Source organism: Protaetiibacter sp. SSC-01 (assembly GCF_014483895.1).
Taxonomy (GTDB): Bacteria; Actinomycetota; Actinomycetes; order Actinomycetales; family Microbacteriaceae; genus Homoserinibacter.
Genome location: NZ_CP059987.1, coordinates 795,223 through 850,716 on the forward strand (window position 1 = coordinate 795,223; position 55,494 = coordinate 850,716).

The window sequence follows — 55,494 nt, forward strand, 5'->3', positions numbered from 1 at the left end:
TCGCGCTCTTCCTGCCCTTCCTCGCGCCGCTCGCCGCAGCCCTCACGCTCGTGTCGATCGGCCTCGCCGCCGCGGTGCTGCTGTGCTCGCTCGTGCTGTTCGCGCTCGGGCGGGAATCGCTCGGTCGCGTGCTCTCCGACACCATCGGCCTCGCGACGAGCGTCATCACGGCCAAGCTCGGCGGGATCGGCGACAAGCTCAAGGGCATCGGCAACTTCAAGCCCGGCAACTGGGGCTCGCTCGCCCAGACCGCCAAGGCGGACTTCGCCATGGCCCGCTTCGAGTTCGCACTCACGCGCTCGATCGTCGGCACGGGAGAGACGGTCGGCATCTACGGCATGGAGATCGCCAACAAGCTGCTCCCGTCGTCGAAGACCGACTTCATCAAGCTCGGCGTCAGCACGGCATCCGGCTTCCTCGGCAAGGGCCTCGACGTCAACTTCGACCTCTTCCCCGAGAGCGGCCCCGGCGGCACCTTCGGGCCGTTCGAGGGCGGATGGGATCTGAGCAGCGACGATGTGCTTAATGCGAGCTTCAAGCCCGTCGTCAACGTGCTCTCGGGCGGCGCCGCGAATCCGTCGATCTCGATCGGCACGAACATCGAGAAGCTGTCGGCGGGCGTCTCGTGACCGCCGTCGAGACCTTCACGCTGTCGCTCGCGCCGCAGTGGTGGCCGCTCGGCGACGGCAGCGACCCGATCGACGCCGTCATCGACGTGCTCATCGAGCGCCTCGCACCGGAGCTCGCGCCCGCCGAGGAGCGCGGGCTGCGGGCGAGCCTCGCGGTGCACGCCGAGTGGGCCCGCACCCTCGCCCCCGGTCAGCGTCGCAGCTACGCGCTCGTGCGCGACCCGGAGACGGCGCGAGCGGATGCGCTGCTCAGCTGGCGCTACGGCGAGGCCCCCGAGGGCGCCTATGAGCACATGCTCGCGTCGGCTCGGGCCCAGACGTCGACCGACACGGTCGAGCTCGTCGACCCGAGCGTCGTCGAGACCCGGGTGCCGCTCGGGCGTGCGATCGTCGTGCACGACGTCGCGTACGCGCGCACGCCGGGCGTGCAGCGCCCCGCGCGCGAGCGCTGCATCGTCGCGGTGTTCTTCGACGACAGCGACGCCCTGCTCGAGCTGACGGTGTCGACGATCGACCTCGCGCTGTTCGACGACCTGCCCGAGTACGTCCTGCGGCTCGCCGCGGGGGAGGAGCTCACCGCACCGGGCTACCCTGAGCCGGTCGAAGGGACATCATGACCCGCATCCGCTTCGCGCTCCCGGGCAGCTGGGCGCGCATCCCGCTCGAGTCCGAGGCGACGGCCCTCCGCGCCGTGCGCAAGCTCACCGAGCAGGTGACGGGCCGCAAGGAGGAGCTCGCGACCCTGCGTGCCGAGCTGCGCGCTCGGTTCACGGGCGTGGTCGAGGCCGCGCGCGAGGGCGGAGCCGAGGAGCTCTACATCGGCCTCGAGCTCGTGCCCGGCATCCCGCTGCCGGCCTGGGCGGCCGTGTTCCCCGCGGATCCCGCTCAGCTCGACCTCGCATCCGTCGGCTTCGCCGACCTCACGCGCGGCGTCGACTTCGCCGTGGGCGATGCACCCGAGGGCGGCAGCAGCGAGACGATCGACGACCCGCGCTCGCGCGTGCGCGCCGTGCGCCACGCGTGGCGGCGCACGACCGACGTCTCGCACGACGGCGTGGAGCGCAGCTTCGAGCTCGTCGAGGCCGACTACTGGGTGGCCGCGGCCGACCCGAACCGCGTCGCGCTCATCACCTTCTCGACGGCACTCGCCGAGTACGAGGAGGAGATGCTCGAGCTCTTCGACGCCGTGATCGGCACGCTGCGGTGGCCCGTGCCGGAGGATGCGACGGCGAACGCGTGACCTGGCTGGGCATCGGCTCCGCCGTCATCCTGCTCCTCGCGGTCGCGGCGGCCGGCGTCGCACGGATGCGGCTGTGGGGCGCCCGCCTGCGCCCCGGCGCGCCGTCGCCGACCCCGCCCGACGGCCCGCTCGTCTTCGCCGCGACGACGATGCGCGCACCCTTCTACGAGGTCGTGCCGCTCCTCGCCGACTGGATGCTGCGCGGCGTCGTCGTCGTCGAGCGCATCGGGGCGTACCACCCGCCCTCGTCGCAGGGCAGGTCGGCGGCCGGACCCATCTGGCGGTTCACCGCGGGACCCGCGATCGCCGCCGTGCACCCCGTGGAGGCGCGCATCCTCGTCGCGATGTTCGGAGGCGTGCCGCATCCGGGCCTCACGGTCGTCGTCGAGCGCGAGGATGGCGAGTGGCGCGATCGCGTGCACGCGGCGGCGCTCGAGGCGCGCGACCTGCAGCGCTCCGGCTTCGGCGAGGAGCGCGCCCGCCTCGCCTGGCTGCGCGTGCTGCTCGTCGTGGTCGTGGGGCTCGCCGCACTCGGCGTGATCGTCGGGGCCTTCCGGGCCGGCGGCGACGTCGGCGCCCTCGCATGGCTCACGATCGGCGTGGCGATCGTCGCGGCGGTCGGCATGATCGTGCCCCTGCTGCCGCCCAAGCCCGAGGCGGAGCGGCGCTACCTGCAGGCGGTGCGCGACCTCGAGGCGTGGGCGCGCACGACCGACTCCCCACGGCCGGAGCTCGGCGGGTGGGCGATGCTGTGGGGCCTTCCTGGGCGGTGGCCGCAGACGCTCCCGGAGGAGGTCGCGAGCCTCGACGGCATGGATCGCTGCTTCATCCGCGGCGACCTCGCCCGGAACGTGCCGGAGCCCAACACCTACAACTGAATCGCCCGCCTCGCTGGGCTACTCTCGTGACGGGCGGAGGCCCACGACCGGGAGGTGACCGTGGCGGACGAGGACGACGGCTTCATCGGGATGCCGCCCGGCATCTTCGACTCGGGCACGTTCAAGCTGCCGCCCAAGGCCGAGCGCCCGCGCACGCCCGAGCGCGAGGAGATCGTCTTCGTGCCGACGGTGCCGGGCATGCCCGTGCCGGCCCCCGCGGAGCCCGAGGTCTCGCACGAGACGCAGCGCGCGATCCCCGACCCGACCGACTCCCCCTACGCCGCCCCCGTCGTGCCGCCGCCGTCCGCGGCATCCGCCCCTCCCGCGCCTCCTGCTCCCGCGCCTCCTGCGCCCGCACCCGCCGGCTGGCGCCTCGTGCTCGCCGACGGCAGCGAGATGCCCGTGAACCGCAGCGTCATCATCGGCCGCAACCCCGCCGACTTCGAGGCCTGGCCGGGGGCCGTGCTGCTGCCGGTCGACGACACGACGCAGTCCGTGTCGAAGACCCATGCCGTCTTCGAGGTCGACGACTCGGGCCTCTGGGTGCACGACCTCAACTCGACGAACGGCGTGTGGGTCGTGCACGGCGAGGACGTCACCGAGGTGGCGCCCGGACGCCGGGTCAACGTGCCCACGGGCTCGAGCGTCGAGCTCGGCGACTACGTGCTGAGCGTCCGCCGGGGCTGACGAGGGCGGCGCGACGTCAGCGCGCGGGTTGCGGTGATATCCTCGACCCCATGCTCGCTCGGCACCTCCTCCTTCCTCGCCGCGACGAGGTCTAGCCCCCGGCCTCCCTCGTCGCGGAGTCCGCCCGCCCCCGAGGGCACAGCGGCCGACAACGAACCGATGAAGGAACCCGCACCCATGAGCACCGTCTCCGACACCGAGACCACTTCTGCCATCAGCATCCCCGACCGTCCGCGCACGCTGGCCGAGAAGGTGTGGGACGCGCACGTCGTCGCCAAGGGCGAGAACGGCGAGCCCGACCTCATCTACATCGACCTGCACCTCGTGCACGAGGTCACGAGCCCGCAGGCGTTCGACGGCCTGCGCCAGGCCGGCCGCCCCGTGCGGCGCCCCGACCTGACGATCGCGACCGAAGACCACAACACCCCGACGATCGGCATCGACAAGCCCATCGCCGACCTCACGAGCCGCACCCAGATCGAGACGCTGCGCCGCAACGCCGAGGAGTTCGGCATCCGCCTGCACTCGCTCGGCGACGTCGAGCAGGGCATCGTGCACGTCGTCGGCCCGCAGCTCGGCCTCACGATGCCGGGCATCACCGTCGTCTGCGGCGACTCGCACACCTCGACCCACGGCGCGTTCGGCGCGATGGCCTTCGGCATCGGCACGTCCGAGGTCGAGCACGTGCTCGCGACCCAGACGCTGCCGCTCAAGCCGTTCAAGACGATGGCCATCACGGTCGAGGGCGAGCTGCGCCCCGGCGTCACGGCGAAGGACATCATCCTCGCGGTCATCGCCAAGATCGGCACGGGCGGCGGCCAGGGCTACGTGCTCGAATACCGCGGCAGCGCCATCCGCTCCCTCTCGATGGAGGGGCGCATGACGATCTGCAACATGTCGATCGAGGCGGGCGCCCGCGCCGGCATGGTCGCGCCCGACGAGACCACCTTCGAGTACGTCAAGGGCCGCCCGCACGCGCCGCAGGGCGAGGACTGGGATGCCGCGGTCGCGTACTGGAAGACGCTCGCGACCGACGAGGGCGCCGCGTTCGACGCCGAGGTGTTCCTCGACGCGAACGAGCTCGAGCCCTTCGTGACGTGGGGCACGAACCCCGGCCAGGGCGTCTCGCTGTCGGAGACGGTGCCCGACCCGGCGACGATCGCCGACCACAACGAGCGCGCCGCCGCCGAGCGCGCCCTCGAGTACATGGACCTCGAGGCGGGCACCCCCATGAAGCACATCAAGGTCGACGCCGTCTTCATGGGTTCGTGCACGAACTCGCGCATCGAGGACCTGCGGGCGTTCGCATCCGTCATCAAGGGCCGCAAGAAGGCCGACGGCGTGCGCGTCATGGTCGTGCCGGGCTCGGCGCGCGTGCGCATCGAGGCCGAGGCCGAGGGCATCGACAAGATCGTCGAGGAGTTCGGCGCCGAGTGGCGCTTCGCCGGATGCTCGATGTGCCTCGGCATGAACCCCGACCAGCTCGCGCCGGGGGAGCGCTGCGCATCCACCTCGAACCGCAACTTCGAGGGCCGCCAGGGCAAGGGCGGACGCACGCACCTCGTGTCGCCGCTCGTCGCCGCCGCGACGGCGATCCGGGGCACCTTGTCAAGCCCGTGGGACCTCGAGAACGCGAGCGATACCGTGCGTGTCGAGGAGGTGTCGGCGTAATGGACAAGATCACCGTGATCGAGGGCGTCGCCGTGCCGTTCCGCCGCTCGAACGTCGACACCGACCAGATCATCCCGGCCCAGTTCCTCAAGCGCGTCACCAAGACGGGCTTCGACGACGCGCTGTTCTACTCGTGGCGCCAGGACCCCGACTTCATCCTCAACCAGCCCGCCTACGAGGGCGCCAAGATCCTCATCACGGGCCCCGACTTCGGCACGGGCTCGAGCCGTGAGCACGCCGTGTGGGCCCTTCGCGACTTCGGCTTCGCCGCCGTCATCTCGCCGCGCTTCGCCGACATCTTCCGCGGCAACTCCGGCAAGCAGGGGCTCCTCACGGGCACCGTGCCCGAGGAGACCGTCGAGGAGCTCTGGGAGATCCTCGAGGCGCAGCCGGGAATGAACGCCACGGTCGACCTCGTTGAGAAGACGGTGACGGTCGGCGACCTCACAGTTCCGTTCGACATCGACGACTACACTCGGTGGCGACTGCTGGAGGGGCTCGACGACATCGGCCTCACACTGCGCGACGAAGCGCGGATCACCGAGTTCGAGACCACCCGCGAGAGCTGGCGGCCCCGGACTCTCCCCATCCGCTAAGGCCCCAGGGCCCCATATGACCAGGAAGTGAACTTGGACTCAGTCGCGATGAACCTCGCGCGCGACGCCCAGAAGGCGGGTCAGCGCGTCGGGCTGACCGCCGACAGCATCGTCATCGAGGGCGGCAAGCCGCTCGTCGGACGGATCGAGGTGCGCGGGGCCAAGAACCTCGCCACCAAGGCGATGGTCGCGGCTCTGCTGGGCGACAGCCCCAGCCTGCTGCAGAGCGTGCCCGAGATCAGCGACGTCGACGTCGTCACGCGCATGCTCGGCGCCTACGGTGTGGGCGTCTCGCAGCCGGCCGAGGGCGAGCTGCTGCTCGACCCCGCGAACGTCGAGAAGGCGCACTTCGCGCAGATCGACGCGCTCGCGGGCTCCTCGCGCATCCCGATCCTGTTCTGCGGGCCGCTCCTGCACCGCCTCGGCGAGGCGCTCATCCCCGACCTCGGCGGGTGCCGCATCGGCGACCGCCCGATCGACTTCCACATGGATGCGCTGCGCGCGTTCGGCGCGATCGTCGACAAGAGCTACGAGGGCATCCGCATCACGGCCCCCAACGGGCTCACGGGCGCGAAGATCGAGCTGCCGTACCCGAGCGTCGGCGCGACCGAGCAGGTGCTGCTCACGGGCGTGCGCGCGAAGGGCGTCACCGAACTCAAGAACGCCGCGATCGAGCCCGAGATCATGGATCTCATCGCGATCCTGCAGAAGATGGGCGCGATCATCTCGGTCGAGCCCAACCGCACGATCTTCATCGAGGGCGTCGACCGTCTCGACGGCTACACGCACCGCGCGATCTTCGACCGCAACGAGGTCGCGAGCTGGGCCTCTGCGGCCCTCGCGACGAACGGCGACGTGTTCGTCGGCGGTGCGCAGCAGCAGGAGATGATGACGTTCCTCAACGTCTTCCGCAAGGCGGGCGGCGGGTTCGACATCCAGAAGGACGGCATCCGCTTCTTCCGTGCGGGCGAGCTCAAGCCCGTCGTCGTCGAGACGGATGTGCACCCCGGCTTCATGACGGACTGGCAGCAGCCGCTCATCGTCGCGCTCACGCAGGCCAACGGCACCTCGATGGTGCGCGAGACCGTGTACGAGAACCGGCTCGGCTTCACGAAGGCGCTCATCGAGATGGGCGCCGACATCACCGTGCACGAGAACGGCCTCGAGTCGCCCGACTGGCGCGTGCCGCGTCGTCCGCTCGAGCAGGTCGCCGTCATCAACGGCCCGACTCCGCTGCGCGGCGCCGACGTCATGGTGCCCGACCTGCGCGGCGGCTTCAGCTACCTCATCGCCGCGCTCACGGCCGAGGGGCGCTCGACGGTGTCGAACGTCGGCATCATCGCGCGCGGGTACGAGCGTTTCGTGCTCAAGCTCGAGCAGCTCGGCGCGGACTTCACGCTCGGCTGATGGCGCAGACGGCTCAGCCCCCGCGCCGCAAGCGGGAGAAGACCTTCGGGTGGCGTGTGCTCGCGGCGGTCGTGATCCCGTGGCTCCTGCTCATCTCGCGCTACCGCATCCGCGACGGCCACAAGATGCCGCGCACGGGCGCCGTCGTGCTCGCGCCGAACCACTACTCGAACCTCGACCCGGTGACGACGGGCTACATCGTGTGGAAGCTCGGCCGCGTGCCGCGCTTCCTCGCGAAGGCGAGCGTCTTCAAGGTGCCGGTCGTCGGGTCGATCCTGCGCGCGACCGGCCAGATCCCCGTCGAGCGCCAGGCCGGCGGGCGCAACACGCAGTCGCTCCAGGAGGCCGCTCGCCTCGTCGACGACGGCCTCGCGCTCATCATCTACCCCGAGGGCACCCTCACGCGCGAGCCCGACCTGTGGCCCATGCGCGGCAAGTCGGGTGCCGTGCGGATGGCGCTCGAGCACGGCGTGCCGATCGTGCCGATGGCGCACTGGGGTGTGCAGCACATCCTGCCGCGCTACTCGAAGAAGGTCAGCCTCTTCCCGCGCAAGACGATCGACGCGATCGTCGGCGACCCCGTCGACATGTCGCCGTGGATCGGCAAGCCCATCACGCACGAGCTGCTCGCCGAGGCGACCGAGGCCGTCATGGTCGAGATCACGAAGCTCCTCGAGCAGCTGCGCGGCGAGACGGCGCCGGAGGGCCGCTGGGACCCGACGGCGCACGGTCAGTCGGAGATCGGCCGCTTCGACACCCCGCCCTCGGCCTGAGGCCCGCCCGGCGCATCCGACGGCCCGACGGGCTCGCCCAGCATCCGTCGCGCGAGGTGCGTGCCGCCCGCGACCGCGGCGGGCATCGACAGCACCGCGCCGAGCGGCACGAGGTAGCACAGCTGCACCGCGAGACCGAAGCCGAGCCGCCGCCAGCGCCAGCGGCGGTGCACCGCGCGACGTGCCCCGGCATCCATCCCGCGCACCTGCATCGCCTGCAGCGTGAACTCGCGCGAGATGATCGTCGCCGTGAAGATCACGCCGATGACGGCGGATGCGATCGAGCCGACCACGGGGACGAGGCCGATGAGGAAGATGGCCGCGGCACCCAGCACCGAACGGGCGACGATGCCCGACATGTCGCCGAGCGAGCGCCAGAACCCCGGGCCCTCGGCGCGCGCCACCTCGCCGTAGCTCTCGTCGACGATCGTGCCGATGCGCTCGTAGATCGGACCGCCGATCGTGAGCGCGAGCGCCGTGAACACGCGCGCCGAGAGCACGCCCGCGCCGATCACGAGCGCCGTACCCACGACGACCCGCAGCGCGACGCGCCATCCGGCATCCCACGTCTCAGCGAACGGCGTGATCGCCGCCGCGACCGGGTCGATGAACACGAGCAGCGCGGCGAGGCCGCCGAACAGCACGATGCCCGCGATCGCCGCCGGCAGCAGGCCGAACATCATCGTGCCGACGTGATGGCGCCAGAAACCGAATCCCGTCCACAGCGACCCGAAGCCCGCCGCGAGCTCGCGCGCGGCGCCGCCGACGGCGCGGGGCGGGGATGGCGTGGTCACGCGCCCAGGCTAGGGGAGAATGGTCGGGTGACTTCCGACGAGGGCGCCGAGCCGCGGCGCGTAGCAGTGCTCGGTGCCGGCTCGTGGGGCACCACGTTCGCCAAGATCCTCGCCGACGGCGGGTCGCGCGTCTCCCTGTGGGCCCGGCGCCCCGAGGTGGCACGCGAGATCAGCCAGTCGCACCGCAACTCCGACTACCTGCCGGGCATCAACCTGCCGCTTGGCCTCTCCGCCTCGAGCCTTCTGCCCGAGGTGCTCGAGGGCGCCGACCAGGTCTACCTCTCGGTGCCGAGCCAGTCGCTGCGCGAGAACCTGCGCATCGTGCGCGAGCTCATCCCCGCCGAGGTGCCCGTCGTGTCGCTCATGAAGGGCGTCGAGCGAGGCACGCGCTATCGCATGAGCGAGGTCATCCGGCAGGAGCTCGGCATCGAGGCCGAGCGCATCGCCGTCGTCTCGGGCCCCAACCTCGCGCTCGAGATCGCGAAGGAGCAGCCCACGGCGGCGGTCGTGTCGTCGTCGAGCCTCGCCACGGCATCCGAGGTGGCGCTCGCGGCGCGCAACCCGTACTTCCGCTCGTTCGTCAACACGGATGTCGTGGGCACCGAGTTCGGCGGCGTGCTCAAGAACCTCATCGCCGTCGCGATCGGCATCGTCGACGGCGTCGGCTACGGCGAGAACACCAAGGCGTCGATCATCACGCGCGGCCTCGTCGAGATGACGGACTTCGCGGTCGCGTTCGGCGCGCTGCCCGAGACCATGAGCGGGCTCGCGGGGCTCGGCGATCTCATCGCGACGTGCGAGTCGCCGCTCTCGCGCAACAACACCGCGGGGCGCCTGCTCGGGCAGGGCTACGACTACCACGAGGTCATCGCGCAGATGAACCAGACCGCCGAGGGCATCAGCTCGGTCGCGCCCGTGCTCGAGCTCGCCGCCGAGATGGGCGTCGAGATGCCGATCGTGAGCCAGGTCGCCGAGGTGCTGGCGGGTACGCTGGACCCGCGGGACATCGCTCCGCACCTCACGACCGACACCGACGTGCCGCAGGGCGAATGACCCGGGCCGTCCTGAACCCGGAGGCCGCATGATCCGCGTCGCCCTGCTGTTCGGAGGGCGCTCGAGCGAGCACGGCATCTCGTGCGCCACCGCCGCGGGCGTGCTGTCGGCCATCGACCGCAGCCGCTTCGAGGTCGTGCCCGTCGGCATCACGCGCACGGGCGCCTGGACGCTGCAGCCCGACGACTCCGAGCTGTTCGCGCTGCGCGCCGAGCTGCCCGAGGTCGTCGACAACGGCACCCGCGTGCGCCTCCCGGATGCGGCGGACTCGCGCGAGCTCACACTCGTCGCCGCCGACGGCACCGAGTCGTCGCTCGGCGACATCGACATCGTGTTCCCGATCCTGCACGGCAAGTTCGGCGAAGACGGCACCGTGCAGGGGCAGCTCGAGCTGCTCGACCTTCCCTACGTCGGCAACGGCGTGCTCGCGTCGTCGGTCGCCATGGACAAGCACATGACCAAGTCGGTGCTCGTCGCCGCCGGAATCGACGTCGCCCCGTGGGTCTCGCTCACGCCCGCCCGCTGGGACGGGCAGCGCGAGCTCTTCGAGCGCCGCATCCGCGCCCTCGGCCTGCCGGTGTTCGTGAAGCCGTCGCGTGCCGGGTCGTCGGTGGGGGTGACCAAGGTCGCCGAGTGGTCTGACCTCGACGCGGCCGTCGAGGTCGCGTTCGCCGAGGACACGACGGTGCTCGTGGAGGCCGCGGTCGTCGGCCGCGAGGTCGAGTGCGCCGTGCTCGAGGGCCGCGACGGCGGCGAGCCGCGCGTCTCGCTCGCGGGCGAGATCGTCGTCACCGGGCGCGACTTCTACGACTTCGAGGCGAAGTACCTCGACCCCGACGCCGCCCAGCTCATCTGCCCCGCCGAGCTGCACGACGGCGAACTGCGCGAGATGCGTCGCATCGCCGCGCGCGCCTTCGAGGCCATCGGCGGTGCGGGGCTCGCCCGCGTCGACTTCTTCCTCACGGGGGAGGGCTTCGTCGTCAACGAGATCAACACGATGCCCGGCTTCACACCCATCTCGATGTTCCCCTCGTGCTGGCAGGCGTCGGGTGTCAGCTACCCGGAGCTCATCACGGAGCTCATCGAGCTGGGGCTCGCGGCGCGGCGGTAGTCCGCGGTGGCGGGGTGCGTCGCACCTGTGGTGCGTCGCACGCGGTGCTTTCTCGCAGGTCGGCTGGCGCCGCCCTGCTGGCTGGCGCCTGCGGCCCGCGGCGCTTTCGCTGCTGGCACGACGCGGCGCTCAACCGCTGGTTGAGTGCCGCGCGCCGTGCGCGGAGCGCGCGACGCACGGCGTATCGAAACCGGACGGGCGGGTGACGTGCGGAGGGTTCGCATCCCGTGGCCCGCTGTTGATACGCGGGTGCGGGGGTTTCGATACGCGTCGTGCGCTTCGCGCGCGGCGCTACTCAACCAACGGAGAGGGGCACGTCACCAGGCGACGGGTCGCGCTCCGCGCGACCGCGCGCACTCAACCAGCGGTAGAGCGGCCGCGCGTGTTCACCGCTGGTTGAGTGCCGTGCGCCGCGCCGCAGGCGCGACGCACGGCGTATCGAAACCGGACGGGCGGATGACGTGCGGAGGTTTCGCATCCCGGGGCCCGCTGTTGATACGCGGTGCGAGGGTTTCGATACGCGTCGTGCCGCGCGGACTCGCGGCGCGGCGCTACTCAACCAGCGGTGGTGGCGCGGCGCTACTCAACCAGCGGTGGTGGCGCGGCTCAACCAGCAGTGGTGGGGTGCGGCGCTGTTCACCCAGCGCAGGGCGGGGCGTCAGCCGCCCGCGATGTCGGCGTCCTCGAGGTCGGTGCACTCGTGCCCGTTGGGTCGCGTGAAGGAGACCGCGCGGGAGAGGTCCATGAGCGCGGGCGTCGGTCCCGCGACCGCCCCGTCGACGACGACGTCGATGGCGGGCTCGCGACCGTAGCTGCGCAGCACGTAGGTGGGCTCCTGGCTGCCGTCGACGAGCCAGAAGATGCCGTCGACCTGGATGCAGCGCTGCGTCGACGCGCTCGGCACCTCGACCCCGCAGTACAGGAGCACGGATGCGGGCGAGCCCCACGCGCCCGTCGCCTGCGCGTTGGTCTCGCGGCGCTCCTGGCCGGCGACCGTGTCGGGCAGCCGCACGATGACGTCGGCGCAACCGGGGTCGTTCGCGCCCTCGGCGGGCTCCATCGGCACGACGGACGCGCATCCGCTGAGCGTCACCGCGAGCACGACGGCAGCGGCGGCGGCGATGCTGGCTCGGGTCTTGCGCACGCTCCAGGCTAACCTGGCCGGGTGACGGATCCGGACGGGACGCTGGCCTCGCTCGGGGAGTCGGCGGTGCTGGGGCGCATCTTCCCGCGGCTGCCGGACGCCGCATCCGCTCTGCTCGGACCGGGCGACGACGCCGCCGTCGTGGCGGCCCCCGACGGGCGCTTCGTCGTGACGACGGACACGCTCGTGCACGGCCCGGATTTCCGGCACGCGTGGTCGAGCGCGTTCCAGCTCGGCTGGAAGGCGGCTGCGTCGAACCTCGCCGACGTCGCGGCGATGGGTGCCCGGCCGACGGCTCTCGTGGTGGCCCTCGTGGCGCCCGCCGACACGGAGGTGCGCTGGATCGAGGAGTTCGCGGACGGCCTGCGCGAGGGGTGCGCGGCGCTCGCTCCGGAGTGCGGGGTCGTGGGGGGCGATCTGTCGGTGTCCGACCAGTTGACTGTCGCGGTGACGGCGTTCGGCGACCTCGAGGGGCGGCCGCCGGTGCTGCGCTCGGGGGCGCGTGCGGGCGATGTCGTCGCCGTGTGCGGCGAGCTGGGGCTCGCGGGGCGCGGGCTCGAGCTGCTGTTCGCGCGCGGTGTCGACGCGGAGGGGGTGCCGGACTCAGTGGCCGCCGCGTCGCTGCGGCCCGAGTTCGACCGCGAGCTCGACGCTCAGCTCGCGCCGAGCCCGCCGATCACCGCGGGCGTGGTGGCGGCTCGTGCGGGCGCGACGGCGATGATGGATGTGAGCGACGGCCTCGCGCTCGACGCGCGGCGCATGGGGGAGGCGTCGGGGGTGGCGATCGACCTCGACGCGGCCGCCGTCGGGTCGACGGTGGCGCTGACGGGCGGGGAGGACCACGCGCTGCTCGCGACGTTCCCGGGCGACGCGGTTCTGCCATCCGGTTTCCGCCCGATCGGCCGCGTGCGCGCGGGCGAGCCGGGCGTGCGTGTCGATGGCCGCCCGTTCGACCCCCGTGGCGGCTGGGACCCCTACGCCGACTGGGACGGCGCCGCCGGCTGACCTGACGCTGTTGTGCAGGACTCTGCTGTTGTGCAGGACTCTGCTGTTGTGCAGGAGTTGCCGACCCCGCCCGAGTGAGCGCCCCCGAAAACCCGGTGCTCGCGCCGAGGCTTCCTGCGCAACGGCAGCGATCTCCTGCACAACAGCAGACTCCTGCACAACAGCACGACACGGACGGCGAGGCGGACGCGGCGCGGCGGCGCGGTCAGGCGGATGCGGGGGCGCAGTCGGGCGCGGGGGAGAGCCAGAAGACGGCGGTCTCGCCGTAGGCGGTGCGGCGGTCGAGCGTGAGGCCGGCGGGCCACGCGGGTTCGGGGTCGCGCGCCGAGCGCTCGACGACGATCACGGCATCCGGAGCGACGCGCGGCGCCAGCAGCAGCAGGTCGTCGACGAGCTCGGCGCCGGTCAGCTCGTAGGGCGGGTCGAGGAACACGAGGTCCCAGCCGCCCGCGGCACCCGCGAGGAAGGTCTGCACGGGCTGCACGACCGTGCGGATGACGGGCGGCGCCTCCGCCGGAGCCGCGCGGCCCACGCGCTCCGCGTTCCGGCGCGACACGACCGCCGCATCCCGCGACCGGTCGACGAGGGTCACCTCGGCTGCCCCGCGGGACGCCGCCTCGAGTCCGAGTGCACCCGATCCGGCGTAGAGGTCGAGCACGCGCGCGCCGTGCACGAGGTCGCGCGCGTCGAGCGCCGAGAAGATCGCCTCCCGCACGCGGTCGCTCGTCGGACGCGTGCCGGTCTTCGGCACCGCCAGAGCGAGCGAGCCGGCGAAGCCGGCGATGATGCGGGTCACGCGCTCAGGTTAGCGAAGCGCGGGCCGCGGGGTTGGCGCCGGTGCGGGCACACGCGGTCAGCGGTCGATCTGCTCGCGACGGGCGATCACGAGTGCAGGCCGGATGCCGCGAGGTGGCCCGAGCGCGCGGCCCCCCGCATCCGCGATCATCCCGGCATGCACATCGTCGAGGACTCCGACACCTTCACCGCCGACTCGCTCGCCGACTACCGCGAGAGGCTGCGCACGCCCGGCCTCAGCCTCGGCACGTACTCGATCCCGGCCGGGGCCGTCGACCCGCAGCAGCCGCACACCGAGGACGAGGTCTACATCTGCCTGCGCGGCCGCGCGACGCTGCGGGGCGCGGATGCCGACCTCCCGATCCTCCCGGGGACGGTCGCGTTCGTCGCGGCGGGCGAGGAGCATCGCTTCGTCGACGTCGAGGAGGATCTCGTCGTGGTCGTCGCGTTCGGTCCTGCCGAGTACACGAACGCCGGACTCGCCGAGGGAGCGCGGTCGTGACGGTCGGCTTCGCGGGCCTCGGCATCATGGGCGTGCCGATGGCGACGCGCCTGCTCGACGCCGGCACCGAGCTCGCGGTGTGGAGCCGCCGGCCGGAGGCGTGCGCGCCGCTCGTCGCGCGCGGCGCGACGCACGCCGCCGACCCCGACGCCCTCTTCGCCGCCTGCGCGACGGTCGTGCTCATGCTGCGCGACGAGGGCGCGACGGATGCGGTGCTCGGCCGCGGCACGGACGCCTTCGCCCACCGCGTGGCCGGCCGCCGCATCGTGGTGACGGGCACCAACTCGCCCGCGTACTCGGCGGCGCTCGCGGCCGACGTCCGCCAGGCGGGCGGCGCGTACGTCGAGGCTCCCGTGTCGGGTTCGCGCGTGCCCGCGGAGCGCGGCGAGCTCGTCGTCATGCTCGCGGGCGACGACGCGGCCGCACTCGACGCCGCCGAGGCGCTCCTGAGCCCGCTCGCGAAGGCCGTCGTGCGGTGCGGCGAGGCTCCCGCGGCCCTCCGCACGAAGATCGCCGTCAATCACTACATGATGGCGATGGTCGCATCCCTCGCCGAGGCGCTCACGGCCGCGCGCGCCGCGGGGGTCGATGTGGCATCCGTCGTGCGCGTGCTCGAGGCGAGCCCCATGGACAGCCCGATCGGCCGCGTGAAGGCGGCGAAGCTCGTGGCGGGCGACGAGTCGCCGCAGGCGGCGATCTCCGACGTCGTGAAGAACTGCCGGCTCGTGCTCGATGCCGCACGCGAGGCGGGCGCGACGACGCCCATCATCGATCTCGTGTCGTCGCTCTACGAGGCGACCGCGGCATCCGGGCACGCCGACCTCGACATGGTCGCCGTCGTGCGAGCCTTCGCCTGACACCGCGGCTCGGTACCCTCGGAACGTGGACTCGCCGCTCGACCAGAAGCTCTCGTCGGCGCTCGGCGGCCGCACGGCGCAGGTGCTCGAGAAGTCGTTCGGCATGCGCACGGTCGGCGATCTGCTGGCCCACTACCCGCGGCGCTACGCCCGGCGCGGCGAGCTCACCGCGCTGAGCGAGCTGCGCATCGACGAGCCCGTGACGATCGTCGCCGAGGTGCGTAGCGTCTCGGAGCGGCGCATGCAGAACCGCCGCGGCTCGATCCTCGAGGCGACCATCAGCGACGGACTCGGCTCTCTGACGCTCACGTTCTTCAACCAGTCGTTCCGCAAGAACGAGCTGCGGCCGGGCGTGCGCGGCATCTTCTCGGGCAAGATCGGCGCCTACCGCGGCACCCGCCAGCTCACCCACCCCGACTACGAGCTCTTCGACGCCGACGAGGCCGCCACCATGGACGCCGAGCAGGCGCGCCGCTGGGCCGAGACCCCCGTGCCGCTCTACCCGGCCACCGCGAGCTTCCCGAGCTGGAAGCTGCAGAAGTGCATCGAGACGGTGCTCGACGTGCTGCCGCCGCTGCGCGACCCGGTTCCGGATGAGGTGCGCGCCTCCCGTGGGCTCATGGGCTTCCGCGACGCGATCGTCAAGGTGCACCGCCCCGAGACGGATGCCGACTGGCGGCACGCGCGCGACGCCCTGCGGTTCCAGGAGGCGCTCGTGCTGCAGCTCGCGCTGCTCGGGCAGCGCGCCGAGCGCCGGGCGGTCTCCGGCCCGCCGCGCATCCCGGGGGCGCTCTCGGAGGCGTTCGAGGCGTCGCTGCCGTGGCCGCTCACCGATGACCAGCGCGCCGTCGGCGCCGAGATCGAGGCGGAGCTGCTCGACGGCACGCCCATGAACCGGCTCGTGCAGGGCGAGGTGGGCTCGGGCAAGACGCTCGTCGCGTTGCGGGCGATGCTCGCGGTCGCGGAGTCGGGCGGGCAGTCGGCGTTCCTCGCGCCGACGGAGGTGCTCGCGGGACAGCACCTGCGCTCGATCGTGTCGATGCTCGGGCCCGACCTCGCGGCGCGACTGCGGGTCACGCTGCTGACGGGCCAGCTGCCCGCGGCCGAGAGGCGCAAGGCGATGCTGGCCGCGGCATCCGGGGGAGCGGCGATCGTCGTCGGCACGCACGCGCTGCTCGGCGACAACGTGACCTTCGCCGACCTCGGACTCGTGGTCGTCGACGAGCAGCACCGCTTCGGCGTCGAGCAGCGCGAGGCCATCCGGCTCAAGGGGCAGGCGCCGCACGTGCTCGTGCTGAGCGCCACGCCCATCCCGCGCACGGTCGCGATGACGGTGTTCGGCGACCTCGACGTCTCGACGCTGCGCAGCCTGCCCGCGGGCCGCGCGCCCATCGAGTCGTTCGTCGTGCCGCTCGCCGACCACCCGAACTGGGAGGCGCGCGTGTGGCAGCGCCTCGCCGAGGAGCTCGAGCAGGGGCGGCAGGGCTTCGTCGTGTGCCCCGCGATCGAGGTCGCGGCATCCGGCGACTCGGTCGAGGAGGACGCGGCGCTCGAGACGGATGCCGAGCCCGACGCGCCGCCGCCCGCATCCGTCGTCGAGACGCTGGCCCGGCTGCGCACGCATCCGTCGCTGCGCGACCGCCGCATCGAGCCGCTGCACGGGCGGATGTCGGGGGAGGAGAAGGACCGCACGATGCGGGCCTTCGCGGCGGGCGACATCGACGTGCTCGTCGCGACGACGGTCATCGAGGTCGGCGTCGACGTGCCGAACGCCTCGACCATGATCGTGCTCGACGCCGACCGTTTCGGTGTCGCGCAGCTGCACCAGCTGCGCGGCCGCGTCGGCCGCGGCGGCGTGCCCGGCATCGCGCTCTTCGTGACGCGCGCCGAGCAGGGCACGCTCGCCCGCGAGCGCGTCGACGCCGTCGCCTCGACCCTCGACGGCTTCGAGCTCGCGCAGGCCGACCTCGAGCTGCGGCGCGAGGGCGACGTGCTCGGCGGCACCCAGTCGGGGCGCCGTTCGTCGCTCAAGCTCCTGCGCGTCATCGAGGACGCCGACCTCATCGCCGAGGCGCGCGACCTCGCGCAGGGCCTGCTGGATGCCGACCCCGCGCTCGTCGCGCACGAGGCGCTCCGCGAGGCCGTGGCGCGCCGCTTCGACGAGTCGGAGCGCGCCTTCCTCGGCAAGGCCTAGACGGCCTTCCGCGCCCCCTGCTCACGCACGTCGAACGGCGGCACGAGCGCCTCGAGCGGCACGCCGAGCACGCGCGCGAGCCCGACGATCGTCTTGAGCGAGGGGTTCGCGGGAACGCCGGGGCGGGAGAGCCCCTTCTCGAGCTGCTGGTAGTGCGAGCGCGTGAGGCCCGCGGCGTAGGCGAGTTCCTCCTGCGTGAGGGCGGCCTCGATCCGCGCACGGTGCAGCCGGATGCCGAACTCGCGCGCGAACGACGCCCACTCGTCGTCCGGCTGTTCCCCCATCCGGCCACCGTGCCGCGAGTGTGGAACGAAACGGGCCTGATATATCCATCATCCTCGCAAGGCGTGGCTGAACACATCATGGGAGCGGTCCCAGCCCGACGCGTGACCAATAACGAAACGGTCACGCTCGCCCGATAGCATCGAGGGCATGACCAGGATCGCCGTCGTTCCCGGATCCTTCGACCCCGTCACCCTCGGGCACCTCGATGTGATCGAGCGCGCAGCCCGCATCTTCGACGAGATCCACGTGCTCGTGGTGCACAACCCCGACAAGTCGGCGCTGCTGCCGATCGCGCAGCGGGTGTCGCTCATCCAGGAGTCGGTGGCCGAGGCGCGCATCCCGGGCCAGATCCTCGTCACGAGCTGGAGCGTCGGCCTGCTCGTCGACTACTGCACGGATGTCGGGGCGAGCGTGCTCGTGAAGGGCATCCGCTCGCAGGTCGACGTGGCCTACGAGACGCCCATGGCGATCGTCAACCGCAACCTCGCGAAGGTCGAGACGATCTTCATGCTGCCCGACCCCGCGCACGCCCACGTGTCGAGCTCGCTCGTTCGGCAGGTCGCGTCGCTCGGCGGCGACGTCTCGCCGTACGTGCCGCGCGTGGTGGCGGACTTCCTCGAGCAGCCGCGCTGACGCATCCGCCCCACCCGTGATGGCGGGAGTGGGGATCAGGCGAAGAAGCCGAGCGAACCGAGCAGCAGCACGGCGAACAGCACCGCGCCGACCGGCACGAGCACCGAGACGAACACGCCCATCAGCAGGCCCGCGAGCGACTTGCCGAACCCGACCTGGCGGCGTCGCGCGGCGACGAGGCCGACGATGCCCGAGATGATCGCGACGACGCCCGACACCCACGCGCCGAGGCTCATGAGGCCGCCCGCGAGGTCGATGATGTCGAGCATGCGCAGCACGAAGCCGACCACGACGCCGAGCGCGGCGCCGAGGCCCGTGCGGAACGCGATGTCGGCGGCCTTGTTCGTGGCGGGGAACGGCGAGTAGGCGGGCGTGAACGGCGGGCGTCCGCTCGTCATGGTCGCCGACGGCAGGGTGCTCACGGGCGCGGCGGGGGCGGGGGCTGCCGGCATCGCGGGTGCCTCGGCCTGATCGGCCTGGTGGATGACCGTGCGGTAGCGGTTCGCGATCTCGGGGTCGGCGGATGCCGTGAAGCCGACGGGACGCACGGCCGGGAGCGCCGGGGCGGGCACGGCGGGCTCGGGCGCGGCATCCGCGTGCTTGCCGGCGCGGGGCTGGAGGTCCTCGGCGGTGAGCGCCGCGACGGGCGCGGCCGGCAGCACGAAGCCTGCGGCTGCGGCGCTCTCGACGGGGAGGGTCGGGGCGGCGGGGGCTGAGGGGAGGGTGAAGCCGGATGCGGGGGCAGCGTATTCGGGCGTCGGTGCGGTGGGTGCCGGGGCTGGCGCGGGAGCCGGCGCCGGGGCCGGGGCCGCGGGCGCGGCGGCGACCGCAGCGGGCGTTGCAGCGGCTGGGACGGCCGGCGCGGCGAACTCCGGCGCGGTAGGTGCGACCGGACCGGGGGCGGTGAAGTTCGGGGCTGCCTGTACGGCGGGCGCCCCGAACTCGGGCGCTGCCGGAGCACCAGTCGGGGCCGGTGTGACGAGCTCGGATGCGGGCGCGGCCTGATGGGCGGGCTCGCTCGGCATCGCAAAGCCGTCCGGCGCGGGCGCCACGGGTGCGACGAAGGCTGTGGCCTCGGGCGCGACGGCGGGCAGCGGGGCCTCGACGGCTGCGGCGACGGGCGCAACGGGCTCGGCCGACGAAGCAACCGAGGTGGGCGTGAGGGTGAAAGGAGACGCGGCAGCCTGTGGCGCGGTGGCGGCCACGGGTTCGGGGTCCGGGGTCAGCCACGGCGGGGTCAGCGAGGGCATGGGAGGCAGCGGGTCTGCCACTGCGGACGCTGCGGGCTCGGCCACCGCGACCGGCGCGGGCTCGGGGGCGGGGGCGAACTCGGTTTCCGGAGCGACTTCGGGAACCGCCGCGGGCGCAACCGCTGCGGGCGCAACCGCGACGGGCGCGAACTCGCGGGCCGCGACATCCGCGGTCACGGGCTCGGTCGTGGGCGTCATCGAGAAGACGAAGGGTTCCGGCTCGGGCTGCGGCTCGGGGCGCTCCTCGACGAGGGTCGCGACGTGCGGGGCGAACGCCGCGGGCACCTCGGCGCCGAGCGGCTGACGGGTGTGCTCGGTCCACGAGCTGCCCGACCACCAGCGCTCGGCCGAGGGGTCGCCGGGGTCGGGAAACCACCCGGCGGCGGGCGCGGCACTCGACTCCATACCTATACCGTCATCGACCGGGACGCCTCGGTTCTAGCCCCCGAAATGGGTGGAGCTCAGTCGAGACCCGCGGCGCGGCGCGCGGCGGCCACGAAGGCGGGCCGCACGCGGTCCCAGCCGTCGAGATAGCCGCCGACCATCGCGGCGTCGCGCAGCAGCACGAGCTCGCCGGCCGCGAGCTCCGGATCCGCCGTGCCGGCATCCGCGAGGAGCGCCGTGAGGGTGGAGCGGAACCACTCGCGGTGCCGGGCGACGGCCTCGCGCACGGGGCTCGCCGCATCCGGGTACTCGGCCGAGGCGTTGATGAAGGGGCAGCCGCGGGTGTGGTTGCGGGCGACGTCGGCCGCGAGCCCCTCGATCACGAGCTCGAGCCGGGCGACGGCATTGTCGGTGCTCGCCTCGGCCTCGGCGAAGGCGGCGCGGATGTGGGCGTCCTCGACGTCGAGGTAGGCCTCGACGAGGTCCTCTTTGCCGGGGAAGTGCCGGTAGAAGGTGGCGCGCGTGACGGCCGCCTCGCTCACGATCCGGTCGACGCCCACGGCGTGGATGCCCTCGCGGTAGAAGAGCTCGGATGCGGTGCGCAGCAGGCGCTCGCGGGGTTCGGAACGGGCCATGCGAAAAATGATAGAACGATCTTTCTCTTTTTGCTTGACATCGGGTCGTTGCGCGCCTACCTTCGCATCAACAAGAAAGAACGATCGTTCTACAAAGCGATCGTCAAACCAAGGAGAAGAAGTCATGACCGCCACCAAGACCCCCATCGTCCTCGTCCACGGGCTCTGGATGACCCCGAAGAGCTGGGACACCTGGGCCGCCTACTTCGAGGCCCGCGGGCACCAGGTGATCCGCCCGGGCTGGCCCGGGATCGACGACCGCGAGGTCGACGACATCCGCCGCAACCCCGAGGCGCTCGCCGGCATCGGCCTGAAGGAGATCGCCGACCACTACGAGCGCATCATCCGGGCGCTGCCCGAGAAGCCCATCATCATGGGGCACTCGTTCGGCGGCCTGCTCACGCAGATGCTCGCCGACCGCGGGCTCGGCGTGGCGTACGTCGGCGTGACCCCCGGCCAGCCGGCGGGCATCACGACCCTGCCGCCGTCGACCGCGCGCTCCGGCTTCCCGGTGCTGTCGAACCCGTTCCGCAAGAACGGCACGACGCCCATCTCGAAGTCGCACTTCCACTTCACGTTCGGCAACGACCTCCCGCGGGCCGCATCCGACGAGATCTGGGAGCAGCAGGCCGTGCCGTCGTACAACCGGGTGTTCTTCGAGGGCGTCGCGGGCGCCTTCAACGAGAAGGGCGGGGTGAGCCACGTCGACTACGGGCGCACCGACCGCGCTCCGCTGCTCATCATCACCGCCGAGCACGACCGCGTCGTGCCGCCGGCCGTGGGTCGCGCGATCGTCAAGAAGTACCGCGAGTCCGGCAGCCCCGCGGTGATCGACTACCGCGAGTTCCCGGGACGCACGCACCGCATCGTGTCCCAGGACGGCTGGGAGGAGGTCGCCGAGTACGCGCTCGACTGGGCGACGTCGCACGCGACAGCCGCGTGACCCCCTGCGCGAGAAGGCGCGGCGCCCTCCGGGCGGCCGCGCCTTCTGCGTTGTCGGCAGAGGGTGGCACACTTCCCGCATGGTGACGGATGCGGAGCGTGCGGCTGCGGATCTCGCCCGGGCCCGGCTCGAGCGGCTCGCGCAGCCCTTCCTCGAGCGCGAGGGGGTGAGCTGGGGTCGCATGTTCTCGACCGACGGCCTCGGCATCCGGGGCAAGATCTTCGCCGTCGTGCCGCACGACGGCGGGCTCATGGTGAAGGTGCCCGAGGCGCGCGCCGACGAGCTCGTCGCCGACGGCGCGGTCGAGCGCATGGTCATGCGCGGCCGCGAGCTGCGCGAGTGGGTCGTGATGCCGGATGCGGCGTCCGACGCCGAGTGGAGCGCGCTCCTCGCCGAGGCGCACGCCTACGTCGACAGCATCACCCCGTAGCGGCCGCCGAGACGAGCCACGCGACGACCTCGGCATCCCGGGGTTGCCGGCGGATGCGCCTGCCGCGCATCTCGAAGTCGTCGGTGCGGATCACGACGAGCCGCAGGCCGTGCTCGGGGATGAGCGCGTCGCGGCGCTCGTCGTAGCGGCGGCGCTGCTCGCCGCGGTGCACGCCCGAGACGGTCAGCCGGTCGGGCTTGTCGAAGAACGGCGTCGGCTGGAAGTGCTGCGACTCGCGGAACTCGACGACGAGCCCGAGCTCGGGCCAGTAGGCGTCGACGGGGAGTCGCACTGCCCGGCCGGAGGTGGGGGAGACGTCTCCGCGCAGCCACTCGAAGCGGTGCTGCCGCAGCCCCGTGGCGCCGAGCGCCGCGTCGCACAGGTCGAGCACGTAGTGCTCGTCGCTCGTCTCCCTGCCCACGGCTCCACGCTATCCGGGGCCGCGCGGAGGCCCGCGCGAAAGCTTCTGGAAATGTCCACGAGCAGAATGGACTCATGACTCGTGCGCTTCGACTCGGATACAAGGCTTCGGCCGAGCAGTTCGCCCCGCGTGACCTCGTGGAGTTCGCGGTGGCCGCGGAGGGGCACGGCTTCGAGTCGGTGACCACCTCCGACCACTTCCAGCCGTGGCGGCACGAGGGCGGTCACGCGCCTTTCTCGCTCGCGTGGATGACGGCCGTCGGCGAGCGCACCTCGAACGTGCTCATCGGCACGAGCGTCATGACGCCGACGTTCCGCTACAACCCGGCCGTCGTCGCGCAGGCGTTCGCGACGATGGGCGTGCTCTACCCCGGACGCATCTTCCTCGGCGTCGGCTCGGGCGAGGCCCTCAACGAGATCGCCACCGGATGGCGCGGCGAGTGGCCGGAGTTCAAGGAGCGTTTCGCGCGCCTCCGCGAGTCGGTCGACCTCATGCGCGCGCTCTGGACCGGCGACCGCGTCAACTTCGAGGGCGAGTACTACCAGACCGTCGACGCGTCCATCTACGACCGCCCCGAGACCCCCATCCCCGTGTACATCGCCGCAGGCGGCCCCCTCGTGGCTCGCTACGCCGGCCGCGCGGGCGACGGCTTCATCTGCACCTCGGGCAAGGGCGCCGAGCTCTACCAGGACCAGCTCATCCCCGCGGTCGAGGAGGGCATCGAGAAGGCGGGCCGCGCATCCGACGACGTCGACCGCATGCTCGAGATCAAGGTCTCGTACGACACCGACTACGACACCGCGCTCGAGAATACGCGCTTCTGGGCGCCGCTCGCGCTCTCGAAGGAGCAGAAGCACGACATCACCGACCCGGTCGAGATGGAGCGGGCGGCGGATGCGCTGCCGATCGAGAAGATCGCGTCGCGCTGGATCGTCGGCAACGACCCCGACAAGGTGGTCGCCGAGATCAAGCAGTACATCGACTGGGGCATGAACCACCTGGTGTTCCACGCGCCCGGCCACGACCAGCGCCGCTTCATGGAGCTCTTCGAGCGCGACCTCGCGCCGCGCCTGCGCGCGCTCTGACGCGTCTCGGGTCGGAACTACAGGCCCGATCCGGGGCTGCCACGGATTCGCGGGGCCCAACCCCCGCATCCGGCCTGTAGTTCCGACGCTCGGCGCCCGACTCAGGCCGCGTCGTCGCGCTTCGGCAGCTCCTGCACCGACCATGTGTTGCCGTCGGGGTCGGCGAAGTAGACGAAACGACCCCACGGCTGCTCGTCGACGCCCTGCGCCTCGACACCGCGGGCGCGCAGGTCGGCGAGCGCCTCATCCGCGTTCGACACGACCACCTGGAGCGCGCGCAGCGAGCCGGGTTCCATGTCGCCGAGGCCGACGCCGAACGCGATCGAGCACGCGGAGCCGGGCGGGGTCACCTGGATGAAGCGCAGGTTCTCGTTCACGACAACGTCGTGGTCGACGGGCCAGCCGAGCTGATCGCCGTAGAACGCCTTCGAACGGTCCGCGTCTGAGACGGGCACGCCCACGAGTTCGATCCGATAGTCCATGGCTGGCTCCTTTGCTCTCTGACCACGACGCTACGAGTCGATGCGGACGCATCCCGTCCTCATTCCGAGAGCCCCAGCGCGAATGTCACCCCGCGCACCTCAGAAATGCAGGAGAAAGCCCCGCCGCGGAGGACTCGGAGCCGGATGCCGGGCCCACCCACGAGAATCTCGTGCATTTCTGAGGTCGTGCGCCGTCATCCCGCGCCCGCGTAGCCTCGGAGCATGCACGCGACGCTCATCCACGCACCCGGTGACATCCGTTTCGAAGAGGTCCCCGACCCCGTGCTCTCCACCGGCGGCGACGCCATCGTGCGCGTGGTGGCAGCGTGCGTGTGCGGCTCGGACCTGTGGCCGTACCGCGGCGTCACGCCGACCCACGAGCCGCACCGCATCGGGCACGAGTTCGTCGGCGTCGTCGAGCAGGTCGGGTCGGAGGTCAGCCGTATCAAGGTCGGCGACTTCGTGATCGCCCCGTTCTACGACTGCGACATGGAGTGCGTGAACTGTCGCAACGGGTTCTCGACGTCGTGCCTGAACGGCGGATGGTGGGGCTCCGACGACCGGATGGGCGCGTTCGCCGACGGCGGGCAGGGCGAGCGCATCCGCGTGCCGCACGCCGACGGTTCGCTCGTCGCGACGCCCGCGATGCCCGACGACGCGCTCGTGCCGCACCTGCTGACCCTCGCCGACGTCATGGGCACGGGCCACCACGCCGCCGTCTCGGGCGGCGCCGGTCCCGGTAAGAACGTCGTCGTCGTGGGCGACGGCGCCGTCGGGCTGTGTGCCGTGCTCGCCTCCGCGCGCCTCGGCGCCGAGCGCATCGTGCTCATGTCGCGCCATGCCGACCGCCAGCAGCTCGGCCGCCGCTTCGGCGCGACCGACATCGTGGAGGAGCGGGGCAAGGAGGGCGTCGCCCGCATCCGCGAGCTCTTCGACGGGGTGGGAGCGGATGTCGTGCTCGAGTGCGTGGGAACCGCCGAGTCGATGGACCAGGCGCTGCGCTCCGCCCGCCCCGGCGGCCAGGTGGGCTTCGTGGGCGTGCCGAACGGCGGACCCGAGCTGCCCGTGCGCCGCATGTTCGATACGAACGTCGGCGTGCGCGGGGGAGTGGCGCCCGTGCGCAACTACGTCGAGGAGCTGCTGCCCGAGGTGTGGGACGGCCGCCTGCAGCCGGGCCTCGTGTTCGACCTCGAGCTGCCGATGAGCGAGGTGGCGGAGGCCTACGCCGCGATGGACGAGCGCCGCGCCATCAAGGTGCTGCTGCGCCCGTAGCGGCGGAGGCGAACCCTTCCACCGCGCCCGGCTACCGCGCCATCCGCCTCCGGTACACGAGCCCCGCCGCGACGATCGCCACCACGAGGATCCCGAGGCACCACGCGAGCGCGACCCACAGGTCGGTGCCGACGGGCGTGCCCGCGAAGATCGCCCGGATGCTGTCGACGATCGACGTGACGGGCTGGTTCTCGGCGAACCACCGCACAGGCCCCGGCATCGTCTCGGTCGGCACGAACGCCGAGCTCACGAACGGCAGGAAGATGAGCGGGTAGGAGAACGCCCCCGCCCCCTCGGCCGAGCTCGCGGCGAGCCCCGCGACGACGGCGACCCACGTGAGCGCAAGCGTGAAGAGCACGAGGATGCCGGCCACGGCGAGCCAGCCGAGCACGCTCGCGCCGGTGCGGAACCCCATGAGCAGGGCGACTCCGACGACGAGCGCGAGCGACAGCAGGTTCGCCACGAGCGACGTGAGCACGTGCGCCCACAGCACGCCCGACCGCGCGATCGGCAGCGAGCGGAAGCGCTCGACGATGCCGTTCGAGAGGTCCATGTAGAGCCGGTACGAGGTGTACGCGACCCCCGACGCGATCGTGATGAGCATGATGCCCGGCAGCAGGTAGTCGACGTACGCGACGCCCCCGGTGTCGATCGCCCCGCCGAACACGTAGACGAACAGCAGCATGATGCCGACGGGCGTGATCGCCGTCGTGACGATCGTGTCGATGCTGCGCGTGATGTGGCGGAGGCTGCGGCCGGTCAGCACGACCGTGTCGCCGACGATGTGCGTGCTCACGAGCGCGCTCCTTCCTGACGTGCGCCGACGACGGCGAAGAAGATCTCCTCGAGCGTCGGCTGCTTCTCGACGTACTGCACCTCGGCGGGCGGCAGCAGCTTCACGAGCTCGGGGAGCGTGCCGTCGACGATGATGCGGCCCTCGTGGAGGATCGCGATGCGGTCGGCGAGCTGCTCCGCCTCCTCGAGGTACTGGGTGGTGAGGAGCACGGTCGTGCCGCGCCCCGCGAGGCTGCGCACGGCATCCCACACCTCGATCCGCGCCTCGGGGTCGAGCCCGGTGGTGGGCTCGTCGAGGAACACGACCTTCGGGTCGCCGATGAGGCTCATGGCGATGTCGAGCCGCCGCCGCATGCCGCCGGAGTAGGTGCCGGCGCGGCGGTCGGCGGCGTCGGTGAGTGAGAACTGCGCGAGCAGGGCCTCGGCGACGCCCCGGGGGTCGCGCTCGCGGCGGAGGCGGGCGACGAGCGCGAGGTTCTCGCGTCCCGTGAGCACCTCGTCGACGGCCGCGAACTGGCCCGTGAGGCTGATCGCCTCGCGCACGCGCCCCGGCTGGGTGGCGACGTCGAACCCGGCGACGCGTGCCTCGCCCGCATCCGCCTCGGTGAGCGTCGCGAGGATGCGCACGAGCGTCGTCTTGCCGGCGCCGTTCGACCCGAGCAGGGCCTGGATGCTGCCGGGCGCGACCTCGAGGTCGACGCCGCGCAGCACCTGCAGCTCGCCGTAGGCCTTCTCGAGGCCGCGGACCCGGATGGCGGGGTCGCCGCGCGTCATGATCCCGCCTCCTCGGGGCGCTCGCCCTCGGCGATGCCGGCCTCGTCGACCGCCTTGCGCAGGCGGGCGCGCTCCTTCTCGGTCCAGTCCTTGCCCGCGTAGGCGGAACGGAACGTGTCGACGAACTCGACGGGGTCGTCGCCGACGATCTCGCGGACGGGTGTGCCGTCGGCGACCGCGCGCTGCCAGATGTCGAGGAGGTCCTCGAGCATCCGCACGAACGTCTCGCCGTCGGTCACGCCGCCGGCCTGAATGAGGTAGCGGTCGACGGCCTTCGCGGTCGTGAGGTACGGCTCGGGGAGCGCCTCGACGCCCTCGCGGTAGCGCTTGTAGCGCTTCTTCTGCTCAAGGGAGCCGGCGACGGCTTCGATCCATCGGGCGGTCATTGCTTTTCTCCTTCGTCGTGAAGTGCGGCCAGGCGGTCCGCGAGGAAGCTCCAGTTGGTCCAGAACTCGTCGAGCGCGTCGTGTCCCGCGGCGTTGAGCGAGTAGACCTTGCGGGGCGGGCCCTTCTCGGAGGGCACCTTCTCGACGTCGACGAGGCCGCGCTGCTCGATGCGCAGCAGCACGGCGTAGACCGTGCCCTCGACGATGTCGGTGAACCCGAGGTCGCGCAGCCGCGAGGTGATCTCGTAGCCGTGCGCGGGTTCGCGGGCGAGCGCCGCGAGGAGCATGCCCTCGAGGAACCCCTTGAGCATCTCGGTCATCTGCTTGCCCATCGACGTCCTCACTATTCTGTGATGCTGAGTACCGGTAGACGGTAACACTGAGTACCGGTACTTGGCAATAGTGAGTACCGGGAGCGCTGCCCGGCGGATCCGGGGGACAACCCCAGGGCGCCCACCGCATCCGCTTCCTACGCTGGAGTCATGCCTGACGTGCCCGCCCCCATCTCGCCCGAGCGACGCACCGCGCTCCTGAACGCCGAGGTCGCCCGTCTTGCCGCGCAGGGCTGGACGGTGAGCACCGTGTCGGGCGACCAGGGGATCCTGCAGCGCAAGAAGCGCATCGGCTGGTTCTGGAACACGATCCTCACGATCATCACGGGCGGCCTGTGGCTCATCGTGGTGATCGTGCGCGTCGTGAACCGCAAGATCGAGACGCTCGTGGTGACGGTCGACGCTTCCGGGGTGGTGCACATCCGCTGAAGTCGGGCGGCTGCCCAGTGGGGGCGGCGCGCGTGGCGCATCGCGCGGGCGCCACGGGATAGCATCCGGTTCGTGCGTCTCCTCCGTCGGGTCGGCATCGTCGCCGCATCCCTCGTCCTCGTCTTCGTCGTCGCGCTCACGGGCGTCTACTTCTGGCAGGGCCCGCTGCTCCTGACCGGCACGGGCTACGCCGCGCACAACGCGTGCGCGGTGACGCAGCTCGCGGGTCGCGAGAACCCCGAGACCGACCTGCCGCCCAACCCGCTCGTGCCGTACCTCGCCGTCGATGTGGGCGGGGTGACCACGGCATCCGTGCTCGGGGTCGGCACGCCGCAGCAGGCGCGCCACACCGAGGGCTTCGGATGCACGCTCGCCTCGGGGCCGCTCGACCTCGGCGAGCCGACCGCGGTCTCGTCGGACGGCAATCCGTTCGCGGATGCCGTGGTCGCATCCGAGAACCCCGAGCTCGAGGCCGCGATCGACCGGGCTTTCGCAGTCGGCGAGCCGGATGAGGTGGTCGAGCTGATCGGAACCCGCGGCGTCGTCGTCGTGAAGGACGGCGAGCTCGTGGGGGAGCGGTACGCCGACGGCTTCGACGAGTCGACGCCGCAGCTCGGTTGGTCGATGTCGAAGAGCGTCACTTCGCTCATGACGGGCATGCTCGTGAAGCAGGGCGTCGTGTCGCTCGACGACGACCAGCTGCGCCCCGAGTGGACCGACGAGCGCGCGTCGATCACCGTCGAGAACCTGCTGCGCATGAACGCCGGCCTCGAGTGGGACGAGACCTACGACCTCGGCACGCCCATCACACGGATGCTGTACCTCGAGCCCGACATGGGGTCCTACGTCGCGGGGCTGCCGCTCGCGCACGGCGTCGGCGAGGTGCAACAGTACTCGAGCGGTTCGACGAACGTGCTGTGCTCGGTGCTCGCCTCGCGCACAGGGCTGGGCACCGACCTGCCGCGCCAGACGATCTTCCAGGCGCTCGGCCTCTCCTCGGCGGTGTGGGAGCCGGATGCCGCGGGCACCCCCGTCTGCTCGTCCTACCTCTGGGCGACCCCGCGCGACTGGGCCGCGATCGGCCAGTTCGCGCTGCAGAAGGGCGAGTGGAACGGCGAGCAGCTGCTGCCGGAGGACTGGATGGAGACGAGCTTAACGCTCGTCGACCACCCCGAGAGTGACGACCCGGGCTACGGCATGGGCTGGCGCACCAACGTGCTGCCCGACGGGACGCTGCGCTGGCCGTCGCTCCCCGAGGACGCGTTCTCCGCCAACGGCCACGACGGGCAGATGATGATCGTGATCCCCTCCGAGGGGCTCGTCGTGGTGCGGCTCGGCTTCACGCCCGAGGCGTCGGCGTCGGACACCGTGGTGCAGCTCGCGGCGGACGCGATCGCGGCGCTGGAGTAGAGCGCGCTGTTCCGCGCCGATACCGGCTAGCTCTCTTCCAGGCGTGGCCCGCTCCGGCGGCAGGTCGGCTCCTGGGTGCCGACAGGCGGCCCGGTCGGTTCGGGGTCCGGGGAGGTCGGCAGCAAGGCCCGGAGGCCACACCATGCAGACGGGCAGTGCACTATGGTCGAGTCATTCTCAGTGTGAGGGGACAGGGTCATAGATGTCAGCCGACGAAATCCTGGACTTGCGTGCGTACTACACGCGAGTTCAGCTCTGGCCTGACCAACCGTTTGACATCCGGCCACGCGAGTGGCTCGGGAATTTTCACGACGCGCGAGACTTCGGGATCGCGAGCGCCCTGCTGGACAGTTTCATCCACTTCAGCGAGAAGCAAACGTTCAAGCTTTTCGAATCCGCGTTCGCGTCCTTGGCAGCAACGGACTTTGTACGGTCATTGCCGGGCTCGGACCTCGCGGCTAAGTGGCGGGCCTTTCGGGGGGCCGTTCTCGTTTCATTTCCCGAAGGTGATGATGAGTCCGCGAGTGGGTCAGGCTACGTGTTCGTGCGCCAGGCGCGCCAGCGATTGAGAATTCAAGAGTCGCGACTCGTGGATCCGTCGCAACTCGTTTCAATCTTGACTAGTGGCGCGGGCTCTCGCCCGATTGTGCTCGTGGACGACATCGTGGGATCGGGCGACCAGTTCCTAGAAACGTGGAGCCGGCCATACGACGTAGGGGGGCAGCGCATCACCTTGCGGGACGCTGTGGCGAATAGCGGATCAACGCTCTTCTATGCCCCAGCGTTGTGCACGGAAGAGGGTTACTCGAGGATTGCGGTTCGGGCGCCCGATGTCGTGATTTCCCCCGCACATATGATCCCCCGGGTCTACGGGGCGGGCGATCCGGAGACGATTCTGGTCCCCGACCACCTTCGACCGGAGTTGCATGACTTCATCATCCGAACGTCGGCCCGCATCGGGGTGTCGGAGAGTCAAGCTTATGGACATCGAGGCTTTGGGCTCGCGATCTCCTTTGACCATTCAATGCCCGATCTCACGCTGCCCATTTTCTGGGCGGAGCGAGCGGGCTGGACTCCGCTAAGGACCAGACGGTGAGCAAACTTACTGAAGAGCAGAAGATCACGCTTCGCGCTTCTCTTAGCCGGGGTGTTGGGCTGTACCGGGCGGAGTATCTGGGCGAGCGCCTGTTCGAGTTCTTCACGCGTCCCAGCTACTGGGAAAAGCTCGGAGGGCAACAGCCAGTCTTCTTGGTGGGCGGTCGTGGAACCGGGAAGACCCATGCACTTCGCGCGCTGGCGTACCAAGGCCAGCATCAGTTCCTAGGCAGTGACATCGCCAGATGGGAGTCTGTCGGGTTCTACTGGCGAGTCGAGACCAATGCTGTGGCCGCCTTCCGCGGGACGAGACTAACCGAAGACGACTGGATTCGGTTGTTCGCCCATTTCGTCAACCTACAGATGACTCGCCTAGTTCTGGAGTTTGTGAATTGGCGCGCCACGTCGTTGGAGCAGCCGACCTACTTCGATCCAGTCGCGCTGTCGCGCGCAGCCCTGTCGCTCGGCCTCCCGAAGACCGGCGATCTCGACACCTTCGCCGAGGCAGTCCGTGACGAGATCGTGCTCTTCGAGCACGAGATCAATCGGATCGCGGGTCAGATAGGCGACGTCAATCTGTCAATGCTCGGGAAGCCCATCGAACACCTGCTTCGCGCGCTTGACGTTGATCCGGACCTCGCCGGAAAGTTCTACACGTTTTGTATCGATGAGTACGAGAACCTGGAGGACTATCAGCAGAAGGTCCTGAACACCCTTGTGAAGCATGTCGGGGACAGTGGCTACACCTTCAAGATTGGGACGCGGGAAACTGGACTTCGTGTCCGCAGCACATTGAGCCCAAACGAGTTCCTTATGGAGCCAGCGGATTTCATGACTGTCGACGTTGTTGAAGAGTTGAAGGCGCAAGGGTTCGAGGATTTTGCGCGAAAGGTGTGCGAGCGCCGCCTTCCGGACACCGGGGTCCGGCCTCTGCCTCTAAGCGGCCGGAACGGGTTGTTTCCGAATCTCTCCGAGGAAGAGGAAGCCATCGCGCTAGGAGTCGAGAAACGAAACGCTGAGATTCGTCGCCACCTAGAAGGGGAGGGCGCGGGCCCGGACGAGTTGATGGCCTTCGACGCAATGAGTCCGCTATCGGCGTATCTGGTCGACTACTGGGCGCGGTCTGATGGAACATCCCGGCGTGCGGCTCTGAGTGAAGCTATCGCTCAACCAGCCGCATGGCGGGTCCGTTTGGGGAACTATTCGTACGCGATGTTGTTCACCATCAGACGTGGCAAGAGTGGCCTAAAGAAGTACTACGCAGGCTGGTCCACCATCGCGCATCTCGCTGATGGCAACATTCGATACTTGCTAAATGTTGTCACGCTTGCGCTTGAGTCTCACGTTGCGAATGGCAATCAACTGGACGCATCCGTGCCGGCAAGCGTCCAGACCGAAGCGGCGATGGAGATGGGATCCAACATGGTCCGGGAGCTCCAAGGCCTTGATGTGCGAGGGGCGCAACTCACACGATTGGCGTTGGGATTGGGGCGCGTGTTCGGAGTGTTTGCAGCGGACCCCTACGGACATACCCCAGAGGTCGCGCAGTTCCGCCTTCGTGATGATGGCGCGGACTCGGCGGAGGTTAGTGCTCTCCTGAACGCGGCGGTGATGCACTCGTGCCTCAAGCGAATCGCCGGTGACAAGCTGGCGCTGGTTTCGTCCGAGACGAAGGAGTACAACTACCAGCTTCACCCGATATACGCGCCATTCTTTGTCTACAGCTACCGGAGCAAGCGGCGCATGACACTCCGTCTTGCGGATCTTCTAGAACTCGCTTCGCCAGCGTCAAGAATCGCCATCGCTCGCGTTCTTCGCCGAGCGCACCGAAGCAATGAGACGGAGCTGCCGGAGCAGTTGGCCCTATTCTCGGAGCACTTCTATGAGTCTGATTGAGCAGCCGCTATACACGCGGGAGATGGCTCGAGACCTGCTGCAGCCCCCGCCCGGATCGTACTACTTGCATGGGCCTGGAGCGATCGAAGAGCGGGGCCAGCTCACACCCGAGTGGGTAGCAGCCCGCGCCGCGACAGGCGTACTCTTCAGTGCGATCGATGAGAGCGACGACTCGATCACCGCCGACGTTGGTGGGACGAGTTGGTCTTGCCGTCTCCACGATGCAACCTCGCTTCAAGACATGCTGAGAGCGATGGCTGGAGAGGTTTATCTGGACATCACTACGTTGACTCATCGGACTTGGGCGCCCCTATTGCGGGCGGCTGTCGAGGCGGACGTGCCAATGAGGATGGTGTACTTAGAACCTGCGAGCTACAGGAGGAGCACGAGCCCGTCGCCGGGGTTGATCTATGACCTTTCGGAACGGATCGACGGCATCGCACCACTGCCAGGATTCGCCCGGGTGGCTGGCCCCTCATCACGTTCTCCAGTGTTCGTTCCGCTCCTCGGGTTTGAAGGGGCCCGGCTTTCTTTCGTGTTGGAGAGTGTTCAGGCGCCGCTAGACGCGACTGTAGTGGTCGTCGGAGTGCCAGGCTTCCGCCCTGAGTACCCGTTCGTCGCGTACGCGGGCAACCGAGTTGCGTTGGACGGTGATCTTGGCCGGAGCGCGCGGCAGGCGAAGGCCAACTGTCCGTTCGACCTCTACCACGAGCTCTACCGAATTCGCCGTGCGTATCCCGAGGCCCCGATGAAGGTCGCCCCTATCGGCACCAAGCCGCACGCTGTGGGCGCTGTCCTCTTCGCTCTGGCCTACCCCGAGAGCGTTGAGCTTGTCTACGATAATCCCGTGCGTTCGACGAACAGAACCGCGGGTGAAGCGCGTTTGTGCCTGTACGACATCTCGGCGTTCGTCAAGTCCGACTTGTACCGGCGAGTGGGCGAGTTCGGATCTGCGGCGTAGTGTCTGTCGACCGCTATTACTCGACTGACTCCGTAGCCGACCAACTTGCAGGGCTGATCCCGCCGATCCGTGGTCGTCTTACGGTCTTCGACCCTGCAGCTGGCGAGGGGGCCCTCCTCAGTGCGATCGGTCGGCGCTTTCCAGGAGTTGAAGTTCTAGCGGCCGATTCTCATTCGCCTACGGTACGGCTGTTGGCGCGGGCGAAACCTGACTGGTTTGTCGGAGTAGCAGATGTCCTGAGCCATCGCTCCGTGTCCGCGTCGCCGGTTTGGAACTGTGCTGGCGCGGCGGAACGTCTCTGGGTGCTCCTCAACCCGCCGTACTCCTTCCGCGGCGGCTCTGGTGTCGCGATCGAACTTGCCGGGACCCGGCTGAGTGTGAGTCCGGCTGCCGCGTTTGTCTGGCGTGTCATCGAGGAGCTCCCAAATCTGTCGGGAATTGCAGCGATCCTCCCCGAGGGCGTCTTGCACAACATCCGCGACCGCCCTGTCTGGGCAGCCATCGAGCGAGAGTTCGCGGTGTCCGCACGTGTAAGTTTGGGGGCCCGGTCGTTTCGAGGGGCGGTCGTTAACGCGGTGCTCGTGACGATAGATCGGACAGATTCGTTGGTGAAGGCCGGTCGCTCGGCGCACCTGGGGCGGGCCCCTCTGGGTGTATGTAACTGCGTCGAGATCGTCCGTGGCCGGGTCCCGGTCCGCGTGGCTGATCAGGGGGGCGACACCCCCTTCATTCATTCGACGGATCTCGCCGGTGCGGTGGTGCTGGGGAAGACAGGCGGAAATCGCGCGCTCGCGACTCCAGGTCATCTGGTTCTGTTCCCCCGCGTGGGCCCAAGGAGCGCCGGGCGAACGCGTATGGTGGACGGCCCGGTCGTCTTGAGTGACTGCGTGATGGCACTTCGCTTGCGCGACAGGAACTCTGCAATTCGTATGCTTGAGTGGCTGCGCGCATCGAGCGACGCTCTCGATAGCGAGTACCACGGAACCGGTGCCCGGCACATTACCGTTGAAGCGGTCGGGACCTTGCTGCGAGCCGCCGGTTGGAACGCCAAACACGTGCGGGCCTCGACGGCGATCAGCGCGTGTGATTGTGCTCCCTGACTGCAATCGGTATACGCGCGCACACACGGAATGATGGACCCCGTGACCACCCGGACCCATCCGCACATCGGCTACGCCGCGATGCTCGAGCGCTTCGCCCCGAACGAGGTGATCGCGCTCGCCCAGGCAGCGGAGGCATCCGGGTTCACGGGGGTCATGGCGGCCGACCACTTCCAGCCGTGGGTGCCGCAGCAGGGGCAGGCGAGTTTCGTGTGGAATGTGCTGTCGGCGCTCGGCCAGGTGACGGCGGGCGACCTCGGCACGGGCGTGACGGCGCCGACGTTCCGGTGGCATCCGGCGATGGTCGCGCAGGCCTCGGCGACGCTGGCCGCGATGTACCCCGGGCGCCACTGGCTCGGGCTCGGCTCGGGCGAGGCCATCAACGAGCACGTCGTGGGCCGCTACTGGCCCGAGGCACCGGAGCGCATCGACCGCATGTTCGAGGCGGTCGACATCATCAAGAAGCTCTTCGCGGCATCCCTCGCGGGGCGCGACGCCCGGCACGAGGGCCGTTACTACAAGCTCGAGTCGACGCGGCTGTGGACGATGCCGGATGCCGCCCCGCCCATCCTGATCGGCACGGCCGGTCCGGTGACGGCGAAGCGCGCGGGCCGCACGGTCGACGGGATCGTCGTCGACGGGGCGCCGGTCGAGAAGGTCGCGCCACTGCTGCAGCGCTTCGCGGAGGGCGGGCGCGAGGTGGGGCGCGATCCGCGCACGCAGACGCGCATCATCCGCCTGCACTTGAGCTGGGCGCCGACGCGCGACGAGGCGGTCGCGAACGCGCTGCGGGAGTGGCCGAACGCGGGGATGCGGTTCCCGAAGTCCGACATCCGCTCGCCGTTCGAGCTCGAGCAGATCGCCCGCACGGTGCGGGCCGAGCACTTCGAGGGGCGCGTGCTCATCTCGGACGACCCGGACGTGCATCGCGCCCACATCCAGCGCTACCTCGACCTCGGCTTCGACCGCGTCTACCTGCACAACGTCTCACGCGACCAGCACGCGTTCCTCGAGACCTTCGGCCGCGAGGTCATCCCGCGCCTCGTCTCCTGACGCTGACTGGTCGGTTTCTGGCCCCATTCCCCGGGTTTGGGGCCAGAAACCGACCACTCAGCGGATGCGGGGTTGGGAGGATAGGGGGGTGACCCCCGCAGCCCCCGGCCCGGCCTTCAGCGTGTTCGCCCTGCTCGGGCTGCCCGAGTTCCGCCCGGGAGATGACCTCGCGGGCATCCTGGGCGACGCGCTCGCGGGGGTCGCCGAGGACGGCGACATCCTCGCGATCACGAGCAAGATCGTGAGCAAGGCCGAGGGGCGCATCGTCGAGGCCGCCGACCGCGAGGACGCGATCACCGCCGAGACCGTGCGCGTCGTCGCCGAGCGCACGCGCGCCGACGGCGAGGGCACGACCCGCATCGTCGAGAACCGCCAGGGGCTCGTCATGGCGGCGGCCGGCGTCGACTCGTCGAACGCGCCCGACGGCCACGTGCTGCTCCTCCCCGAAGACCCCGACCGCTCCGCCCGCCATCTCGCCGAGGTGCTGCGCGACCGCCTCGGCATCCGCATCGGCGTCATCCTCACCGACACCCTCGGTCGCCCGTGGCGCGAGGGGCAGACGGATGCCGCGATCGGCGCCGCGGGAGTCGTCGTGCTCGAGGACCTCGCGGGCACCAACGACGCGAACGGCCGCCCCCTCGCGGTGACCGCCCCCGCGATCGCCGACGAGCTCGCCGCCGCCGCGGAGCTCGTGAAGGGCAAGGCCGGCGGCCGTCCGGTCGCCGTCATCCGCGGGCTCGGCCACCTCGTGACGGGCCTCGACGCACCCGGCGCGCGCGGCCTCATCCGCCCCTCCGAGCGCGACATGTTCCGCCTGGGCAGCCGCGAGGCCTACGAGGAGGGGTACCGCGCAGGCCTCGCTGCCCGCGACGAGCCCCGCTGACCCGCCGACCGGCTGCACCCGCCGACCCGCTGCCGCCCGACGTCCCCCGCCGACCCCGCGTCGCGCCGTCCGCGCGCCAGTTCTCGGCATCGCGCGCCGGTCATCCCTGTCGCCCAACGCCAACCGCTGCAGCGTTTGGCGCAAAGAGAGTGTCCCAGCGAAGACGGGACATCGAACCGGTGACGAATCAACGGGAGCGTGCCAGACTCGGACGATGGATCGCGTCCCCGAATCCGGGGAGGACGTCGGCATCGAGGCCGAGACCTCCACGGGACCCCTTTCCGCCGCCGAGTTCCTGCTCGACGCCCGGGCCGTGATGGCCGCCGTCGAGACCGTGATCGACGGCAAACGCGACGTCATCGAGCTCGCCACGACCGTGCTGCTCGCGGAGGGGCACCTGCTCGTCGAGGACGTTCCCGGCGTCGGCAAGACGATGCTCGCCCGCGCGCTCGCGAAGAGCGTCGACTGCACCGTCAACCGCATCCAGTTCACGCCCGACCTGCTGCCGTCCGACATCACGGGCGTCTCGGTCTACAACCAGGCCACGCGCGACTTCGAGTTCAAACCGGGCCCCGTGTTCGCGAACATCGTCATCGGCGACGAGATCAACCGCGCGAGCCCGAAGACCCAGTCGGCGCTGCTCGAGTCGATGGAGGAGCGCCAGGTCTCCGTCGACGGCGGCAGCCACGACCTGCCCGCGCCCTTCACCGTCATCGCCACCCAGAACCCGGTCGAGATGGAGGGCACCTACGCGCTCCCCGAGGCGCAGCGCGACCGCTTCATGGCGCGCATCTCGATGGGGTACCCGGATGCCGCCAACGAGGCCGCCATGCTGCGCCAGCGGGAGCAGGGCAGCCCTCTCGACGACCTGCGCCCGGTCGTGACGATCGAGCGGCTGCGGCGGATGATCCTCACGGTGCGCGAGGTGTTCGTGAGCCCCGCGATCGAGCACTACGTCGTCGCGATCGCGGCGGCGACGCGCGTCGATCGCGAGCTGCGACTCGGCGCGAGCCCCCGCGCGACGCTCCAGCTCGTGCGCGCCGCGAAGGCCCGCGCGGCGCTCGACGGCCGCGACTTCGTGCTGCCCGACGACATCGACGCGCTCGCCGTGAGCGTGCTCGCCCACCGCCTCATGCCCGCGAAGTCGACGGGCGGCTACGGGCGCGAGGGTCTCGCCGAGATCGCGGCCCGCATCGTGAAGTCCACCCCGGTGCCGCTCGGCGCCGCCGGACCCGCCTGACCGAACGCCCGCCCGGCACATGCCCGACTCCGACTCCCCGCTGCGGCGCAGCCACCGCATCCGTCTCACGGTGCGCGGCTGGACGACGCTCGTGGCGGGCGCCGCGTGCTTCGCGGGCGGCGTGTGGCTCGGCCGCCACGAGCTCATGGTGGCGGCGTCGTTCGCCCTGCTGCTGGCGTTCGGCGGCCTGCTGCTGGCGCGGCTGCGCCGCCCGAAGCTCGACGTCGTCCGCCTCTTCTCGCCACCGGTCGTGTCCGCGGGGTCGAGCGCCAACGTCACCCTCCGGGTGCGCAACGCGGGCACCGTGACGACGCCGACCGTGCTGTGGAACGACGCCATCCCGTGGCAGGAGCGGCAGGAGCCGAACGAGCTCGGCCCCATCCGCATCCGTCCGTCCTCGGCGCGCACGGTGGCGCTGCAGTACGAGCTGCACCCGCGCCGTCGCGGCCTCTACCCGATCGGCCCGCTCGTCGTCGAGTTCGGCGACCCGTTCGGCATGGCCCGCTCCTCGGCCGCGTGCGGCGACGTCGACCGCCTCACGGTCGTGCCGGCGGTCGCTCAGCTGCCCGAGGGCGGCCCCATGCTCATCGACGGCGACGGGGCCGCACAGCTCGTGCAGCGCCGCGCGGTCGGCAACGACGACGACCTCACGACGCGCGAGTACCGCGCGGGCGACGCGCTGCGTCGCGTGCACTGGCGCGCATCCGCCCGCCACGGCGAGCTCATGGTGCGCCAGGAGGAGCACCGCAGCCACCCCGACGCCCGCATCGTGGTCGACACGCGCCTCGGGGGCTACCCGGATGCCGTGCCCGACACCGAGAACTGGCCGCCGGCCCCGTCGAGCGAGGCCTTCGAGTGGGCCGTGCGGATGCTCGCCTCGCTCGCCGTGCACCTCGACGAGAGCGGCTTCCGCGTCGACGTCGTCGAGACGGGCGTCTCGCAAATCGCGGCGATCGGCGAGCGCTGGGAGGGCGGTCAGCGCATCGAGGGGTTCCTCACGAGCCTCGCCGCGGTGCGGCTGCTCGAGCGTCGCCAGACGCTGCCGACGGCGTCGGCGGATGCGGCGGGCCCGACGTTCGCGATCCTCGCGGAGGCGGATGACGAGGTCGTCGACTGGGTGCTGCGGCAGCGGCGTCCCGGCCAGTCGGGCGCCCTCTTCGCGCTCGGGATGCGCCCGGAGGCGCGCGAGCGCTTCGTCGACAACGGCTGGCTCGTCGTCGACGTCGAGCCCTGGGACGACATCGCCGACTCGTGGCGGTCGTCGGCGACGGAGGCGGGGTTCATCCGTGGCGCTCACTGACGTCCGCCGTCCCGCCGCGCCCGCGCCGGCGCCGCGGCCCACCCGGCCTGCACGAGGCCGGCGCGGGGGCGACCCGCGCTGGCTGCGGGTGCTGCTCGTGTGGGGTGCGCTCGCATCCGCTCTCGCGGGGCTGCACGTGACCCTGCAGGGGCTCAGCTGGTGGCTCGTCGGCGTCGCGTACGCCGCGGCGGTGCTGCTCGCAGCGGCGGGTGCGCGCCGTGTGCTGCGCTCGCCGCTCTGGCCGCCGCTCGTGTCGCTCGCGACGGGCGTCGGCCTGCTCACCCTCGGCTACGCGGCCGACACCGCGATCCTCGGGGTCGTGCCGACGCTCGACACCGTCGGGCGTTTTCGCGACATCGCCCTGTCGGGCATCGCGTCGATCGTCGAGCAGCGCGTGCCGGCGACCCCCGAGCTCGGCATCGTCATGCTCATCGCGGTGCTCATGGTGTTCTGCGCGTGGCTCGCGGATGTCGCCCTCGCGTTGCGCGCGCCGGCGCTCGTCGTGCTCCCGCTCGCGCCGATCCTGCTCATCCCGACCGTCATCCGTCCTGGGCTCACCGACGCGCTCTGGTATCTCGTGACCGCCGTGCTGTATCTCGCCGTCCTGCGGGTCGGGGCGCGCCCCGACAGCCGCCGCGTCATCCTCGTCGCGGGCGCCGCCGTCGCGGTCGGATCGCTCCTGCTGCCCTACGCGCTGCCCGCAGCGCGCGATGACGCCCCGGTGCGCACGGGCGGCCTGCGCGCGGGCGTCAACCCGCTCGTCACCCTCGGCGACGACCTGCGACGCGGTGCCGCCACGACGGCGCTCACCTACACGACGGATGCGCAGGGTCCCGTCTACCTGCGCCTCACGACCCTCGACACCTTCACAGGCTCGACGTGGGGCCCGACGATCGGCAGCGAGCGCGCGAGCGGGCTCGACGACTTCCCCGACCCGGTCGGCTACGACCCCGGCGTCGACGCGTCCGAGGCCGAGGTCAACGTGACCGTCCGCGACCTCGTGACGCACTGGCTACCGCTGCCGTACCCGACGACGGGCGTCGTGGGGGCCGACGGCAACTGGTTCTGGGAGCCCGACGGTCTCACGGTGCGCAGCGTCGGCTCGAACGCGAGCGGTCAGGAGTACACGGCCCTGTTCTCGGAGCTGCACCCGACCCCCGCGCAGCTGCGGGAGACCGATCCGGGTCAGGGCTCGGCGCCCGCGAGCACCCTCGAGCTGCCGGAGGGCGTGCCGGAGATCATCACCTCGACGGCGTTCGAGGTGGCCGGGAGCGCGGCGACCCCGTACGAGCAGGCCCTCGCCCTGCAGGACTACCTGCGCCGCTCGCCGTTCACGTACTCCGAGGAGGCGCCCGTCGCGCAGGGCTTCGACGGCACGGGGCTCGACGCGCTCGCGGCGTTCCTCGACGCGAAGACCGGCTATTGCGTGCACTACTCCTCGGCGATGGCCGTCATGGCGCGCGTGCTCGGCATCCCGTCGCGCGTCGCCGTCGGGTTCCAGCCGGGCAGCCGCGAGGAGCAGCGCTCGCCCGTCTTCGAGGTGTCGACCGACGACCTGCACGCCTGGCCCGAGCTCTACTTCGAGGGCATCGGGTGGCTGCGCTTCGAGCCGACGCCCGGTCGCGGCTCGATCCCGCAGTACGGCTCCGATTTCGTCGACGACCCGACCACCCCGCAGGACGAGAGCACCGAGGCGCCGACGCCCACCGCGACGGCCACGTCGAACGCGCGCGGTGACCGCGACGAGACGCCGCAGACGCCCGAGGAGCTCGCCGCCCAGCAGAGCGGATCCGTGTTCGCGGGGCTCGGCATCGTGGCGGCGATCGTGCTCATCCTGCTCATCCCCGCGGGGTTCCGAGCGTTCGTGCGCCTCGGCCGCATCCGCCGGATGCGGCAGGGCCTCGATCCCGCGACGGCCGCGTGGGAGGAGGTGCGCGACACGGCGCGCGACATCGGCTGGTCGGCGCCCGAGTCGGAGACGCCGCGCACCTTCGCCGACCGGCTCGCCCGGCAGATCACGATCGACAACGAGGCGATCGGCGCGTTCCGCGGCAGCGTCGAGACCTCCGCCTACGGGCGTCCGGATGCCGTGGCGCTGTCGCCGACGGAGCTCGCGGCCGTGCGCCGCGTCATCCTGCGCTCCGCCGGCACGCAGGCCCGCATCCGCGCGTTCTTCCTGCCGCCGTCGCTGCTCTACCGCTGGCGCCCCGAAACCTAGGTGGTCGGGGCGTCGCTACCCGATCGCGAGCAGCGGACCGCCCGTGAGCGGGTTGCGCGTCCACTCGGCGCGCACCCCGAACACCTCGCGGATGAGCTCGGGCGTGAGCGTCGCGACGGTCGCCCCGTGCGCGGCGATGCGTCCCTCCGAGAGCACGACCACGGCATCCGCGTGGGCCGCCGCGAGGCTCAGATCGTGCACGGCCGCGACGACCGTGACGCCCTCGGCGCTCAGCTCGCGCACGAGCCGCACCATGTCGAGCTGGGCCGCGAGGTCGAGGTGGTTGGTGGGCTCGTCGAGCAGTAGCACGCGCGGCTGCTGGGCGAGCGCGCGGGCGAGCAGCACGCGCTGACGCTCGCCGCCCGAGAGCGTCGTGACGTCGCGCTCGGCGAAGGCCTCGGCGCCCGCGCGTCGCAGGGCGTCCGCGACGACGGATGCGGCATCCGCGTCGCCGCCGCCGACGAGCGTCTCGTGCGGGGTGCGGCCGAGGCGCACGACGTCGCGGCCCGTGAGCGGGAGCTCGGTCGCGGCGTCCTGCTCGACGAGCGCCATGACCCGTGCGCGCTGGCGGCGGGGGAGGGCGAGCAGATCGACGCCGTCGAGCAGCACCATGCCGGACTCGGTGCGCTCGATGCCCGCGAGGGCGCGCAGCATCGTCGATTTGCCGGCGCCGTTCGGGCCCACGATCGCCGTGAAGGCACCCACGGGTGCGTCGAAGGCGACGTGCTCGACGAGCGCCCGCCCGGAGACGCGGACGGTGAGCTCGCGCACCTCCACGCCGGTCATGCGAGGCTCCGGCGGCGCATGAGCAGGAGCGCGAACACGGGCGCGCCGACGAGCGCCGTCACGATGCCGACGGGCAGCTCGCGCGGGTCGAAGGCGGCGCGGGCGAGGGTGTCGGCCCACACGAGGAACAAGCCGCCCGCGAGGGCCGAGAGCGGCAGGAGGGCGCGGTTGCCGGGGCCGATCACGAGGCGCACGGCGTGCGGCAGCACGAGGCCGACGAAGCCGATCGCGCCCGACACGGCGACGAGCGCGCCCGTGAGCAGGGCGCCCGCGCCGAGGAGCGTCCAGCGCACGCCCGTGACGGGCACGCCGAGCGATGCCGCCGAGCGGTCGCCGAACGCGAACGCGTCGAGCACGCGGCCCGTGAGCGCGAGCGGCACCCCGACGACGAGAATCGCGACGCCCGCGATCGTCGCCTCGGGCCACCGGGCGCCCGCGAGCGAGCCGAGCAGCCATCCGAGGATCTCGCGGTACGAGTCGCCCGTCGCGGTCCAGAAGATCACGAAGCTCGTGAGCGCGGCCGCGAAGCTCGACACGGCGACACCCGCGAGCACCGTGCGGGTCGGCGTGAGCGGTCCGAACGCGGATGCGAGCCCGAGCGTCGCGACGAGCGCGAGCATCGCACCGCCGAACGCCGCGACGGGCAGCAGTACGCCGATGCCGAGCAGCAGCACCGCGACGGCGCCGAGCGAGGCGCCCGAGGAGAGCCCGAGCAGGTAGGGGTCGGCGAGCTGGTTGCGGGTCACGGCCTGCATGACGCAGCCGACGAGCGCGAGACCCGCGCCCACCGCGGCGGCGGTCAGGATGCGCGGCAGCCGCAGCTGCCACACGATGCCGTCGTGCAGGGGGTCGAGCGGCGACGACTGCCCGAGCACGTGCGAGATCACCGAACCCCACACATCCGCGACCGAGATGTCGGCCGAGCCGATCGTCACCGCGACCGTGACGGACGCGACGAGGGCCGCACCCAGCGCGATCGCGGCGACGACGACGCGGGTCACTTGGCGCCGAGCTCCGCGTACTGGGCGGCGATCGAGGCGGCCGCCTCGACGCTGCGCACGCCCGCCTCGCTCGCGGCGAACGGGATGACGATGTAGCGCTGCTGCTGCACGGCCGTCATCGCGGCGGTCGCGGGGTTGCCGGCGAGGTAGGCCTTCTTCTTCTCGGCGCTGTTCCAGTCGGAGTCGACGAGCACGATGACGTCGGGGTCGGCGGCGATGATCGCCTCCCAGCCGAGCGGCGCCCACGTGGCGTCGAGGTCGGCCGCGACGTTCGCGAAGCCCGCGGTCTCGAGCAGGAGCTGCGGTGCTCCGATGCCCGCGCCGACGTACGGGGTGTCGGTGCCCGACGACCACCAGAGCGCGAGCGGCTCGCCCTCGGCGGGCTCGATGTCCTCGAGCTGCGCACGCTGCTCGGCGACGAGCTCGGCGGCGCGCTCGGGAACGCCGAAGATCGCGCCGGCCTCCTCGATCTCGCGGAACACCTCCTCGAAGTCGAGGCTCGCGGGCTGCCCCGCGCTCTGGCACGCGGCGGGTTGCACGTAGCTCGCGACGCCGAGCGAGGCGAGCTCCTCGCGGTCGCCCGCGGCATCCGGGCTGAAGGCCGACTCCCAGCCCGCGTAGACGAAGTCGGGGCTCGCGGCGAGCACCGTCTCCTCGTTGGGCAGCTTCGGCGCGAGCACCGGGATGCCGGCCGCGGCATCCGCCCACTGCTCGGGAACGGGGCCGTCCTGGAAGGCGGTGCCGACGATGCGGTCACCCACGCCGAGCGCGAGCATCATCTCGGTCGACGTCGACTTGATGGCGACGACGCGCTCGGGCGCGGAGTCGAGCGTCACCTCGACCCCGCAGTTGACGAGCGTGAGCGGAAAGCCCGACGTCTCGGTGGGTGTCGGCGTGCTGTCGCTCGGCGCGGCGACGGATGCGGCGCATCCGGCGAGCAGGAGCGCGGGGACGAGGGCGAGGGGCGCGAGGCGCGAGGTCATGAGGTTCTCCGAGTATGCGGGCAGGGGCATAGAGGGGAGTCGGACCTCATGACGGGAACGACGAACCCGGGCGATCGCCGGCCCGGTACCCACAGCTTAGGGCTGCGAGGGGCTCGCTGCCGAGGTGTAGCGCGGCCGCGGGCGGCCGCCCTGTGCCTGCGGCGACCGCTCGCGCGGTCGCGGGAGGCGGCCGACCCCAGGTAGTCGAGGAGCGCCAACCCCAGGTGGTCGAGGAGCGTCAACCCCAGGTGGTCGAGGAGCGTCAACCCCAGGTGGTCGGGGAGCGTCAATCCCAGGTGGTCGAGGAGCGCCGCCGAAGGCGACGCGTCTCGAGACCACCGCACGGGGCTATGACGTCGGTGGTGGTCTCGAGACGCGTCCGCTGCGCGGGCGCTCCTCGACCACCTGGGGACAAGATCCGCGGCACCAGCCCGCATCCGCCACCCTCGAGCGCATGGCCTGGGTCTACATCCTCCGCTGCGCCGACGACAGCTACTACGTCGGCTCGACCACGTTCCTCGAGGCGCGTGTCGCCCAGCACCAACGCGGGGAGGGCGCCGAGTACACGAAGCACCGCCGCCCCGTGGAGCTCGTGTTCGCGCGCGAGACGGAGACCGTGGGGGAGGCGTTCGGGCTGGAGAAGCGGATCCAGGGGTGGGGTCGGGCGAAGCGCGAGGCGCTCATCCGTGGTGACTTCGCCGCGCTGCCGGGGCTCGCCAGCCGGAGGCGGGGGCGGAATACCCAGGTGGTCGAGGAGCGCCGGGCGCAGCCCGACGCGTCTCGAGACCAGCTGCCGGGGGTGTGACGTCGGGGGTGGTCTCGAGACGCGTCCGCTTCGCGGGCGCTCCTCGACCACCTAAAGCACGGCGATCCAGATGAGGAGGAGGGTGACGAGGAAGCCCGCGAGGTAGTTGACCCAGAGGAAGTGGCGCCAGCCGCGGTTCGCCAGGCCCGAGTCGGCATCCGTCACCGAGCGGAAGGGCCACGCGAGCATGAGGTAGGGGAGCGCGAGCGCGGCCGCAAGCGATCCCGGGAACGGCACGAAGAGCATGAGCACGCCCGCGAGCGCCCAGGCCCCGAGCGCGAGCCGCACCGTCGCGCGTGCGCCGAGGGCGGTCGCGATCGACGAGATGCCCGCCTCGCGGTCGGGCACGACGTCCTGCACGGCACCGAAGGCGTGGCTCGCCATGCCCCACAGCAGGAACGCGAGCAGCACGAGCACCGTCGTGAGATCCCACGTCGCGCCCGCGAGCACGAGCCCGTAGACCGCGGGCCCCGTGAAGTGGATGCTCGAGCTCAGCGAGTCCAGGAACGGCACCTCCTTCCAGCGGAAGGGCGGCATCGAGTAGGCGATCACGTCGAACAGCAGCACCGCGAGCACGACCCACGACCAGGGGGTGCCGAGCACGGCGAGCGCGACGACGAACGGCACCGTGAGCCCGAACGCGAGCCCGAGCACGAGCCGGTGCGTGCGCGGGGGCAGGAGCGCCCCTTCCGCGCCGCCCTTGCGGGGGTTGGCGGCATCCGAGGCGTAGTCGAACACGTCGTTCACGCCGTACATCAGGAGGTTGTACGGCACAAGGAAGAAGAGCGTTCCGATCACGAGCCGCACGTCGACGCCCGTGCCGGCGAGCAGCATCGCGGCCGCGAACGGGTAGGCCGTGTTGACCCAGCTGAGGGGGCGGGATGCGAGCAGCAGCCTGGTCGCGGTCGACGCGTCTCGCTCAGCCACGGTCGCCTCCCGCGAGGTGCCAGACGGCCGGCAGCAGCGCCGCGGTCGCGATCGGGTAGGAGAGGTCCTCGAGGGGCACGAGTCCGATCCTCACACCGAGCAGCTGCTCGGCGGGGTAGCCGTACAGGCCGACGCCGATCATGAGGTTGTCGAACACGAGCGTGAGCACGATGAGTACGACCCCCGTGATGAGCGTCGGCGCGATGGGCAGAGGTCGCCCCTGCCGTCGCGCGACCGCCGCGAGCACGAGCCGCGCGGCGACGGCGATCGCGACGAGCGCGAGGGCGATGATCGGGTAGGCCGGCATCCGTCACCCCTCCCGCTCGGCGGTGCGGCGGCGCGAGCGGATGCGCTGCACGAGCTCGTGGGCGACCATCGTCAGCAGGCACAGGAACAGGAGGAAGAGCGGCTCCTCGAGCGGCAGGTGCGGCGCGAGCATGACACCGGAGAGCAGCGGCGAGTCGCCCACGCGGAACACCCCGAGTGAGATCGCGACGAGGTCGACGACGAGCAGCAGCGCGACCCCGATCGCGAGCGTGAGCGCCGCCCGCGCGGGTGCGCGCCACAGGAACAGGCGGTAGCGCCAGTCGAGCACGAGCATGCCCGCGATCGACACGAGCAGCGCCGCGAGGTAGCCGAGGTTCACGCGACCTCCAGGGGCGCCGCGCTGCGGTCGCCGCGCAGGCGCTTGAGCACGAGCTCGGCGCTGATGAGGCACATGGGCACGCCGATGCCGGGGATCGTGCCCGACCCCGCGAAGTAGAGCCCCTCGACGCGACGCGAGCGGTTGCCCGCCCGGAACAGGGCGCTCTGCCGCAGCGTGTGGGCGGGCCCGAGCATGCTGCCCTGCCACGCGCCGAGCTCGGCGGAGAGGTCGCCCGAGGTGCGCGTGCGCCGCACGACGACGCGGTCGGCGAGGTCGGTGGCGCCCGTCCAGCGGGCCACCTGGTCGATGATGCCGTCGACGTAGCGCTCGATGCCGGGGTCGCCCTCTCCGTCGATCCCTCCGCGCGCCATCGACGCCCGCGCGGGCGAGGGCACGAGCACGAAGAGGTTCTCGTGGCCCTCGGGCGTGACGGTCGGGTCGCTCGCGCTCGGCTTGCCGAGGTAGACGGATGTCTCGGGCGGCAGGGTGTCGCCGCGCAGCCGCGCGAACCCTCCGTCCCAGTCGTCGGCGAAGAGCAGCGTGTGGTGTGCGAGCTCGGGCAGCTCGCCGCGCACGCCGAGCATCGCCGTGACGGCACCGAACCCCATGTCGACCCTGCTCCACCAGCGCTCGCTGTGATCGCGCGCCTCGGGCGGCAGCAGCTCCGTCTCGATGCGGTGCAGGTCGGTCGCGCCGACCACGACATCCGCGCTGTGCCGCGTCACGGAACCGTCGCTCCCGCGCACCTCGACGCCCGTGGCGCGCCCGCGCTCGACGAGGATGCGCGCGACCGGCGCATCCGCCACGAGCTCGGCGCCCGCGGCCCGCGCGAGGCCGACGAGCGTCTCGACGACGCGCGCGAAGCCGCCGCGCGGGTAGAGCACGCCCTGCTCGACGTCGAGGTGGCTCATGAGGTGGAAGAGCGACGGCACGCCCATGGGGGTGCCGCCGAGGAAGACGGCGGGGTAGCCGAGCAGCCGCCGCAGGCGCGCATCCGTCGTCGTGCGGCGGATCTCGTCGTCGAGACTGCGCGTGAGCATGCGCCGCAGCCGGGGCAGCTCGCGCACGAGCGCGGGGTCGAGGAAGGGCTTCGCGCTGTCGAACGAGCCGTAGAGGAACCGCTCCGTCGCCATCGTGTACGCCGACGACGCCGAGTCGAGATACGCCTCGATGCGGGCGGCGGATGCGGGATCGAGCGAGGTGAGCGCCGCACGCGCCGCCTCCCGCCCAGCCGGCAGGTCGAAGGGCTCGGGGTCACCTTCGACGTACACGCGGTAGCCCGGGTCGAGCGTCGTGAGCTCGAGCTGCTCGTCGGCGCTCGTGCCGAGCAGCCGGTAGAAGTGGTCGAAGACCTCGGGCATGAGATACCACGAGGGTCCGAGGTCGAAGCGGAAGCCGTCGCGCTCCCAGCTGCCCGCGCGACCGCCGAACGCCGGACCGGACTCGAAGAGCGTCACGCGGTGGCCGTCGGCTGCGAGCAGTGCGGCGGTCGCGAGTCCGCCGACGCCCCCGCCGACGATCGCGACGTCGTGCCGCGTCATGCGCGGCCCCGCGCGAGGCGCACGCGCTCGCGGGCGAGCAGGGCGAGCTTGCGGGAGGTCGGCACCGAGACGCGGGTGTCGAGGAGGCGCTCGGCGGGCAGCTTCTCGATGCGGTCGAGCAGCTCGCCGAACACGGCGGTCGCGGTCGCGACGGCGAGCCGGCAGTCCGCGGGCAGGCGAGGGATGCCGGCCCGCGCCCGGCGCAGCTCGTCGCGGATCTCGGCCACGACCTCCGCCTTCGCCGCCTCGGGAGGCAGGCGACGGAAGGCGGGCAGGTAGTCGCGCGCGAGACGGTCGCGGTCGTCGGCGAGGTCGCGCAGGAAGTTGACCTTCTGGAACGCCGAGCCGAGCGCGCACGCGGCGTCGTCGACCTCCGCCTCGGGCGCGCGGCCCGCATCCGACATGAAGACCCGCAGGCACATGAGCCCCACGACCTCCGCCGAGCCGTACACGTACTCGCGCAGCGACTGCTCGTCGAACGCGACGGGCTCGAGGTCGCGCCGCATCGACGCGAAGAACGGCCGCGTGAGCTCGGTGCCGAAGCGCGCCTCGCGCGCGACGTCGGCGAACGCCTGCACGACGAGGTTCGCCGAGAACCCGGATGCGAGGGCGCGCTCGGTGTCGGCCTCGAACTCGTCGAGCACGCGGCGCTGCGCTGCGGCGTCGAGCCCCGCCTCGCCCGCCGTACCGTCGACGATCTCGTCGGCGACGCGCACGAGCGCGTAGATCGCGGCGATGCGCGAGCGGCAGCGTCGCGGGAAGAGCGTCGACGCGAGTCCGAACGAGCTCGAGTAGCGACGGATCACGGGACCGCTCGCCTCACGGGCGGTCGAACGGTACAGCGCGAGGCCCGTCACCGGCGGGCGGGGGGTCACGCGTCGCGCTCCATACCCGTGCGCACGGCGTGGCGCAGCTCGGCCGCCAGACTGCTCGGGAGACGCGCCGCGCCGATGAGCGAGAGCACGTGGGCGCCCTCGCGCTCGATCTCCTTCTCGAGGCGTCGGCGTGCGCCGCTCGCCTCAAGCGCCTCGCGCAGCAGCCCGACCTCCTCGTCGGTGAGGTCGGGGCGGCCGAAGAGCGGCGTGACGGCCTGCCACGCCGGCTCGTCACGCGCGAACGCGACGAGCATCGTGACCTTGCCCTCGCGCAGGTCGCTCGAGGCGCTCTTGCCGGTGAGCTCGGGGGAGCCGAACGCGCCGAGCAGGTCGTCGCGCAGCTGGAACAGGATGCCGAGCCCGCGCCCGATCTCGCCGAGCCGGTGCACGAGGGGCTCCGGCGCCTCGGCGAGCGTCGCGCCCATCCGCAGCGGGGTCTCGAAGGTGTAGCACGCGGTCTTGCGGTGCATCATGGCGCGGATCGCCTCGGCATCGGGGTGCTCGAGTCCGATGCCGTAGGCCACGTCGGCCTGCTCGCCGGATGCCGCGAGATAGACGGCCTCGTCGAGCACCGAGAGCACGCGGTCGCGTACCTCGGCGGGGGCGCCGATGCGCGCGACCTCGCGCACGGCCGCGCTCAGCAGCAGGTCGCCCGCGAGGAGCGCCATCGTCTCGCCCCACGACCGCGCGCGCTCGTCGGAGAGGCCGCGCTCGCGGGCGTCGGCGGCGAAGCTCGCCGTGATGTTGGGGGCGCCGCGGCGCTCGAGGTCGCCGTCGATGATGTCGTCGTGGATCACGAGCGCCGTGTGCAGCAGCTCGACGCCCACGGCCGACCGGAGCGCGTCGTCGCGCCGCGTCCCGCCGAGCCCGTCATGCGCCGTGAGCAGCATGAGCGGACGGATGCGCTTGCCGCCCTGCGAGAGCGCGCGCAGGCGGGTCCACAGCTCGCGGAACCGCTCGTCGTGGAGCGTGGCGCGCACGCCCTGCTCCGCGAAGAACCCGTCGAGGCGAGCATCGAACTGCTCTCTCAGGCGCGTCGTCCGCGTCTCCGTCATCGTCATCACGGCGCCTCCCGCAAGCAGCCCATCGCCTCACTTTACAAATATGAAACCGAGATAACAATAAACCTAGTGAAATACTTTCCGGGGAAGTAGCATGCGTGTGTGACGGACGCGGAGCATCGCATACGAGCGGAGAACGCCGAGCGCATGCACGACCCCCGCGTCGTCGACATCCGCGGTCGCATGCTCGACGTCTCCGACATGGAGGACGCCGACATCGCCCATGTCGTGCGCGTGCTCGACGCCCTGCGTGACTGGCGCGCGGCGGAGGAACGGCTGAGCGAGGCGTCCCGCAGCTTCATGAAGCTCGGCGACAACGACATGCGCGCGCTGCGCTACATCATCGTCGTGACCGACCGCGGAGACGTCGCGACCGCGCGCGGCATCGCCGAGCACCTGGGCATCTCGAGCGCCGCGACGACCAAGCTGCTCGACAGGCTCGAGCGGGGCGACCACATCCGCCGCACCGCGCATCCGCACGACCGGCGCTCGTCGTCGATCGTCATCACCTCCGAGACCCGCGCCGCGGCGCAGGCGACCGTCGGCCGCGAGCACGCGCGCCGGTTCCGCGTCGCCGCCGCGCTCACGGCCGCCGAGCGCGACGTCGTCATCCGCTTCCTCGGCGAGCTGAGCCGCACGACCGAGGGCGACTGGGCCCGCGCGTAGGCCGGATCAGCTCGCGTTCTGCGCCACCGCGAGGGCCGCGCCGACCGTCTCGACCTCGTCGCGCAGCGCACCGACCGTGACGCGCACGTGCGGGTCCTGCGCCTCGCCGAGCTGAAACGGCTCGCCCGCCGCGACGCGGATGCCGACCGCCGCGAGCTGCACGATCGCGGCGCGCTCGTCGGCCACGCGCATCCACGCGTTGATGCCGTCGCCGCCCGCGAGCCATCCGCCGGCCGCCTGCACGGCCGAGGCGAGCGCAGCCTGCCGCTCGGCGTAGGCCTCGCGCGCGGCGTCGATCTGCGCCGTGGACTCCGGATGCGTGAGCAGCTCGTGCAGGATCGCCTGCATCATGCGCGAGGTCCACCCCGGGCCGAGCAGGCGCCGCGCGACGACCCGGTCGACGAGGGGGCGCGGGCCGCCGATCGCGCCGATGCGCAGATCGGGTCCGTGCGACTTCGAGAAGCTACGCACGTGCAGCACGCGCTCGGGGATCCACGTCGCGAGCGACACGTCGGGGGAGGAGCTGATGGCGCCCGAGTGGTCGTCCTCGATGACGATCGTGTCCTGCGCCGTGCGGCTGCGCTTGAGGATGCCGGCGAGCTGCTCGGCGCGCTCGGCCGTCATCGAGATGCCCGTGGGGTTGTGGGCGCGCGGCTGCAGCAGCACGATCGCGGGCGCCGTGCCGAGGGCGGCGGCGAAGGCCTCGGGCCGCATCCCCTCCGCGTCGAGCTCGACGCCGACCGCCTGCAGGCCGTAGTGGTCGAGCAGGTCGATGAAGGGCGGGAAGGTGGGGTTCTCGACAACGACCCGGTCGCCGAAGCGCACGAGGGCCGCGAGAGCGCGGTCGATCGCGTCGAGGGCGCCGTTGAGCACCGTGATCGACTCGACGGGCGCGGGCCACGTGTCGCGCAGCAGGTCGTGGAGCTCGGGGATGTCGGGCTTGGCCTGGTAGCTCGAGGTGTCGGCGCGCGCGCCGACCCGCGCCAGGGCGGGGCCGAGGGCGGGCAGCAGCTCGGGGTCGGGGGTGCCGCGCGAGAGGTCGAGGCGCGCATCCAGGTTGCCGTCGAGGCCGCGGTAGCGGCGGGGGAGCCACTCGCGCGGTTCGGCGCGCACGAAGCTCCCGCTGCGCCCGCGGCTCGTGATGAGACCGGCGGATGCGAGGGTCTGCCACGCGTGCGAGACGGTCGCGGGGGAGACGCCGAGCTCGGCCGCGAGCTCCCGGACGGTGGGCAGGCGGTCGCCCGGAGCGAGGTCGCCCGTCGTGATGAGACGGGCGATCCCGGTGGCGATCCCGTGCGGGGAACGCTCTTCGATCGAAAGGGCTACCGACTTCACTCAAACCGCCGTAGTTTTACGCCTACGTCATTCTACGTAACGTCAGGGAAATGTTTACGTCGAATGATAACAAAACGCAACACCCGAGGAGACACGCAATGACGATCGTCCGCGCCGCAATCAGCCAGACCACCTGGACCGGCGACAAGGAATCCATGCTCGACAAGCACGAGGGCTTCCTCCGTGACGCGGCCGCCCAGGGCGCGCAGGTCATGAGCTTCCAGGAGCTGTTCTACGGCCCCTACTTCGGCATCACGCAGGACAAGAAGTACTACCGCTACGCGGAGCAGGCCGACGGCCCCATCGTGCAGCGCTTCGCATCCGTCGCCAAGGAGCTCGGCGTCGTGACCGTGCTCCCCATCTACGAGGAGGCCGAGACGGGCGTGTACTACAACACGACCGTCGTCGTCGACGCCGACGGCACGATCCTCGGCAAGTACCGCAAGCACCACATCCCGCACCTCGACCGCTTCTGGGAGAAGTTCTACTTCCGCCCGGGCAACCTCGGCTACCCGGTCTTCGAGACCGCCGTGGGCCGCGTCGGCACCTACATCTGCTACGACCGCCACTTCCCCGAGGGATGGCGCGAGCTGGGGCTCAACGACGCCCACATGGTCTTCAACCCCAACGCCACCAAGCCCGGTCTCTCGAACCGCCTGTGGGAGGTCGAGGGCCCCGCGGCGGCCGTCGCCAACGGCTACTTCGTGCTGCAGCCCAACCGCGTCGGCCGCGAGGACAACGAGTACGGCGACCTCGCCGTCGACTTCTACGGCACGAGCCAGGTCATCGACCCGCGCGGCAACTTCGTCGGCGAGCGGGGCTCGGGCACCGAGGAGGAGGTGCTCATCCGCGACCTCGACATGAGCATGGTGCGCGAGATGCGCGACGACTGGCAGTTCTTCCGCGACCGTCGTCCCGACAGCTACGAGAAGATCGCCCGCCCGTAAGGCCCGAAGGAGCACCACGATGGCAACGACACTCATCAAGGGCGGGACGGTCGTCACCGCCACGGGACGCAGCGAGGCGGATGTCCTCGTCGACGGCGAGCAGATCGTCGCGGTCCTGAGCCCCGGCTCGCAGCTGCTCGGCACGGACCTCACGCAGGGCGTCGACACGGTCGTCGACGCCACCGGCAAGTACGTGATCCCCGGCGGCATCGACGCGCACACCCACATGGAGCTGCCCTTCGGCGGCACCTTCGCATCCGACACGTTCGAGACCGGCACGCGTGCCGCGGCCCACGGCGGCACCACGACCATCATCGACTTCGCGGTGCAGACCTACGGCCAGAAGGTCATGGACGGCCTCGCGGCGTGGCACGAGAAGGCCGCGGGCAACTGCGCCATCGACTACGCCTTCCACCAGATCATCGGCGGAGTCGACGCGGACTCGCTCGCCGTGCTGCCGACCCTCGTCGACGAGGGCATCACGAGCTTCAAGCTCTTCATGGCCTACCCGGGCGTCTTCTACTCGGACGACGCCCAGATCCTCAAGGCCATGCAGGTCGCAGCCGACACGGGACTGCTCACGATGATGCACGCCGAGAACGGGCCCGTCATCGACGTGCTCGCGGCGCAGCTCGCCGAGGCCGGCAAGACCGACCCCTACTTCCACGGCATCGCACGTGCCTGGCAGATGGAGGAGGAGGCCACCCACCGCGCGATCATGATCGCGCAGCTGACCGGCGCACCCCTCTACGTCGTGCACGTCTCGGCGAAGCAGGCGGTCGAGCAGCTCGCGGCCGCCCGCGACCGCGGCCAGAACGTGTTCGGGGAGACCTGCCCCCAGTACCTCTACCTCTCGCTGGAGGAGCAGCTGGGTGCATCGAGCGACGAGTGGGGCGCTTTCGAGGGCGCCAAGTGGGTGTGCTCCACGCCGCTGCGTTCGCGCGAAGAGGGTCACCAGCACTCCATGTGGCAGGCTCTCCGGACCAACGACCTGCAGATGGTGTCGACCGACCACTGCCCGTTCTGCATGAAGGGGCAGAAGGACCTCGGCCTCGGCGACTTCCGCAAGATCCCGAACGGCATCGGCACCGTCGAGCACCGCATGGACCTCATGTACCAGGGCGTCGTGACGGGCGAGATCAGCCTCGAGCGCTGGGTCGAGCTCACGAGCACGACCCCCGCGCGCATGTTCGGCCTCTACGGCAAGAAGGGCGTCATCCAGCCGGGCGCGGACGCCGACATCGTCGTGTACGACCCGAACGGTCACACGAAGATCAGCGCGGAGACCCACCACATGAACATGGACCACTCCGCGTGGGAGGGCTTCGAGGTCGACGGCAAGGTCGACACCGTGCTCTCGCGCGGCAAGGTCATCGTCGACGGCGACCAGTACCTGGGCGCCAAGGGAGACGGCCGCTTCGTCAAGCGCGGTCTCTCCCAGTACCTCATCTGAAAGGCTCGAATTGGACTTCGGAGCAGTAATCCAGACGAACCCGCCCGCCTCCCGGACGGTTCACCTCGCGAAGCTCGCCGAGCAGTACGGGTTCGACTACGCGTGGACGTTCGACTCCCACATCCTGTGGCAGGAGCCGTACGTCATCTACAGCCAGATCCTCGCGGAGACGCGCAAGATCAAGGTCGGCCCGTTCGTCACCAACCCGGCGACGCGCGACTGGACCGTGACGGCATCCACGTTCGCGACGCTCAACGAGATGTACGGCAACCGCACGGTCGTCGGCATCGGCCGCGGCGACTCGGCGGTGCGCGTCACCAACGGCAAGCCCACGACCCTCAAGGAGCTGCGCGAGTCGGTGCACGTCATCCGCGAGCTCGGCAACAGCCGCGCCGTGGAGCACAACGGCTCGACGCTGCAGTTCCCGTGGTCGAAGGGCTCGGAGCTCGAGGTGTGGGTGGCCGCCTACGGCCCCCTCGCCCTCAAGCTCACGGGTGAGGTCGCCGACGGCTTCATCCTGCAGCTCGCCGACGTCGACATCGCCAAGTGGATGATCACGACGGTGCGCGACGCGGCCGAGGCCGCGGGCCGCGACCCCGACGCGATCACCTTCTGCGTCGCGTCGCCCTTCTACATCGGCGACAGCTCCGACCCCGCGACGATGCAGCACATGCGCGACCAGTGCCGCTGGTTCGGCGGCATGGTGGGCAACCACGTGGCCGACATCGTCGAGAAGTACGGATCGAGCGGTGCCGTTCCGAAGGCCCTCACCGACTACATCGAGGGCCGCAAGGGCTACGACTACAACTCGCACGGCAAGGCGGGCAACGACCACGTCGACTTCGTGCCGGATGAGATCGTCGACCGGTTCTGCATGCTCGGCACCGCCGACGACCACATCGCGAAGCTCGAGGAGCTCAAGTCGATCGGCGTCGACCAGTTCGCCGGCTACCTCATGCACGACAACAAGGAGGAGACCCTCCGCGTGTACGGCGAGACGGTGATCCCGGCCCTGCAAGAGACGGTCAAGGCCAAGTCGTGACCGAGTTCGCCCGGTCCGCGTCCCCCGTCGCCGCTCGTCGGCGTGCGACGGGACGCGGCTGGGCGGCCGCGCTCTGGGGCGCCGTGGGCGTCGTCGCGGTCGCCGTGATCTGGGAGCTCTACAAGTTCCTCGGGCCCGCCGAGGGGGTCACGATCGGGCAGGTCGAGGGTCAGACCGGCTCGGGCGTCATGATCCTGCCGCGCACCCACGACCGCGCGATGCCGCACATCTGGTCGATGATCGTGCGGCTCGGCGAGCCGACGAGCGGCGGCGCGACGCCCCCGCTCTTCGTCACGGTCGCCCAGGCCGCGCTCGTGACGCTCGGGATGGCGGCCGTCGGCTGGCTCATCGGCGTCGCGGTCGGCGCGATCCTCGGCCTCGTCATGCAGCGTTGGAAG

At 71.2% G+C, this 55,494-nt stretch carries 59 protein-coding genes (2 of these 59 cut by a window edge); 37 read left to right on the forward strand and 22 right to left on the reverse strand.

Annotation, left to right across the window (positions count from 1 at the left end):
* The 9 genes from H4J02_RS03695 to H4J02_RS03735 all read left to right on the forward strand — a co-directional run.
* Nucleotides 1–629, forward strand: partial view of a hypothetical protein gene (locus tag H4J02_RS03695; protein ID WP_187675769.1) — the end only. Its footprint begins 703 nt before the window's first position; the window shows 629 of its 1,332 coding nt (coding positions 704–1,332); its start codon lies off the left edge, out of view; its stop codon occupies nt 627–629.
* Nucleotides 626–1,246: a hypothetical protein gene (locus H4J02_RS03700; protein ID WP_187675770.1), complete on the forward strand. Its 621-nt coding sequence runs from the start codon at nt 626–628 to the stop codon at nt 1,244–1,246. The genes H4J02_RS03695 and H4J02_RS03700 overlap by 4 nt, the downstream gene beginning before the upstream one ends.
* Nucleotides 1,243–1,869, forward strand: coding sequence for a hypothetical protein (locus tag H4J02_RS03705; protein ID WP_187675771.1), 627 nt, complete (start codon nt 1,243–1,245; stop codon nt 1,867–1,869). The genes H4J02_RS03700 and H4J02_RS03705 overlap by 4 nt, the downstream gene beginning before the upstream one ends.
* On the forward strand, nt 1,866–2,747 hold the full coding sequence (locus H4J02_RS03710; RefSeq protein WP_187675772.1) for a hypothetical protein: 882 nt from the start codon (nt 1,866–1,868) through the stop codon (nt 2,745–2,747). Before H4J02_RS03705 ends, H4J02_RS03710 begins: the two co-directional genes overlap by 4 nt.
* 60 nt (nt 2,748–2,807) lie before the next feature.
* Complete coding sequence (locus H4J02_RS03715) at nt 2,808–3,434, forward strand: FHA domain-containing protein (protein ID WP_187675773.1); 627 nt, start codon at nt 2,808–2,810, stop codon at nt 3,432–3,434.
* A gap of 177 nt (nt 3,435–3,611) precedes the next feature.
* The gene (gene leuC, locus H4J02_RS03720; protein ID WP_187675774.1) at nt 3,612–5,105 is read left to right on the forward strand and encodes a 3-isopropylmalate dehydratase large subunit; all 1,494 of its coding nucleotides are present in this window, start codon (nt 3,612–3,614) and stop codon (nt 5,103–5,105) included.
* Nucleotides 5,105–5,701, forward strand: coding sequence for a 3-isopropylmalate dehydratase small subunit (gene leuD / locus H4J02_RS03725; protein ID WP_187675775.1), 597 nt, complete (start codon nt 5,105–5,107; stop codon nt 5,699–5,701). The genes leuC and leuD overlap by 1 nt, the downstream gene beginning before the upstream one ends.
* Nucleotides 5,702–5,749: 48 nt before the next feature.
* On the forward strand, nt 5,750–7,108 hold the full coding sequence (murA, locus tag H4J02_RS03730) for a UDP-N-acetylglucosamine 1-carboxyvinyltransferase (RefSeq protein WP_187676408.1): 1,359 nt from the start codon (nt 5,750–5,752) through the stop codon (nt 7,106–7,108).
* A complete protein-coding gene (locus tag H4J02_RS03735; RefSeq protein WP_187675776.1) occupies nt 7,108–7,881 on the forward strand; it encodes a 1-acyl-sn-glycerol-3-phosphate acyltransferase in 774 nt (257 codons plus the stop codon). The genes murA and H4J02_RS03735 overlap by 1 nt, the downstream gene beginning before the upstream one ends.
* Here H4J02_RS03735 and H4J02_RS03740 read toward each other — a convergent pair.
* A complete protein-coding gene (locus H4J02_RS03740) occupies nt 7,839–8,675 on the reverse strand; it encodes an EI24 domain-containing protein (RefSeq protein WP_187675777.1) in 837 nt (278 codons plus the stop codon). The genes H4J02_RS03735 and H4J02_RS03740 overlap by 43 nt on opposite strands.
* A gap of 27 nt (nt 8,676–8,702) precedes the next feature.
* On the opposite strand from H4J02_RS03740, the gene H4J02_RS03745 reads away from it, so the two are divergent.
* Both H4J02_RS03745 and H4J02_RS03750 read left to right on the forward strand, forming a co-directional pair.
* Nucleotides 8,703–9,728: an NAD(P)H-dependent glycerol-3-phosphate dehydrogenase gene (locus H4J02_RS03745; protein WP_262406201.1), complete on the forward strand. Its 1,026-nt coding sequence runs from the start codon at nt 8,703–8,705 to the stop codon at nt 9,726–9,728.
* A gap of 28 nt (nt 9,729–9,756) precedes the next feature.
* Nucleotides 9,757–10,839, forward strand: coding sequence for a D-alanine--D-alanine ligase family protein (locus tag H4J02_RS03750; RefSeq protein WP_187675779.1), 1,083 nt, complete (start codon nt 9,757–9,759; stop codon nt 10,837–10,839).
* 658 nt (nt 10,840–11,497) lie between these two features.
* Here H4J02_RS03750 and H4J02_RS03755 read toward each other — a convergent pair.
* Nucleotides 11,498–11,983 (reverse strand): DUF3515 domain-containing protein, encoded by a 486-nt coding sequence (locus tag H4J02_RS03755; RefSeq protein ID WP_262406202.1) that lies wholly within the window; start codon nt 11,981–11,983, stop codon nt 11,498–11,500.
* Between the two features lie 21 nt (nt 11,984–12,004).
* Here H4J02_RS03755 and thiL point away from each other — a divergent pair, with 21 nt between their 5' ends.
* Nucleotides 12,005–12,988, forward strand: a complete 984-nt coding sequence (gene thiL, locus H4J02_RS03760; RefSeq protein WP_187675780.1) for a thiamine-phosphate kinase — start codon at nt 12,005–12,007, stop codon at nt 12,986–12,988.
* A 205-nt stretch (nt 12,989–13,193) separates the two neighbouring features.
* Here the strand turns inward: thiL and rsmD are convergent, their stop codons facing one another.
* Nucleotides 13,194–13,784, reverse strand: coding sequence for a 16S rRNA (guanine(966)-N(2))-methyltransferase RsmD (rsmD, locus tag H4J02_RS03765; RefSeq protein WP_187675781.1), 591 nt, complete (start codon nt 13,782–13,784; stop codon nt 13,194–13,196).
* Between the two features lie 156 nt (nt 13,785–13,940).
* Here rsmD and H4J02_RS03770 point away from each other — a divergent pair, with 156 nt between their 5' ends.
* From H4J02_RS03770 to H4J02_RS03780, 3 genes are read left to right on the forward strand one after another with little or no spacing between them, the layout of a single operon-like run.
* Nucleotides 13,941–14,285 (forward strand): cupin domain-containing protein, encoded by a 345-nt coding sequence (locus H4J02_RS03770; protein ID WP_187675782.1) that lies wholly within the window; start codon nt 13,941–13,943, stop codon nt 14,283–14,285.
* Complete coding sequence (locus H4J02_RS03775) at nt 14,282–15,142, forward strand: NAD(P)-dependent oxidoreductase (protein WP_187675783.1); 861 nt, start codon at nt 14,282–14,284, stop codon at nt 15,140–15,142. Before H4J02_RS03770 ends, H4J02_RS03775 begins: the two co-directional genes overlap by 4 nt.
* 25 nt (nt 15,143–15,167) lie before the next feature.
* Entirely contained in the window at nt 15,168–17,336 is a 2,169-nt protein-coding gene (locus H4J02_RS03780) for an ATP-dependent DNA helicase RecG (RefSeq protein ID WP_187675784.1), read from the forward strand.
* On the opposite strand, the gene H4J02_RS03785 is transcribed toward H4J02_RS03780, so the two are convergent.
* On the reverse strand, nt 17,333–17,620 hold the full coding sequence (locus H4J02_RS03785; protein WP_187675785.1) for a helix-turn-helix transcriptional regulator: 288 nt from the start codon (nt 17,618–17,620) through the stop codon (nt 17,333–17,335). The two genes, H4J02_RS03780 and H4J02_RS03785, sit on opposite strands and share 4 nt — an antisense overlap.
* Nucleotides 17,621–17,768: 148 nt before the next feature.
* On the opposite strand from H4J02_RS03785, the gene coaD reads away from it, so the two are divergent.
* Nucleotides 17,769–18,254 carry a pantetheine-phosphate adenylyltransferase gene (gene coaD / locus H4J02_RS03790; protein ID WP_187675786.1) on the forward strand — a complete coding sequence of 162 codons (486 nt, stop codon included), beginning with the start codon at nt 17,769–17,771 and terminating at the stop codon, nt 18,252–18,254.
* 35 nt (nt 18,255–18,289) lie between these two features.
* On the opposite strand, the gene H4J02_RS03795 is transcribed toward coaD, so the two are convergent.
* Complete coding sequence (locus H4J02_RS03795) at nt 18,290–19,909, reverse strand: DUF2510 domain-containing protein (protein WP_187675787.1); 1,620 nt, start codon at nt 19,907–19,909, stop codon at nt 18,290–18,292.
* Nucleotides 19,910–19,965: 56 nt separating this feature from the next.
* Nucleotides 19,966–20,523, reverse strand: coding sequence for a TetR/AcrR family transcriptional regulator (locus H4J02_RS03800; RefSeq protein ID WP_187675788.1), 558 nt, complete (start codon nt 20,521–20,523; stop codon nt 19,966–19,968).
* 124 nt (nt 20,524–20,647) lie between these two features.
* Between H4J02_RS03800 and H4J02_RS03805 the strand changes: the two genes are divergently transcribed.
* Nucleotides 20,648–21,466: a carboxylesterase gene (locus tag H4J02_RS03805; RefSeq protein WP_187675789.1), complete on the forward strand. Its 819-nt coding sequence runs from the start codon at nt 20,648–20,650 to the stop codon at nt 21,464–21,466.
* A 79-nt stretch (nt 21,467–21,545) separates the two neighbouring features.
* Nucleotides 21,546–21,896 (forward strand): TfoX/Sxy family protein, encoded by a 351-nt coding sequence (locus H4J02_RS03810; protein ID WP_262406203.1) that lies wholly within the window; start codon nt 21,546–21,548, stop codon nt 21,894–21,896.
* Here the strand turns inward: H4J02_RS03810 and H4J02_RS03815 are convergent.
* A complete protein-coding gene (locus H4J02_RS03815; protein WP_187675790.1) occupies nt 21,886–22,317 on the reverse strand; it encodes a hypothetical protein in 432 nt (143 codons plus the stop codon). The genes H4J02_RS03810 and H4J02_RS03815 overlap by 11 nt on opposite strands.
* Before the next feature lie 74 nt (nt 22,318–22,391).
* On the opposite strand from H4J02_RS03815, the gene fgd reads away from it, so the two are divergent.
* Nucleotides 22,392–23,402, forward strand: a complete 1,011-nt coding sequence (gene fgd, locus H4J02_RS03820) for a glucose-6-phosphate dehydrogenase (coenzyme-F420) (RefSeq protein ID WP_187675791.1) — start codon at nt 22,392–22,394, stop codon at nt 23,400–23,402.
* 101 nt (nt 23,403–23,503) lie between these two features.
* Here the strand turns inward: fgd and H4J02_RS03825 are convergent, their stop codons facing one another.
* Nucleotides 23,504–23,884, reverse strand: coding sequence for a glyoxalase superfamily protein (locus H4J02_RS03825; RefSeq protein ID WP_187675792.1), 381 nt, complete (start codon nt 23,882–23,884; stop codon nt 23,504–23,506).
* 222 nt (nt 23,885–24,106) lie between these two features.
* Here H4J02_RS03825 and H4J02_RS03830 point away from each other — a divergent pair, with 222 nt between their 5' ends.
* A complete protein-coding gene (locus H4J02_RS03830; RefSeq protein WP_187675793.1) occupies nt 24,107–25,156 on the forward strand; it encodes a zinc-dependent alcohol dehydrogenase family protein in 1,050 nt (349 codons plus the stop codon).
* A 31-nt stretch (nt 25,157–25,187) separates the two neighbouring features.
* Here the strand turns inward: H4J02_RS03830 and H4J02_RS03835 are convergent, their stop codons facing one another.
* Genes H4J02_RS03835 through H4J02_RS03850 form a run of 4 tightly spaced genes read right to left on the reverse strand, consistent with a single transcriptional unit; the run spans nt 25,188 to nt 27,443 of the window.
* Nucleotides 25,188–25,952, reverse strand: a complete 765-nt coding sequence (locus tag H4J02_RS03835; protein WP_187675794.1) for an ABC transporter permease — start codon at nt 25,950–25,952, stop codon at nt 25,188–25,190.
* Nucleotides 25,949–26,725: an ABC transporter ATP-binding protein gene (locus H4J02_RS03840; RefSeq protein WP_187675795.1), complete on the reverse strand. Its 777-nt coding sequence runs from the start codon at nt 26,723–26,725 to the stop codon at nt 25,949–25,951. The genes H4J02_RS03835 and H4J02_RS03840 overlap by 4 nt, the downstream gene beginning before the upstream one ends.
* Nucleotides 26,722–27,111, reverse strand: coding sequence for a DUF1048 domain-containing protein (locus tag H4J02_RS03845; protein WP_187675796.1), 390 nt, complete (start codon nt 27,109–27,111; stop codon nt 26,722–26,724). Before H4J02_RS03845 ends, H4J02_RS03840 begins: the two co-directional genes overlap by 4 nt.
* On the reverse strand, nt 27,108–27,443 hold the full coding sequence (locus tag H4J02_RS03850; protein WP_187675797.1) for a PadR family transcriptional regulator: 336 nt from the start codon (nt 27,441–27,443) through the stop codon (nt 27,108–27,110). The genes H4J02_RS03845 and H4J02_RS03850 overlap by 4 nt, the downstream gene beginning before the upstream one ends.
* Before the next feature lie 150 nt (nt 27,444–27,593).
* Between H4J02_RS03850 and H4J02_RS03855 the strand changes: the two genes are divergently transcribed.
* The 11 genes from H4J02_RS03855 to H4J02_RS03905 all read left to right on the forward strand — a co-directional run bounded on the left by H4J02_RS03855 (nt 27,594) and on the right by H4J02_RS03905 (nt 41,028).
* Nucleotides 27,594–27,872 carry a hypothetical protein gene (locus H4J02_RS03855; protein WP_187675798.1) on the forward strand — a complete coding sequence of 93 codons (279 nt, stop codon included), beginning with the start codon at nt 27,594–27,596 and terminating at the stop codon, nt 27,870–27,872.
* Between the two features lie 72 nt (nt 27,873–27,944).
* Nucleotides 27,945–29,282, forward strand: a complete 1,338-nt coding sequence (locus H4J02_RS03860; protein ID WP_262406204.1) for a serine hydrolase — start codon at nt 27,945–27,947, stop codon at nt 29,280–29,282.
* A 202-nt stretch (nt 29,283–29,484) separates the two neighbouring features.
* Nucleotides 29,485–30,378, forward strand: coding sequence for a hypothetical protein (locus H4J02_RS03865; protein WP_187675799.1), 894 nt, complete (start codon nt 29,485–29,487; stop codon nt 30,376–30,378).
* Entirely contained in the window at nt 30,375–32,273 is a 1,899-nt protein-coding gene (locus H4J02_RS03870) for a hypothetical protein (RefSeq protein ID WP_187675800.1), read from the forward strand. Before H4J02_RS03865 ends, H4J02_RS03870 begins: the two co-directional genes overlap by 4 nt.
* Before the next feature lie 22 nt (nt 32,274–32,295).
* Nucleotides 32,296–33,234: a hypothetical protein gene (locus H4J02_RS03875; protein ID WP_187675801.1), complete on the forward strand. Its 939-nt coding sequence runs from the start codon at nt 32,296–32,298 to the stop codon at nt 33,232–33,234.
* A 302-nt stretch (nt 33,235–33,536) separates the two neighbouring features.
* Nucleotides 33,537–34,334, forward strand: coding sequence for a hypothetical protein (locus tag H4J02_RS03880; RefSeq protein ID WP_187675802.1), 798 nt, complete (start codon nt 33,537–33,539; stop codon nt 34,332–34,334).
* Between the two features lie 33 nt (nt 34,335–34,367).
* On the forward strand, nt 34,368–35,387 hold the full coding sequence (locus H4J02_RS03885; protein WP_262406205.1) for a TIGR03557 family F420-dependent LLM class oxidoreductase: 1,020 nt from the start codon (nt 34,368–34,370) through the stop codon (nt 35,385–35,387).
* Nucleotides 35,388–35,475: 88 nt separating this feature from the next.
* Nucleotides 35,476–36,270, forward strand: coding sequence for a coenzyme F420-0:L-glutamate ligase (locus H4J02_RS03890; RefSeq protein ID WP_262406206.1), 795 nt, complete (start codon nt 35,476–35,478; stop codon nt 36,268–36,270).
* Nucleotides 36,271–36,586: 316 nt separating this feature from the next.
* Nucleotides 36,587–37,510: a MoxR family ATPase gene (locus tag H4J02_RS03895; protein ID WP_262406295.1), complete on the forward strand. Its 924-nt coding sequence runs from the start codon at nt 36,587–36,589 to the stop codon at nt 37,508–37,510.
* A 19-nt stretch (nt 37,511–37,529) separates the two neighbouring features.
* Complete coding sequence (locus tag H4J02_RS03900) at nt 37,530–38,810, forward strand: DUF58 domain-containing protein (RefSeq protein ID WP_187675806.1); 1,281 nt, start codon at nt 37,530–37,532, stop codon at nt 38,808–38,810.
* The gene (locus H4J02_RS03905; protein ID WP_187675807.1) at nt 38,797–41,028 is read left to right on the forward strand and encodes a DUF3488 and transglutaminase-like domain-containing protein; all 2,232 of its coding nucleotides are present in this window, start codon (nt 38,797–38,799) and stop codon (nt 41,026–41,028) included. Before H4J02_RS03900 ends, H4J02_RS03905 begins: the two co-directional genes overlap by 14 nt.
* A gap of 15 nt (nt 41,029–41,043) precedes the next feature.
* On the opposite strand, the gene H4J02_RS03910 is transcribed toward H4J02_RS03905, so the two are convergent.
* From H4J02_RS03910 to H4J02_RS03920, 3 genes are read right to left on the reverse strand one after another with little or no spacing between them, the layout of a single operon-like run.
* Nucleotides 41,044–41,814: an ABC transporter ATP-binding protein gene (locus H4J02_RS03910; RefSeq protein ID WP_187675808.1), complete on the reverse strand. Its 771-nt coding sequence runs from the start codon at nt 41,812–41,814 to the stop codon at nt 41,044–41,046.
* A complete protein-coding gene (locus H4J02_RS03915) occupies nt 41,811–42,815 on the reverse strand; it encodes a putative F420-0 ABC transporter permease subunit (RefSeq protein WP_187675809.1) in 1,005 nt (334 codons plus the stop codon). The genes H4J02_RS03910 and H4J02_RS03915 overlap by 4 nt, the downstream gene beginning before the upstream one ends.
* The gene (locus tag H4J02_RS03920; RefSeq protein WP_262406207.1) at nt 42,812–43,828 is read right to left on the reverse strand and encodes a putative F420-0 ABC transporter substrate-binding protein; all 1,017 of its coding nucleotides are present in this window, start codon (nt 43,826–43,828) and stop codon (nt 42,812–42,814) included. The genes H4J02_RS03915 and H4J02_RS03920 overlap by 4 nt, the downstream gene beginning before the upstream one ends.
* A gap of 424 nt (nt 43,829–44,252) precedes the next feature.
* Between H4J02_RS03920 and H4J02_RS03925 the strand changes: the two genes are divergently transcribed.
* Nucleotides 44,253–44,603, forward strand: a complete 351-nt coding sequence (locus H4J02_RS03925) for a GIY-YIG nuclease family protein (protein ID WP_187675810.1) — start codon at nt 44,253–44,255, stop codon at nt 44,601–44,603.
* A 51-nt stretch (nt 44,604–44,654) separates the two neighbouring features.
* On the opposite strand, the gene H4J02_RS03930 is transcribed toward H4J02_RS03925, so the two are convergent.
* Genes H4J02_RS03930 through H4J02_RS03955 form a run of 6 tightly spaced genes read right to left on the reverse strand, consistent with a single transcriptional unit; the run spans nt 44,655 to nt 49,653 of the window.
* The gene (locus H4J02_RS03930; protein ID WP_187675811.1) at nt 44,655–45,530 is read right to left on the reverse strand and encodes a prenyltransferase; all 876 of its coding nucleotides are present in this window, start codon (nt 45,528–45,530) and stop codon (nt 44,655–44,657) included.
* Nucleotides 45,523–45,837: a lycopene cyclase domain-containing protein gene (locus tag H4J02_RS03935; RefSeq protein ID WP_187675812.1), complete on the reverse strand. Its 315-nt coding sequence runs from the start codon at nt 45,835–45,837 to the stop codon at nt 45,523–45,525. The genes H4J02_RS03930 and H4J02_RS03935 overlap by 8 nt, the downstream gene beginning before the upstream one ends.
* A 3-nt stretch (nt 45,838–45,840) precedes the next feature.
* A complete protein-coding gene (locus H4J02_RS03940) occupies nt 45,841–46,176 on the reverse strand; it encodes a lycopene cyclase domain-containing protein (protein ID WP_262406208.1) in 336 nt (111 codons plus the stop codon).
* Nucleotides 46,173–47,717, reverse strand: a complete 1,545-nt coding sequence (gene crtI, locus H4J02_RS03945; RefSeq protein WP_187675813.1) for a phytoene desaturase family protein — start codon at nt 47,715–47,717, stop codon at nt 46,173–46,175. Before crtI ends, H4J02_RS03940 begins: the two co-directional genes overlap by 4 nt.
* Nucleotides 47,714–48,592, reverse strand: a complete 879-nt coding sequence (locus H4J02_RS03950) for a phytoene/squalene synthase family protein (RefSeq protein WP_187675814.1) — start codon at nt 48,590–48,592, stop codon at nt 47,714–47,716. Before H4J02_RS03950 ends, crtI begins: the two co-directional genes overlap by 4 nt.
* Nucleotides 48,589–49,653, reverse strand: coding sequence for a polyprenyl synthetase family protein (locus H4J02_RS03955; RefSeq protein WP_187675815.1), 1,065 nt, complete (start codon nt 49,651–49,653; stop codon nt 48,589–48,591). The genes H4J02_RS03950 and H4J02_RS03955 overlap by 4 nt, the downstream gene beginning before the upstream one ends.
* A gap of 102 nt (nt 49,654–49,755) precedes the next feature.
* Between H4J02_RS03955 and H4J02_RS03960 the strand changes: the two genes are divergently transcribed.
* Entirely contained in the window at nt 49,756–50,319 is a 564-nt protein-coding gene (locus H4J02_RS03960) for a MarR family winged helix-turn-helix transcriptional regulator (RefSeq protein ID WP_262406209.1), read from the forward strand.
* 6 nt (nt 50,320–50,325) lie between these two features.
* Here H4J02_RS03960 and H4J02_RS03965 read toward each other — a convergent pair whose 3' ends face one another.
* Nucleotides 50,326–51,654, reverse strand: a complete 1,329-nt coding sequence (locus H4J02_RS03965) for a PLP-dependent aminotransferase family protein (RefSeq protein WP_187675816.1) — start codon at nt 51,652–51,654, stop codon at nt 50,326–50,328.
* Between the two features lie 98 nt (nt 51,655–51,752).
* Between H4J02_RS03965 and H4J02_RS03970 the strand changes: the two genes are divergently transcribed.
* The 4 genes in view from H4J02_RS03970 to H4J02_RS03985 are tightly spaced (at most 19 nt apart) and all read left to right on the forward strand, a layout consistent with a single transcriptional unit that may run on beyond the window.
* Entirely contained in the window at nt 51,753–52,601 is an 849-nt protein-coding gene (locus tag H4J02_RS03970) for a nitrilase-related carbon-nitrogen hydrolase (RefSeq protein ID WP_187675817.1), read from the forward strand.
* A 19-nt stretch (nt 52,602–52,620) separates the two neighbouring features.
* Nucleotides 52,621–54,054, forward strand: a complete 1,434-nt coding sequence (gene hydA / locus H4J02_RS03975; protein ID WP_187675818.1) for a dihydropyrimidinase — start codon at nt 52,621–52,623, stop codon at nt 54,052–54,054.
* Nucleotides 54,055–54,064: 10 nt separating this feature from the next.
* Nucleotides 54,065–55,096 (forward strand): TIGR03842 family LLM class F420-dependent oxidoreductase, encoded by a 1,032-nt coding sequence (locus tag H4J02_RS03980; RefSeq protein WP_187675819.1) that lies wholly within the window; start codon nt 54,065–54,067, stop codon nt 55,094–55,096.
* Nucleotides 55,093–55,494, forward strand: partial view of an ABC transporter permease gene (locus tag H4J02_RS03985; protein WP_187675820.1) — the beginning only. It continues 543 nt past the right edge of the window; 402 of the gene's 945 nt are visible here — the first part of the coding sequence; it begins with the start codon at nt 55,093–55,095; its stop codon lies beyond the right edge, outside the window. Before H4J02_RS03980 ends, H4J02_RS03985 begins: the two co-directional genes overlap by 4 nt.

What these genes read in the sequence shown, in the direction of transcription:
- H4J02_RS03910 (WP_187675808.1), bottom strand. Translation starts at nt 41,814, where the DNA reads ATGACCGGCGTGGAGGTGCGCGAGCTCACCGTCCGCGTCTCCGGGCGG.
- H4J02_RS03840 (WP_187675795.1), bottom strand. Translation starts at nt 26,725, where the DNA reads ATGACGCGCGGCGACCCCGCCATCCGGGTCCGCGGCCTCGAGAAGGCC.
- fgd (WP_187675791.1), top strand. Translation starts at nt 22,392, where the DNA reads ATGACTCGTGCGCTTCGACTCGGATACAAGGCTTCGGCCGAGCAGTTC.
- H4J02_RS03735 (WP_187675776.1), top strand. Translation starts at nt 7,108, where the DNA reads ATGGCGCAGACGGCTCAGCCCCCGCGCCGCAAGCGGGAGAAGACCTTC.
- H4J02_RS03865 (WP_187675799.1), top strand. Translation starts at nt 29,485, where the DNA reads ATGTCAGCCGACGAAATCCTGGACTTGCGTGCGTACTACACGCGAGTT.
- H4J02_RS03850 (WP_187675797.1), bottom strand. Translation starts at nt 27,443, where the DNA reads ATGGGCAAGCAGATGACCGAGATGCTCAAGGGGTTCCTCGAGGGCATG.
- leuD (WP_187675775.1), top strand. Translation starts at nt 5,105, where the DNA reads ATGGACAAGATCACCGTGATCGAGGGCGTCGCCGTGCCGTTCCGCCGC.
- H4J02_RS03875 (WP_187675801.1), top strand. Translation starts at nt 32,296, where the DNA reads ATGGCTCGAGACCTGCTGCAGCCCCCGCCCGGATCGTACTACTTGCAT.
- murA (WP_187676408.1), top strand. Translation starts at nt 5,750, where the DNA reads ATGAACCTCGCGCGCGACGCCCAGAAGGCGGGTCAGCGCGTCGGGCTG.
- H4J02_RS03895 (WP_262406295.1), top strand. Translation starts at nt 36,587, where the DNA reads ATGGCCGCCGTCGAGACCGTGATCGACGGCAAACGCGACGTCATCGAG.
- H4J02_RS03830 (WP_187675793.1), top strand. Translation starts at nt 24,107, where the DNA reads ATGCACGCGACGCTCATCCACGCACCCGGTGACATCCGTTTCGAAGAG.
- H4J02_RS03885 (WP_262406205.1), top strand. Translation starts at nt 34,368, where the DNA reads ATGGACCCCGTGACCACCCGGACCCATCCGCACATCGGCTACGCCGCG.
- leuC (WP_187675774.1), top strand. Translation starts at nt 3,612, where the DNA reads ATGAGCACCGTCTCCGACACCGAGACCACTTCTGCCATCAGCATCCCC.
- H4J02_RS03900 (WP_187675806.1), top strand. Translation starts at nt 37,530, where the DNA reads ATGCCCGACTCCGACTCCCCGCTGCGGCGCAGCCACCGCATCCGTCTC.
- H4J02_RS03805 (WP_187675789.1), top strand. Translation starts at nt 20,648, where the DNA reads ATGACCGCCACCAAGACCCCCATCGTCCTCGTCCACGGGCTCTGGATG.
- H4J02_RS03750 (WP_187675779.1), top strand. Translation starts at nt 9,757, where the DNA reads ATGATCCGCGTCGCCCTGCTGTTCGGAGGGCGCTCGAGCGAGCACGGC.
- H4J02_RS03970 (WP_187675817.1), top strand. Translation starts at nt 51,753, where the DNA reads ATGACGATCGTCCGCGCCGCAATCAGCCAGACCACCTGGACCGGCGAC.
- H4J02_RS03705 (WP_187675771.1), top strand. Translation starts at nt 1,243, where the DNA reads ATGACCCGCATCCGCTTCGCGCTCCCGGGCAGCTGGGCGCGCATCCCG.
- H4J02_RS03785 (WP_187675785.1), bottom strand. Translation starts at nt 17,620, where the DNA reads ATGGGGGAACAGCCGGACGACGAGTGGGCGTCGTTCGCGCGCGAGTTC.
- coaD (WP_187675786.1), top strand. Translation starts at nt 17,769, where the DNA reads ATGACCAGGATCGCCGTCGTTCCCGGATCCTTCGACCCCGTCACCCTC.
- H4J02_RS03800 (WP_187675788.1), bottom strand. Translation starts at nt 20,523, where the DNA reads ATGGCCCGTTCCGAACCCCGCGAGCGCCTGCTGCGCACCGCATCCGAG.
- H4J02_RS03810 (WP_262406203.1), top strand. Translation starts at nt 21,546, where the DNA reads ATGGTGACGGATGCGGAGCGTGCGGCTGCGGATCTCGCCCGGGCCCGG.
- H4J02_RS03795 (WP_187675787.1), bottom strand. Translation starts at nt 19,909, where the DNA reads ATGGAGTCGAGTGCCGCGCCCGCCGCCGGGTGGTTTCCCGACCCCGGC.
- H4J02_RS03770 (WP_187675782.1), top strand. Translation starts at nt 13,941, where the DNA reads ATGCACATCGTCGAGGACTCCGACACCTTCACCGCCGACTCGCTCGCC.
- H4J02_RS03935 (WP_187675812.1), bottom strand. Translation starts at nt 45,837, where the DNA reads ATGCCGGCCTACCCGATCATCGCCCTCGCGCTCGTCGCGATCGCCGTC.
- H4J02_RS03845 (WP_187675796.1), bottom strand. Translation starts at nt 27,111, where the DNA reads ATGACCGCCCGATGGATCGAAGCCGTCGCCGGCTCCCTTGAGCAGAAG.
- hydA (WP_187675818.1), top strand. Translation starts at nt 52,621, where the DNA reads ATGGCAACGACACTCATCAAGGGCGGGACGGTCGTCACCGCCACGGGA.
- H4J02_RS03855 (WP_187675798.1), top strand. Translation starts at nt 27,594, where the DNA reads ATGCCTGACGTGCCCGCCCCCATCTCGCCCGAGCGACGCACCGCGCTC.
- H4J02_RS03825 (WP_187675792.1), bottom strand. Translation starts at nt 23,884, where the DNA reads ATGGACTATCGGATCGAACTCGTGGGCGTGCCCGTCTCAGACGCGGAC.
- H4J02_RS03925 (WP_187675810.1), top strand. Translation starts at nt 44,253, where the DNA reads ATGGCCTGGGTCTACATCCTCCGCTGCGCCGACGACAGCTACTACGTC.
- crtI (WP_187675813.1), bottom strand. Translation starts at nt 47,717, where the DNA reads ATGACGCGGCACGACGTCGCGATCGTCGGCGGGGGCGTCGGCGGACTC.
- H4J02_RS03920 (WP_262406207.1), bottom strand. Translation starts at nt 43,828, where the DNA reads ATGCCCCTGCCCGCATACTCGGAGAACCTCATGACCTCGCGCCTCGCG.
- H4J02_RS03955 (WP_187675815.1), bottom strand. Translation starts at nt 49,653, where the DNA reads ATGACGATGACGGAGACGCGGACGACGCGCCTGAGAGAGCAGTTCGAT.